Below are 57,671 nucleotides of genomic sequence, written 5' to 3' on the forward strand. Positions count from 1 at the left end.
AGCTCAGGCTCTGCAGCGTCTGCATGCGGAACGGCCGGAACATCCAATAATGGCAGGCGGGGCTCGCCAGCTGGTAATTCAGGAGCACGTTCACGATCATCTGCACCTGCACCGGCGTCAGCGTATTCGGCAGGAACGCCATACTGGTGCTGGCGGTGAACTTCGGATTGACACGCCCCTCGGTGCTGATGATCGGCTTGCCGTCGACGTCGTTCTGCTGACACAGCGTGAAAGCTTCCTGGGAGGCTGTCGGAGAGATCGCCTGGTTCGACTCGATCGCAAAGGTCGTCGGCGTGACGAACGCTTCCTTGACCGTCGGATCGAAGACGTATTGATACCAGGCGATGGCGTCGGAGAACTTCTGGTTCTGGCCGAGACTGTAGGCCACCAGCATCGGACCGTGATAATAGAGTTCCCAGAAGTACTGGCCGTAGAGCCCGTCGAAGTCGACCTGCGCACCATCGATGGCGCTTGGCCAGATGATCTGGGACGACGGCGTGAGTCTTCCGAACGGCAGCACCGGCGTGACCGGAATCGACTGGGTCTTGAGGCTGAGCAGTTGGTCGATGCCGCCGGTGAAGAAGGCGCGGTTCAACGGCGCGGCGGCCGCCGTCGTCAGCCGCATCACCTCGAACTGGATGCCGGCCAGCGTCGTGAATCCCGTCGTGTCGACGGCGTTCCAGTAGCTCACGTTCAGTGGCACCGGACTTTCCACCAGGGTCCGATAGATCGTCGACACGTCGCGCGGCAACAGCGTTCCCGCGCTCAGCATGTTCGCCAGGATGCTGGCCAGCAGCTGGCTGCTCAACAGCTCGAGATGCAGCCTCTGCGCCTGGTCGATGATCGTATATTCCTTCAGCAGGTCGTAGATCTGCTGCGAGATCGCGGGGGTGATGCGGCCGCCGACGAAGGAACTGTTGTAGACCACCGACATGTTCTTGACGACGCCGTTGAGCGCGTCGAGCTGCTTCGTGCTGAGGTTCAGGTTGGCCAGCGCAACCGATAGCGGCACCGCGGCGAGATAGACCGGGTTGACGACGCCGCGGGCGTCGATGATCTGGTAGAGCTGCAGCGTACTGAAGATCTGCGCCGCCAGCGCTGCGTCGATCGCCGGCGTGACAGTGGCCAGCACGAAGCTGTTGGCGTTGAGCAGCGGCGGCGACAGCAGCGCGCCTTCGTTGACGGGGGTGTATTGCGGCGTACCCGTGGTAGCAGCCGGACGGAGCAGGAAGCTCTCGGGCCCGGCGTCGAGCTTGAACCAGCCGGGCTGGTTCTTGACGCTGCTGATCTGCGAGTCGGTCCCGAGCACCGAGGAGAACAGCAACGGGCTTCCGAGATTCATCAGCAGCACGCCAAGAATCGCGGGGAGCTGGTTTTCACCGATCCTGGTCTTTGAATCCGTCGTGGCGAGCAGCGACGCCAGCGCGGAATTGAGGTCGAGCGACGGCATCTTGGCGGCGACGATCTCCCCGGCCGCGGTCAGCACGCCGGCAGCCACCAGCGCATTGAAGATTGCGCTCGCCGCGGTGCTCGAGATCGTCTCCGAGGCAAAGGCGGTGGAAGCCAGGTTGGTCGGCGCCGGCGAGAGGTTGATCAGCTCGATCATGTCGCCGAAATTTCCGACCGAGATCGGCGCGGCGGTGGTCATGATCTGGACGTAGCCGTTGAGGTCGTCGAAGTTGGGCCGGAACTGCGCCAGCGGCGCCGCCGGGCGGTAGGGATCGGTGAGCAGGAACTCGGTGTTGTGGCCGAGATAGCTCACGTCGAGGCTCGCATTGAGGACCCAGGTCGGCATCACGGGCAGCCCGCCCGACAGCCGCTCCAGCACGATTCGATTGTTGTCCCACACGCGGTCGGTGAGCGTCTCCAGGAAGGCCTGTGCTCCGGCGTTGGCCGGAGCCGTCTGGTTGGGGCTGAGATTCTGGTTCGGCACGTCGGAGATGTAGGGACCAAAACCGATCACGATCCGCTCGAAATCGCTGGTCGGCGCCTCGTTGTACGGCCAGTTCTCGGCGGCCAGGCGAATTGCGGTCAGCCGGCGCCATGGGACGCTGTCGAGCGACCAGTCGTTGGCGAACAGCGGGTCGGACGCGAGCGGCACCGCATCGCTGCCCTGCCCGCTGAAGTAGATCACGACATCGCCGGCGAGCGTCTGCGGCTGCACCCAGTTGCCCTGATGGTCCTGGAACGAATATCTGAGCGTCGCCTGGTAGACGACGTCATTGTTGGTCTGTCCGCCCGTTGTTCCGACCTGGATGCTCGGCGTGCTGACGGCCTTCACCTCGGCCCAGAACAGGAACAGGCGGTTGAAGGCATAGATCGGCGTCACATAGGGCGAGGCGATCGCGAGGTCGATCTTCTGCCATTCCGACCATGGCGTCGCATCGAGCTGGCGGCAGAAATAGAACGTGTAAGGCGACGTGGCGGTGCGCGCGAACAGATAGAGCGCATGGACCTTGCCGCGCCTGGGATCCTGGACGGTGCAACGATATGAGTCGACCGGCTTGAGCGCCGAGACGGCGGCAAAGCCGGTCAGATAGCTCGCATAGGCGTTCTCGACATAGCTGTCGGTGATCTCGCCCTGCTGCAGGTCAGCGGCGAGCGCCTGGAACAGGCTGGTCTGATCCGTGCGCAGCGGCGGCAGCAGATAATTCTCGGGATACACGAAGATGCGACGGTTCGCTTCCCAGACCCGGTAGTCCATCATCCAGTCCCACCACACCGGCGGAATTTCGATCACTTCGACGCCGGGCTCGAGCCGGAGCCGGCAGCGCTGCAGATAGAGCTGGACGGCGTTGAGCCCTTCCTTAAGATAGGAGAGCTGGGACTCAGGCCCCGTCTCGACATCCGTGAGCAGGAACTCGTAGACATTGTTCGGCGTCTTGATGTCCCTGTACCGGGCGTGCAGGAACGTCAGCTCGAGCCCGACCAGCGCATTGCGCAGATGGACCTGCAGATCGCCTTCGACCTGCAGCACCATCTGCGCCCAGCGTTGCTGTCCCATCCGGGCACTGATCTTCGCCTGCGCGAGGTCGGCCATCTGATTGTAGTCGGCCCAGCCGGTCGCCGCGGTCTTGGTCGACAGGGCGGCGAGCCGCGTCATGAACGTCGTGTCGGCGCCAAAGGCGGCGATCTGCGTGAAGCAGCGCTGCATCAGCGCAATCTGAGCCGACAGGTTGGTCTGGCCGTTGGCGAGTCCACCGAGCAGCTGCGCGATCTGGTCGGCGTTCCAACCGGTCGCCGCATGCAGGGCGGCGATACGCTTTTCGACCGAGGCTCCCGAGCTGGTCAGCGCGACATATTGCAGCAGATCGTTGCGGATATCGCCGAATGCCTTCTGCATCTGCGCGAAGCCGACCACGCTGACGACCATGCCCCAGTCGATGGTCTTGAAATCCGTCGGCAGACCGTAGGCGGCCGGCACTGCCGCGACGCTGCCGAGCAAAGCTGCCGACAGCGAGCCGGCGGATGCAAGCACCAGCCAGCGCGATTCCCGCTCGATCACCTCCTGGACATAGTCGGGATAGAGCGGCTCCCCGTCGCCATCCACCGCCAGAAAGGCCTTCCACCACTCGTTGACGCCGGTCGGCAGCGCGACTGCGGCCAGCGCCATGGTCTGGCAAGGCGTCGCAATCGGCGGGTCGGTGTTGAAGAAGAGAGCGAGCTGCTGGGTGACTGCCTCAGCCGCATCCGGCGCGTCCGGATCAGGAACGATGTTCTGCAGGCTGATCAGCCAGGGCACGACATTATCGGGATCGTACAACGGATCGACGTAGCTGCTCGGCACCCCCGCGATGCCGTAGCCCAGCGTGTACACGTCGAGCCCGGCCGCCGCCATCCAGTCGGCGGCAGCGATCAATTTTCCGAGATCGTCCCCTTCGAACACCGTGCGCTTGGTGAGGCCGTTGAGCGCCAGCAGCAACACATACTGATCCATCGGGAGGCCGAGACAGCGGCTTAAGAGGCCGTGGCGATAGAGCGCCGACAGGACATCGACTGTGAGTCTTTGAGCGGCGTTTCCATAGAGCGCGAACCCAAGCGTGTTGAGGGCGTCGAGCGACTGGTCGAGCCCGAGCGCGACGCGCGTGATCGACGCCACGCCGTCGGCCGCCCCGGACCCTGGCGTCCACGGCAACGGGTCGCTCGCATAGAGCGGATTGAGCGGATTGCCGCTGGGCTGATAGAGGCCTGACTGCGCGACGGTCGCTGGGCCGTTGAACAGCGCATCGAACAGCGACGGCGCCTCCGGCGCGGCCATATCGCCGCCATAGCTCTTGATCGGCCCGAACATGGTCGCCGCCTGCACCACAGGCAGGTCGAAGCGGCTGGCGAAGGCGGCAATGCGGGCAATGCCGGAGAGGGCGGTCGCATCGATGGTCGGACTCGCTCCGTTCTTCACCGCGCGCAGGCACCAGTCCATCGCCGAGGGTGTCCAGCCTTGCGCGTCAGCGAGCCGGCGCAGCCGATTGATCTGATCGAGCGCGGTGTTGTTGAGGTTGACGATCCTGGAGGTGTCATCATCGCCGGTGAGATCAAGCTTCAGAAAGCTGCTGCCGAGGCCCTGGTTGATGAACAGATTTTTGGGGACGCCCACCGCAATCTCGGCTGCGCTGACGCCCTGGACGATGAGCTCCTGCACCTGCGGAATGGTGAGCCCGGTCTTCTCCATGAAGACATGGACGTCGCCAAGCGTGCCAAGATCAGCCTCGGCGACGTTGTAGTAGCTCGCCAGCTGACCGGCGCTTGCCGTGTCGATCACGATGGCGGCGCGCTCGGGCGACAAGTTCAGGCGCTCCTGCACCGTCGCCGCGGCCGACGCCCCCCACAGCGCATAGACGTCGGCGAGAGAGAACTTCACCTGGCTGCACAACAGCCGCACGCGATCGAGCGGGTAGTTGAACGGCAGCTGCTCCGGATAGACCAGCGTCGTCGCCATGCCCTGATACAGCGCTTCGATCGACGCGAATTGCAGATTCCTGACCAGCGTCGCTTCCAGCACGCCGTTCACGATCGTGAGCTGCGGCAAAACGTCGTTGGTCGCGGCGCAGGTGAGCGGGATGGTCCAGAGATCGGGTCGGCGGGCCTTCAGCGCAAAGGCCGGTGGAATGGTGGCTGCGTTGGGCTGGGTGATATAGGCGTCGACGATCCTCATCAGGTCGGTGAAATAGGCCGCGGGCCCGAAGATCGACTTGCAGTTCTCGCAGGCGCAATAATTGAGACTGCCGAACAGATCCTGGTAGCTCGGCAGGTTCTCGAAATACTCGATCGCATCCTGTCCGGCGGTGCTCGACCTCATTGCGCGCGCATGCGGCGATGCAATCGCTCCGCGCACGGTTCCGAACAGCTGCATCGTCCGATTCGCGATTTTCACCGCGCGATCATGCAATCCGGCCGCATCGCCCGTGCCTATTCCGAGCCTGTCGGAATAGTTACGGGTGAAAAATCCCTTGGGCATGTTGGCCAGCTGAAATGCAGAGACGATGCCCGCCTCGTCGAGTTTCTTCGCGAGATCCGCATGGCCAGCGAGATTGTGCTGCCGGCGAGCCTGCTTGATCTGATCGATTGAGAGGCCCGCCTTTGCTGCCTTGTCGGCTGACAAGCGATAGATGTCGATGTCGCTCGGCGTGGTGAGCTCGTTGGACTTCAAATAGCTATCGAGATTCGTCAACGTATTCGTGGTGAGCGCAGCCATGGGCTCTTCCCTTTTGAAAATCGCTTGATGAAATCGCTTCTTGTATTGCGTTCGGTAATGACTCGGCGTAATGTACAACCATAGAGATATTTCTCGGCTACAAGCAACCCATATTGTTATCGCGTTTGATCACGTAATATCTGCAAAATTTCTACAAACTTTTTTTCACACAAGGCTTTCAGCAAAGCACCTGCACACATGATTGACACTGATACGATGGCTGCCTCAGGCAGCAGCGTCGCCATGGGCGCGCGCGCCGACGATATGACAATCGTCATGCAATGCAACGAGCTCGGGAAGATTCTTGGACTCAGAGGCCCCGTCGAGGAGAGGGTTCTCACCGCGGCGGTCCAGAACCCGTCCTACGCGGCAAACCTGATTCTCTGTCGGGAAACGCCGGTCTTTCTTCATCAGCTGCTCGCTCATCCGCCTCCGCCGCGCGACGCGATCCCAACCGGCGAGCTTCTCCGCCGCGGCGCGGACGCGCTGTGGCGCTGGGCGCGCGCAGGCTTCACGTCGGTCGAGGATGCCGTGCTGCAGCGGCGGCTCGATGCTTGCCAGGCCTGCCCCAACCTGTCGCATCCGCCGGAGGGCCAGGAGCTGCTCTACAAGCTCGCCGGCACCGCGGCTGGAAGCAAGAGCGTCTGCCGCATCTGCGGCTGCCCCGTCGCACGCAAGGCGGCGATGACGTTCGAGCGATGTCCGGACGCACATCCCGACATCGCGGGCCTCAGTCGCTGGGGCGAGCCGACAATCCAAGAAACGAGCCACACCGATCAAGCGAAAGGAGCCTAGTCATGGGATACGATCCGTCAGTCTGCATCCAGAAGCTCAACGCCGCCGGTCTCACGCCTGCCTGTGAGGCTCTGGCCAACCCCTACCACTGCGACGATCTGCAGCAGATCAGTCCGGTGATCCATCAGTTCTGCGGCCAGCAGCAGGCGTATTACGCCCCGGTCCAGGCGCTGGTGTGCATCTACTACAACAACAACGTCCCGACGCAGTGGCTGTATTGGCCGGCCGATCAGCTGATCGTCAAGTGCATGCAGCAGGTACCGCAGAAGGGGACCGGCACCACCGGCTGGAACGTCGCCAACTGCTATTGCTGCTGCAGCTGCTTTGCCTACAACACCATGATCGCGGTCCCGGACGGCATGGTTGCGATCCAGGAGATCAAGATCGGCAACGAGGTCAGGGCGGCCAAGCTCGTCAACGGCAAGCCGCAATGGGACAACAAGGCGGTCACATTCAGCTCCGGCATGGCCGGCGGCGATTCGCCGGCGATGGTCTATATCCACTATGGCGACAACCCGACCGATCTGATCTGCAATTCCGATCAGGTGTTCGTGCTCTCGACCGGCGAGATGGTCCGAGCGGGCAAGCTCACCATCGACGACAAGCTCATGGGCGAGGACGGGGCCGCGGTGCCGATCCACATGGTCGCGCTCGGTAACTACAAGGGCGGCATCCACCATATTTCGACGGGCAACGAGTGGAAAGGCTCCGCTGATGGACATCTGCTGCTGGCCGCCGGCGTCGTGGCCGGCGACTTCACGCTACAGATGCATTTCGACTCCCTCGGCGCCAATCTGAAGGTCAAGAACGCGAGCCTGCGCCACGAGATCGGCAGCGCCGACTACGCCAAGCAGCATTCCAAGCTCCGCAGCGGCAAAGCCCTGCTCGCATTCAGCAGCAACGGCCACGAGCCCGCAGCCCACCAGCTCGCGGTGCAGAACGGTCGCTTCCAGTTCTATCGCCTCGCCGGCCCCGACTACACCACCATGGGCGTCAGCATGTTCACGCCGGAACAGGCGAACGACATCCTGGAGAACGGCCAGCAGCTCGCGCTGTCCAACCCGGTGCCGAAGAGCGAGATCGCGAACATCTTCATGATCCTCAAAGGCTTCTATCCCGAGTTCAACTACTATCTGGACTGGTATGCGATGGAGCCGAACGTCCATGCGTTCGAGGAGTATGGCCAGAAATTCGTGGTGGTGACCGGCGGGCTCGCGCGGATGGTCGGCCTGAGCTACGAGGGCCTGATGATGGCCGTGGCCCATGGCGTGAGCCGATTCATCGGGCTGCCGCCGAAGACGCCGTCCGGCTATGTCGGCACCGGCGCAGCCGACTACTTCGGCTTCGGCGTGATCAGCCGGGCGATATGGTACGGCAACAGCTGGATCAATTCGGTGATGCCGGCCTTCACTCAGATCCAGGCTCTGATGGGCCTGATCAGCCCCGCGAATGCCGGCGGCGTTCCCGGCTATCCGGTCGAGTATCCGTCGATCTCGTGCCGGCTCTCGGCGATCCAGTCGGGCATGGGCGGCGGCCCGCTGCCGGAGTGCTGCGGCGGTCCGCCTGTGCCAATGATCGGCGTGCAGAGTGCAACCGCCGAGCCCGGCGGCGTGGCGATCACCTTCACCTACGCACCGATCGAGCAGGAAGCGATCAACGTTGCGAACTATGCAACGACGCCTTCGGTCTCGATCACCAAGGCGACGGTCGATCCCGAGAAGAACTTCATCGTTCATCTGGAGGCGGCATTCAAGGCGGGCACGGACTACAAGGTGACCGTCAGCAATCTGCACAACATCTTCGGTGGCGGAGTCGATCCGAAGGCGGATTCGGCGACTTTCACCGCCATCTGACCTCCGGGCAGACGAGCCGTGGCCTGGACCCCCAGCACGCCAGGATCGGCCGGTCCCTCGCGACCGGCCGGCACCGACCCGCGCCGGCCGCAAACACCGCGGCCGGCGCCGCCAACGCTTGCGGTCCCCGACCGCAAGCCGGGCCGCAGCTATGGCGAGACCTTCGGCTCGTCCTCGTTCCTGGGCGAGGTCACGCTCACATTGCCGCTTCCGGTGAACGTCGCGCGTCTGGTTCCAGACCTGTCGCTGGCCTATGCCGCCAGCAGCGCCAATGGTCCATTCGGGTTGGGCCTCTCGCTCTCGATCGGGACAATCGCCCGGCGCACGGATGCCGGCATCCCACGCTACAACGACACGGATACGTTCCTCGGACCTGATGGCCAGGAGTTGACGCCGGGCTTCATACCCGACGGCCATGGCGGATGGACACCCGACCTGCGCAGCGCGACCGAGGACGGCGTGACCTATGCGGTGCGCCGCTTTCCACCGCGCGTCGACGGTCGTTCGATCCGGATCGAGCAATGGACCGGATCGGACGGCCAGATGTTCTGGCGCGTCCGCGACGGCGACGACACGCTCACCACCTTCGGAAAGTCGGCCCTGGCGCGGATTGCAGACCCCGCCGATCCCTGGCGGATCGCGAGCTGGCTGCCGGAGGAGACGATCGACCGCTTCGGCAACCGGCTATTGTATGTCTACAAGCCGGAGGACAATGTCGGCTGGTCGGGCGTGAGCTTTCCCGCGCCGGCGCAGCGCTATCTCGCCGAGGTCCGCTACGGCAACTATCTGCCGGCGGGCGCCGCGACAGAGAGCTTCGCCTTCTCGCTCGTGTTCGATTACGGCGAATATGCCCCGCTGACCGGAAATCCCGATCCGGTCCGGCCCTGGCCTGCTCGCAGCGACCCTCAGACCTCGTTCCGCACCGGCTTTCCGCTGCAGACGCTGCGGCTATGCGCGAGCGTATTCTCGGTCAACCGCATCCCAGAAGCCGCCGTCGGCGGCCCGCTGGTCGATGAGGTTCTGAGTCTCACCTATGACGATCCAAGCAGCAACAAACTGGTGCAGGCGCAGCTGACCGGCCAGCGGCGGGCTGCCGATGGCAGCCTGCAGGCAGCATCTCTGCCGGCGCTGACCCTAGACTACACGCCGTTCGAGCCGGAGGAGGCGACCTGGCAGAGACTCAGCATCGCCGGCACCACCGATCTCCCTACGGCACCAGGCGGCACGTTGCTCAACTTTGCCGATCTGCATGGCGAAGGATTGCCGGGACTCGTCTTGAGCGTCGATGCCACGATGAGCTATGCGCCGCCGCTGGGTGGCGGCCGCTACGGCGCGGTCGAGCCGCTGCCGGTCTTTCCCAACGCTGCGGACGTTCCCGGCTTTGCCCTGCGCGACCTGGATGGCAATGGCCATCTCTCGCTCACGGCGAACACGCCGGACTATGGCGGCTTCTTCCTCAACCGGAACGATGGCGGCTGGGACGGCTTCCGCACCTTCCCGAGCTACGCCGCCGAGGCCGCAAGCCCCGCGAGCGCATGGGTCGATCTGGACGGAAACGGCCTTGCCGACCTGCTCGTGCCCTCGGGCGACCAGACGCGCGCCTATCTCTCGCGCGGCACGCTTGGCTTCGCGCCGCCTCTGACCCTGGTGCCGACCGCCGCAACGCGCGATCTCGAAACTGCCGGCGCTGCCATCCTGTCGACCTATGCGGACATGTTCGGCGACGGGCTGGAGCACCGCGTCGTGGTCCGTTCGGGACGCATCGACGTCTGGCCGAACCTCGGCTACGGCAAGTTCGGGGCACGGATCAGCTGGCCCAATGCGCCGAGCTTCGGCGAACTCATCGGTGCGGATCGCATCATCCTCGGCACCGTCCTCGGTGGCGCCGCCGATCTGCTACTGGTCTATCCGGACCATGGCCTGCTCTATCTCAACGCCGGGATTGCCGGCTTCGGCGAGCCGATCAGCATCGACTTCCCGTGCACGGCAGGACCGACCACCACGGTTGCGATCGTCGACCTGCTCGGGCACGGCCAGGGCTGCCTCGTCGTCGCGCAACAGGACGTGTTCGCGGCCGGCTGGTATCTCGACGTCTGCAATGGCGGCTTTCCCGATCTGCTGGCCCAAGCCGACAATGGCATCGGCGGCGAGACGAGCATTGCCTATCGCAGCTCGACCGACTTTTATCTGGCCGACCGCGCCCGCGGCGTGCCCTGGCTGACGCGCCTCGCATTTCCCGTCGTCGTCGTCGAGCGGCTCGACCATACCGACAGCGTCAATGCCCTCGTCAACACCGAGCAGCACCAGTACCGCGACGGCTATTACGATCCTGTCGAGCGCCGCTTCCGCGGCTTCGGCTTCGTCCAGAGCATCAACGCGCGCGCCGTCGACGACGGGCTATGGAGCTTCCCCAGCCCGCACGGTAGCGCGGCGCCGATCGGCGGCCCGGCGCAACTGACGAAGCAGTGGAGCTACACCGGCAGCTTCGTCAGCCCGGATGCTGAAGTGGCGGCCTACAGCTCCGGCTTCTTCACCGGAACGGGCCCCCTCCCTACGATCGGCGGCAGCGTCCTCGCGCCGCCGCTGCGCGACGGCAGCGCAGACACCGTGCGAGAGGCGACGGCCGCACTGGCCGGCTCGCCAATCCGTACCGAGATCTGGAGCGTCGCCGATGACGGCAGCCTCGATACGGCGCCGCTTCAGGTCGAAGAGAATTCACAGACCGTCACGGAGCTGCAGCCGCATATCGGCGATGCCTGGTCGAGCGTGATGCTGACGCCGCGCGAGAGCGCGACGCTTCATTATGACGGCGTCGCCTCCGATCCGCGCATCGAGCAGGATGCGACACTCATCTGGGATGCCTACGGTCACCCGACACGGTCGACGACGGTGTTCTACCCGCGGCCGCAACCCACGACCCCGGCCCAGGGCGAAATGCGGATCACCGTGACGCGCGATGGCTTGAGCAACCAGGATACGGCCGACGTCTTCCTGATCGGGATTCCCTACGAGACTGCGGAGTACGAGGCTGCGGGCGTGCTGCCGGATGCCGGTCGCTACTTCTCCTATGACGGTCTCGCCGCGGCGATCGCGGCTGCGCTCGCGCAGCCGGTCGATTACGGCGAGCCGTTCGGCACCGGACCGCAATCGCGGTCATTGGCCTGGGGCCGCGAATATTACTGGAATGCGGCGGGCGATGCCGTGCTGCCGCTTGGATCATGCGGCCCGCGCGCCCTGCTGCATCATTCGCTCGACGCGGTGTTTCCTCCAAGCTTCGTCGCGACGGCCTATGGCGGCCTCGTCGACGAGGCGATGCTCACGGAAGCGGGGCTTGCGTCCGAAGCGGGCATGTGGTGGTCGCCCAGCGATACGGTCAGCTACGCCGGTGTCGAAGGCTATTTTCAGCCCATCGGCTTCCAGACCGTGTTTCAGACCGCCGCCGCCCACACTACGCTGGGCTACGATCCCTATCAGCTGTTCGTCACGCGCTCGACCGACGCGCTCGGCTTCTCGGTGACCTCGGCGCCCGACTACCAGGCGCTCGAGCCGTGGACGGTCACCGACGTCAACGGCATGGTCACGCAGGGCCTCTACAGCCCGCTCAAGCGCCTGACGGTGATCTCGCAGCATGCGATCGTCGCGGGGAAGTGGCAGGGCGGGATGGATCTGGCCAACTACCAGCCGCATCCGGTGCCGGATCTCGCGACGCTGGTCGCCGATCCCATGACCTATCTGCAGGGCGCCCGCGGCTTCTATCTCCCCGGCTATCCAGCGGACGAACAGCCGGCCTTCCTTGCCACGATCGCGGCAATGGCCGATTGCGATGCGCCGACCTGGACCGGCCCCGTCACGGCGGAGCCGGGGATCAACGTCGGCTATCTCGACGGCTTCGGTCGCAGCCTCGAAGCGCTTCAGCGCGTCGAGGCGGCTGCGGTCGCCGGAACGGCGACGCAGGGCTGGACGTGGCGGAGCGTCACCCGCGTCGATTACGACCATCAGGATCGCGTGCTGCGCACCTATGTGCCGACATTCCAGCAGACCTTTGCGTTTCAGCCGGCAGACACACGCGCGTTCACGGCATTCCAATACGACGCGCTCGACCGGCAGATCCGGATCGACACCGCCAAGGGTTTCATCCTGGCGACACACTATCCGGACGCCTGGACGGTCGAGAACTGGGACGCCGACGACACGGTTCTGCAATCGCCATACTATCAGACCCACATCAACGATCCAGACCTGCCACAGCAGGAGAGGCGGGCGCTGCAACAGGCGGCGCGGTTCGCCGACACCCCGACGAGCGATCGCCTCGATCCGCAGGGACAGACGGTTCGCATCGATGCGATCAACGTCGACGCCCAAAATGTCCGATCGATCCTGCAGACCACGCTGACGATCGATGTGCGCGGGCTGACCATGGCGGCGGTCGATCCGCGCCTGTCGGCCACGCCCGGCCTGCACAACATGGTCGCGCTCTACGACATGCAGGATCGGCCGATCCGCGTCACGCGCGCGGACTCCGGAACCGAGCTTTTGTTGCGCGACGCGCTGGGCGAAACGTTGCATCACTGGACCGCGCTCGGCGCCCATGTCGAAACTGTCTACGAGACGCTGATCCGGCGCCCGGAGCGGCGGCTCGTGACGCTGAAGAATGCCGCGAGCCCGATCGAAGTCGCGCGCTTCGCCTATGGCAGCGATCCCGCGACGCAGAGCGTCAACCGCCTGGTATTGCAGCACGACCAGGCCGGCATCGAGACGACGCTCGCCTATGACATCGGCGGACGCGAGACCAGCGCCACGCGCCAGTTCACGCAATCGGCGGTGACGCCGATCGACTGGACCGCGAGCGTGCCGCTGCAGGCCAGCATCTGGCCGGCGGGATGGCGCTACGATCCGGACGGACGGCTGCTCGAGCAGACCAGCGGCGACGGCTCGACGATCGCGCGCAGCTACTATGCGAATGGCTGGCTCGACCGCGTCACCGTGACGCCCGCCGGCGCTGCTGCCCCGAATACGATCGAGGACGGCCTGCGCTACGAAGCCGGCGGCGGCCCGGTCACCGCGCGCTACGCCGATGGCATGAACCTCGCCTGGAGCTACGATCCGCTCACCGGCGACCTGATTGCCGCCACCGCAACGAGAATCTCGGACGGCGCGCGCCTGCAGGATCTCGGCTATGTCTATGATCCCCAGGGCAACGTCTCCTCGGTCGTCGACAATGCGGCGGCGGCCCTGATGGGAGGTTCGGCGCAGCCGCTGATCAAGGACTACACGTTCGACGCGATCTACCGCCTGACGAATGCGACCGGCTTCGAGGCTGCGCAGGCGAGTCCACCGTGGCAGGCCTACACGCAGACGATCAGCTATGATCCCGGCAACAATCTCGTTGCCGTCGCGGGCTCAGCTGCCGCAATCGCGCTCACCGTGTCCACCACCTCGAACCATGCGGTAGCCGATTCGATGCTCGGCCACGGCGGGACGGTCGACGGCTTCTTCGATGCCGCCGGAAATCTGCTCTCGCTGGCCGACGGCACCACCCTCGGCTACGATTTCGAGAACCGCTTGACCGCGGTTACCCCCGCGGCCGCGCCACAGCCGAACGTCCGCTATTGCTACGGGCAGGACGGCCTTCGCCTGCGGAAGGCCAGCGCGGATGCCGACATCTACCACCTCGGGGCTGCGTATATCGAGGCGAAGGACTCGAGCATACGGACGTCGCTGCTGGTGCCCGGCGCGTTCGGCGACACCCTGTTCGTGACCGTCGATGGCACCCGGCTCGCGCCGAGCTACCTCATCACCGATCGCCTCAGCTCGGTCATGCTCGAGCTCGGCTCTAATGCCGAAATGCAGCGCTATCAGGACTACTATCCTTACGGACCGCTCAGCGTGTCGCTCGCGCCCGCACCTCCGGATCTGCCTGCTCGGCTCGGCTTTGCCGGCAAGGAGCACGACGGCGAAACCAGCCTCTCCTATTTCGGCGGACGTTACTACGTCCCATCATGGGGACGCTGGCTGACGGCCGATCCGCTGGGCGAGGTCGACGGACTCAACCTCTACGAATACTGCCATAGCAATCCGGTCAGCCATTCCGATCCGAGCGGCCTCGCCGTCGGCAAGAACCGGCGCATCAAGCGCAGGCGCCCATCCAAGCGCGTTGCCTCCAAATCGGCCGCAGCGTTTGATTTCAAGATCAAATCGACGGTCAGCTATGGAACTAGCGCGAAGTTTGGCACCAAAGGCTATGGCGGCACCGTCCTGACCGTGACCGGGGGCAAGGGCAGCGGCGTCTTCTCGTTCTGGGTGCCTCGCTCGAGCAATACCGGCAAGGGCGTCTCCCGACAATATCCGATCACGTCGGTCGGATACCGGCAAAACATCAAGCACGCCGTGCTCAGACGGCGTCTGCAACGCTCGATGTTCCGTTTCAAGGACAAGACCCAGATCGGCTACGTCCGCGGCCACCAGATTCCCCACGCCGACACGGTCGTCAGCTCACCATTGTCGGGCGGCCTGATCTCGACCCGGGACAAGATCAACTATTATCCGGAGCCCGAAGGCTGGGGCGAGCAGCAGCGCAAGCATCGCGAGGGCAAGGCGCGCGGCCGCGAGACGCCGCTGGTCCAGTACAATGAATACGGAGCGAATCCGGCCAAGACCAACGACGGAACGCCGGTCCCGGACCGGATCTATTTCATCGAGCTCACCGGCTGGTCGACCAACAAGGCGTATGCGAGCTCGAAGAACTACAACATCAAGTCCTACAAGGTGGAGTATTCCACCTTCGACTACGACAGCCTGCCCAAGAAAAACGGCTCCGATCGCCGCGCGCTGAGCAGCCTGCGGGTCTTCTCGCTTCCGCCAGGCGCCGAGGCCGTGGTGCGCCAGACCACCGGCTACGCCACGCCCTTCAAGTTCTGAACGCAGATCGCCGGGAACCTCCGGCTCTCCGCTTGCGCCGCCGGTGCAATGCGCTGCGGCGGACCGGACATCCATTCCTGTCAAACCACCGTCACGAAACGCGAACAGAAGGAGACGGTCCCGGCGCAAGCGATCGCGCAAGCCTCGTCCGAGGACCTCCCTGTGAACCGCGAGTATCAAGCCTTGACCAAAGCACGCCACGCAGACTCGCGCGAGGCCGATCTGACCGCGAAGAAGCAAGGCCTCTGGTCTCCTGGCACGGGCGCGCTCGCTGGCCCAACGGCAGACCTGTGGGCCCTGAAGCTGCTGATTGCAGCTTCCGGCCTTGCGGGGCTGGGTTACGAGATTGTCTGGACGCGGCAGCTCGCCCTCGCTCTGGGCACGGAAATGATGGCCGTGCTGGGCGCCATCGCAGGCTTCTTTGGCGGCCTCGCGCTCGGGGCGTTCGTGTTGGACGGCCGGATTCGTCGCGCCGCCAATCCGCACCATATCTATGCCGTCCTCGAAGTGGTCATCGGCGGTTGGGGCCTGTGTGCGATATGGCTGCTGCCCGCGAGCGCGCGCGCCTTGGCGCCGCTGCTCGGCATCGCTCCCTCGCCCGTCCTGCTATGGAGTGCGAGCTTTCTGCTGCCGACGCTGGTGCTGTTGCCGGCGACGGTGGCGATGGGCGGGACGCTGACCGCGCTGGAACGCATGATGTCCGCAGCCCGTGGCCCGCACCCCGTCAGCGCCGGCGTCTATGGCGCGAACACGGCCGGCGCCGTCGCCGGTACGCTGCTAGCCACCTTCATACTGATCCCCGCGTTTGGATTGTCGACGACGCTGCTTTGCCTGGCCGCAGTCAACGCGGGCTGCGCACTGGCAGCGCTTCGCCTCGGCCGGTCGTTGCAGGTCGAAGCACGCGAACGAGACGAACGCAGGCATGCCGTTGCCGATTTTCGCCTGACAGGAACTCTGTTCGCCACCGGCCTGCTCGGCATCGCGTTCGAGGTGCTGGTCGTGCGGCTCGCCGCGCAGATGATGCAGGACACCGTCTATAGCTTCGCCTGTCTGCTGGCCGCCTATCTGCTGGGGACCGCGATGGGCGGAATGATCTGGCAGCGCGTCGGGCCAATCGTCGCCCTTGGCAGGACCGGGCTGATCAGCAGCACGGCCCTCGTCTGCCTGGGCACGGCGCTGACGACGCCCTTGCTCACCGGCTTCGCCGATCGTGCGGCGAGTTTCGGCGTCGCCGGCGAGCTCGGCATCGCGCTGGTGCTCTTCCTGTTGCCGTCGATGGCGATGGGCGCCTTGTTCGGCCAGCTCATGCAGGATGTCCGCGACATCAAGGGCTCGGTGGGCTGGGCGGTCGGCATCAACAGCCTCGGCGCGGCGATCGCGCCGCTGGTTGCAGCACAGCTGCTGATTCCAGCGTTCGGCAGCTGGAAGGCGCTGGTTCTCGTTGCCCTCGGATACCTCGTGCTGCTGCAGCCGCACCGCGCAGCGCTGCGTTGGGCCGCGGTGCCGGCTCTGCTCGGAACGGCGATGTTGTGGCTCCCTGCTCCCGACCTCATCAAGCTCCCGCCCGGCGGCAAGCTCCTGGCGCTGCGCGAGGGACCGATGGTGACTGCGAGCGTCGTCGACGATGCCTCCGGCACACGCTATCTCGAAGTGAACGGCCACTTCCGCATGGGCGGCACCAGCTCGGTGCGCTCCGATTTCCGCCAGGCCATGCTGCCGCTGCTGCTGCATCCGGCGCCGCGCAATGCGCTTTTCCTCGGTGTCGGCACCGGAGCGACCGTGCTCGGCGCCGCGCAGATGCCGAACCTCGACGTGCAGGCGGTCGAACTGTCCCCGGAGGTCGTGGCGCTGCTGCCGTGGTTCGATCATCCGGCGTCCAAGCAGGACAGGCCACCGATCGCCATTGCCGATGCCCGGCGCTTCATCGTTGCGGATGAAAGACGTTACGACGTGATCGTGGCCGACCTGTTCCATCCGGCGCTGGATGGCAGCGGCGCGCTGTACACGGTCGAACATTTCGAGGCGGTCAAGCGCCGGCTGGCGACCGAGGGCGTGTTCTGTCAGTGGCTGCCGCTGTATCAGCTCGATGCGCCGTCGCTGCGGGCCATTGTCAGAAGCTTCCTCGCGATCTTTCCGGAAGGTTCGGCGTGGTTGAATCACTACAGTGTGCGCACGCCGATGCTGGCGTTGATCGGATCGCGCGCCCCTAGACCCGTAGACCCCGAGTCGCTCGCTGCACGGTTCTCGGAAGGCACGCTTCGTCCGCTCATTCAACCCCTCGGCTTCGATCAGCCGATCGATCTTCTCGGCCAGTATGTCGCCGGCGCGAAAGCGCTCGCGAGCTTTGCCGGTCCGGGGCCGCGCAACACCGACGATTTTCCGTTCGTCACCTTCGACGCGCGGAGCAACGTCCACGCGCTCTCGGCGCCCCCGTGGCAGCTGCTGTCGACCGTCATTACGGAAGCAAAGACTGATGCGGCCGAATTATTGAGTCCATCGCGGCGCGGACCGTGGGATCACCGGCTCGATGCGTATTGGCGGGCACGCAACCGCTTCATCCAAGCCGGCGCAGCGCTGACGGGCGAACCGCGCGGGGCCGCGCTCATCGCTGTAGCCGCACCTGGTCTGCTCGCTTCGATCCACGCCAGCGCGGAGTTCGAGCCGGCCTATGCGCCGCTGATGAGCATGGCCAGCGCGCTGCTTGCCTCTGACCGGCAGGCGGCCGAGCGGCTGCTTCAGGCGATCGACGAGGCCGCACCGTCGCGACACGACGCGCGCGACTTGCTATCGCGAGAATTCGTCAGATGAACGCGTTCAGGACGAGAAGCTGACGCGGTAGCCCCAGCAGTCCAGATGATCGGGGATGGCATTGAAGGCGATGGTGATACGCTGGTCGCCCTGATTGCGCGGCACCTCGTGATAGAGGTAGCTCGGGAACAGCACGAGATCGCCGGGCTCCGCCTCGGGCAGCACATACTTGCCCGCGTTGAACGGGCCGACTGCGGCGCTGCGGGTATGATGGCGGAACGAGAAATCGCTGCCGCCAGGCGGCCGCAGGAACACGGTACGGCTGCCGGAATGCGACGGCGTCAGATAGAAGATACCGGAAATGAAGCTGTTGGCATGGGCGTGCAGGGTCTGGTTGCCGCCGGTCTCCAGCATGTTCGTCCACATCTCCTTGACCGTCCAGCGCAGCCTCTCGCCGAACAGCAGCTCGCCGAAATCGACCAGCTTTGGCACCGCCAGTTCGGCGATGGTCTGAAACAGATTGTTCGCACGGGGATCGGCGACCTCGGTATGAAACAGCTGCCCGGACCGCAAGTTGTTCTCGATCTTCGAGCCGCGGATGGCCGCCACCGCTGCGTCCTTCAACTCCGCGTTCAACAACGCGGGGGACCGCATCAGCGGGATCGGAAAGAGAGCTTCTATCTGGTCCATGTCCTCAACGCCTCGCACTCGCGCAACCGCGCGGACAATGTGCCGAGATGCGTGACACGGAGATGACAGCGGCGCTCAGCGCGGCGGCATCTCGTCGGCGCGCAGGATGTTCAGCCGCTCGCCCGGCTTCAGGCTGTGCGGCCGCTCCCGCACCTCCAGCGCCGCTCGCTCGGCCTTCTCGACGCAGTCGTCGAACTCGCCATTGCCGGCTTCGACCAGCGCCTGCTGGATGTCCCGCTCGGCGAAATAGCGCGACACGTCGTCGGCCGGCAGGCCTGCTGCCAGCGTCCGCGCCTCGGCCACCGCAGCCTCACAGCTCTCCCGGGTCGGCTCCTCGTCATGCGCCAGGACGCCGCGCGCGGACAAGGCGACTGCAACGAGAATCAGGCTGAGCAGGCGAGACATCGAGGTGGATCCGGGCAATGCACATCCAAAGACAAAGCGCCGGTTCGCAAACCGGCGCCGATCGCGTGTCCGGATCCGGCGGGGCGACGTCGCCCCGCCGGATCGATGCGAAAGGATCAGTCGCGGTTGAAGGCCCAGCGACCCCAGTGGCCCCAATGACCCCAGTGATCCCAATCGTGCCAGTGGTGATGCTCGTGAGCCAGCTTGCGGGCCAGTTCCTTGTTCTTCTCGACAAGCAGCTCGGGCGTGCCATGGGTGCGGACGAAGATCGGGTTGGCGTAGAACCAGACGTTCGACCAAGCCTGCACGTCGTTGGTGACCTTCTTGACGCCGTTGACCGTTCCGAGGTGCGACGGGCACGCCGCATCGGTGCAGCTGACATTGACGTTGTTGAGGTCGAGCAGCGGGTTGCCGGCGCTGTCTGAGACGTTCGGCGTCGCCGGCGGGATGTTGGTGCCGCGGGCGCGGATGTAGAACGGCTTCGCGCTGGCCACGAAGGTGGTCCGGAAGCTGAGGCGGGTCGAACCATCGCGCAGCTTGTAGCTCTGCATCTTGGTCGCCTGGATCTGCTTCGCGATCTTCGCCGACGCATTATAGACGATGTCGGCACCGGCGGTGCCGCCGGCGTTGGCGACCGCATAGCCCGGAGCTCCCGGGGCGATCGGGCCGGTGACGTCACCGGTGATCAGATCGACGTGGTCGAGAGAGGGCTTGTTGAGCGGCTGCTTGATGCCGACCGGCAGCAGCAGCGGGTTGTTGAAGCTGTACGGGCTGTTGTTCGAGGCCGGGACGGTCATCTCCATCTCGAGCACGATCTTCTCGCCGGGACGCACGACCAGCGTCTCGCCCATCGTCTTCCAGTCGTCATCCCACTCGCCTTTGGCGCGGAACACCATGTCGGAACCGACGATCTGGGCGTTCACCGAATAGGAGTTGCCCGAGCGCATGCCGTCGATGATCGACTGTTGGTCGAAGCGCCGCTCGTTCGGAACGTAGAGCCGGGTGTACTCGCCGGGGATGAAGTCCGCCGTGGTGCTGGCATCGCGCGCACCGTAGACGCCGCGGCTGTGCCAGTCGGAGCTCTGGAACACGAAGAAGTTGCGACCCTCGCCGAGCAGGCCGTCCCACAGGCCGCCGACCTTGGCGGTGTAGACACCATGCATGCCGTAGGTGCCGCCGCCGACCGCGTTCGACTTGTACGAGCCGGAGCCGCCGGTGAGGCCGCCTTCGGCCATGTGGCCCGGAGCCTCGATGCCGAACGCCACCGTCGGGCCGGCATTGTTGAAGTCGCGGAAGTGCTCGATATTGTAGCCGGCGGTGCCGGCCGCATTGAACGGTCCCTGGCGCTCGGTGTGGGTCGGGATCGCGTAGGACTGCAGCGGATACTTCGCCTGCAGCCAAGTGATGCCGGCGAGAGCCTTGCCATGACCGGCGGAGCCGGAGTTGTTGACGTTGTCCTTGCCGGTCCAGATCGGATTGTTGCTGCCGTCGACCGGACCGATCGCGTCGGTGTCGGCCCGATCGTAGCGATATTCGAACTCGGCCATCTTGTCGGCATTGCCGTAGCCACGAGGATTCTGGCCGGCGATCACCGCAACGTCCGTGTGCTCATGGCCCGGAACGATCCATTCCAGACCTTCGACCAGCACCTTGTTGTATGTCGCTGTGCGCGCGACGATGGTCGGATACTCGATCTCCTGGATCGACTGCCAGCGCCACATCGTGGCGCCCGTGCCGGTGCCGTTCGGCGTGCCCTTCAGGCTGGCGATGGTAATGCCGTCGATGGTCTTGCCGAGCGTCTGGCTCCAAAAGGTGGTCGTGTTGTCACCCGGAATGTTAGCGCTCGCGTCGCTGAAGCGGCAGTCGCGATTACCGGAGCCGCCGTGGTTGCCGAGCGTGAACCAGTCGAGGTCGAAATTGTTGCCGCCGGCCGCCGCCGTGCCCTTGCCGACCGAGCGGTCGATCGAATAGCCCGCCGCCACCGAGCCGTCGGTGCAGGTGTTATGGTTGTGCATGTCGCCGGCGACATAGGGATTGTTCTTGCTCGTCTCGCCCCAACGCTCGTCGGCGTTGGCGCTCTGCGACAGAGCCAGCGACACCGAGGCCGCTGTCAGCAGGATTTTCTTGGCAGATGGAACCATTTCGTCGCCCCTGAAAAAATCGATCGAGTTCTAAACCGTGATGACAACGCGACTGATGCGCCGTTGCCCTTCGCGCGGCGAACAAATCAAAACTCAGAGACAGTTTGTTGAAGGATTTATTTTTACCGGCGCTCTCTCCACGATCATCGCGAACGGCAGCTGTTGCGAAATTTTTGTGACACTGCTGTTTGCCCGGTGACAATGGCAAGCATGCCGTTGCATATACGCGCCGCGCAACGAGCGCGGTCCGAGTTGTAAAGAACGTATGTCAGCCCCTGCCATGTCGAATGCGGCGCAGACCTTCGAGAGCGCCTCTGCACGCTCCAATCAGCAGGACGGCAACAGCTCTTCCCCTGCGCGATTATCATCCGTAGGGACCCTGCGCGGGCTCATCAGGGAGCCGCTCCTGCACTTCCTCATTCTCGGCGGACTGATCTTCGCGGCCGATGGGATCATCCATCCGCCGGCGAAGGACGAGAAGGTCATCACCGTGACCAAGGCGCTGCGCCAGTCCTTCATCGACACCTTCGACGAGGACAAGCAGCGCACGCCGAGCGAGGCGGAGCTGCAGAAGATGGTTGAGGCCTGGGTGGCCAGCGAGATCCTCTATCGCGAAGGCAAGACGCTCGGCGTCGACCGCGGCGACGAGATGATCCGCGACCGTGTCGCGTTCAAGTTGCAATATCTGATCTTCGATCAGGTGCGCGTGCCGCAGCCGAGCGATGAGCAGCTCCAGGCCTGGTTTGCCGAGAACCATGCGCGGTTCGACGAACCCGAGCGGGTGAGTTTCTTCATGACGCCCCCCAGCGACGAAGCGACGGCGCGGCGCTATCTGGACGACATTGGCGAGCAGCGCGAATCCGAGGAACTGCGCGATCAGACGCGCGCCATTCTCGATCGTCCCGTGCCGAGCCTGTCCGCGGGATTCGGCGACGGCTTCAGCGACGGCCTGCTGAAGATGCCGCTGCAGCAATGGACGCTGCTGCAATCAAAGGACGGCTGGCACGTCGTCCGTCTCGACGCGCGTAAGCCGGGCGCTTCGGCGAAATTCGAGGACATCCGCGCCGAGGCCGCCAAGATCTGGCACACGGAAGAAACACGCAAGCGGGCCTGGGAGGCGGTGAGCCGGCTCAAGGCCAACTACACAATCAGGTACGAGCCGTGACCGGCGCGCGCGCCCTGCTCGCCATCGTGCTTGCGCTCGCTGCAACGCTTCTGGGGCGGCCGGCGGTCGCGCATCAGGCGACGATCGCCGTGCTCGAATTCCGCGAGATGCGGCCCGGCGCGTATATCGGGCGCTGGACGACCTTGCCGAAGGATGGCGACAACCGCATCGAGCTCAAGATGCCGCCGCATTGCTTCCTGCGACTGCCGGAACTCAATTGCGGCGACAAGGGCCTCGTCGGGCAGATGACGATCGCCAATCTCGGCGAGGACATGTCGGCTGCCATCATCCGCGTGACGTCCTTGTCCGGAGAGACGCGCAGCTACACGATCTCCGCGGCCAATCCCGTCGTGACCGTGCTCGGCACGGACGCGCCGACGCTCGAGACCTGGCTCGAGCTCGCCAAGACCTACGTCAATCTCGGCATCGACCACATTCTGCTCGGCGCCGATCACCTGCTGTTCGTGCTCGGACTGATCTGGATCGTGGAGGGAGGCTGGCGCCTGCTCAAGACGATCACGGCTTTCACCATCGGACATAGCGCCTCGCTGGCCGCGACGGCGTTCGGCCTGATCGGCGTCGCCGAGGGGCCGCTCAATGCCTGCATCGCACTCAGCATCGTGTTCGTCGGCGTCGAGATCGTCAAGCAGCAGCGCGGCGAGAGCGGACTCACCGCGCGCTATCCATGGGCCGTCGCCTTCAGCTTCGGTCTCGTGCACGGCATCGGCTTCGCCAGCGCGCTGGCGGGCCTCGGTCTGGAGCGGCGCATCCTGCCGGCTGCACTGCTGTTCTTCAATGTCGGCGTCGAGATCGGACAGATCCTGTTTGTATTGCTCGTGCTGGCGCTGATCTGGGCGCATCGACGCCTGGGCGCGGCGCTGCCGCGATGGAGCGCGGAGCTGCCGGCCTATGCGATCGGCTCGGTGTCGATGTTCTGGTTCTTGGGGCGTCTCGTGCGAGTTCTGGTGGCCGCATGAGGACGAATGGGACGAACATGATCGCGCGCAAGCTTCTGCACTCCGCGTCGGGTGTCGCGTTGCTCTCGGTGCTGACGGCAAGCCCGGGTCTTGCCCATGAGCAGACCGGCGTCGGCGGCGGGCTGGCCAGCGGGCTGCTGCATCCCTTGACCGGGATGGATCATCTGGTCGCAATGGTCGCAGTCGGCATCTGGGGCGCGCAGCTCGGCGGCGTGGCGATCTGGGTGCTGCCGATCGTCTTTCCGCTCGTGATGGCGTTCGGCGCCGTCCTGGGGATCCTCAAGATCGGGCTGCCCGTTCCAGAACTCATCATCGCGCTTTCCGCGCTGGTCCTCGGCCTCGCTGTCGCCATGCGCATCCGTGTCCCATTCGCGGTCGCGGCAGTCATCGTCGCGATCTTCGCCGTCTTCCACGGTCATGCCCACGGCGCCGAGCTCCCGACAGCGGTGAATCCCCTCGCCTATGGCTGCGGCTTCGTGGTGGCGACCGGTCTTCTCCATGCCAGCGGCATCACCATCGGCGCGCTGGCGCGCTGGCCCGGCGGAGAGCGCGTCATCCAAGGCGTCGGAGCAGCCATCGCCGCACTCGGCGGCTACTTCCTGGTCTCCAGCCTGGGCGTCGCGGCATGAGCCCATTCCGCCGGACGGCCCTGCTCGCTTCCGTGCTGCTGCTGACGCAGGTCGGAATCGCCGATGCCCACATCGTATCGGCCCGGCTCGGCGACTTCTACGCCGGCGCGCTGCATCCGCTGCTCACTCTGCAGGACGTCGTCGTCTGGGTTGCGCTCGGCCTCTTGGCCGGTTCGCTCGGAGCAGCGAGTGGACGATGGCTGGTCGTGGTGTTTCCGCTCGGCCTGTGTACAGGGCTCGCGCTCGCTGTCGGTTCGGCTCTCACCCTCGTCTCCCCATTGATCGATGCCGCGACGATCCTCGTGCTTGGGCTGCTGCTGGCAGCGGCCCTGCGCATTCCCGTGACACTGCTCAGCGTGATCGCGTTCGTGCTCGGCGTGATGCGCGGCGCCGCGAATGCCGGCGAGCTGATGCCGCAGACCGACCGTCTGCTTTATGCGGCCGGCCTTGCCATTGCAGGCTACGTCACGATCACCCTCGTGATGGCGCTCGCGCTCACCTTCAGGCGTCCCGAGACCGAGCCGGTGTCGAGTTGGCGCGGGATCGCCGTGCGCGCGGCGGGGGGCTGGGTGGCCGCGGTGGGCCTGATGATGGCGGGACTATCGCTGGCGTCCTGACCGCGTCTATGCTGCGGCCATCCAAGGCCAGATATTTCCGGGCAGCGTGACCAACGCCATCAACATCCTCTGCATCCTCGTGCTGCTTCTGACCTGCGCCGGCCTGATCTGGACAGATCTGCGCAGCGGACTGCTGCCGGACTGGATGAATGCGCTGGTCGCCGCAAGCGGCTTCATCGACACGGCCCTGCTCGTCGATCTGCCCGAGGCGCTGTGGAATTGCGCAGCAGCCGTTGCCGTCGGCGCGGCGCTGCTGCTGCTGCGCCGACTTTACGTGATGGCCCGCGGCCGCCAGGGGCTCGGGCTCGGTGACGTCAAGTTTCTGATGGCGGCAACGCTCTGGGCTGGACTTTCCGGTCTGCCGATCCTGCTGCTCGTGGCGACGACGGCGGCACTCGCTGCGGTTCTGGTGCTCTTCATGATAGGGCGACGGCCCACCGGTCAAACGGCGCTGCCGTTTGGGCCCTTCCTCGTCATTGGTCTTCTTGCCATGCTGACATTGCAGGCCATCGGGAGCGAGCTGATCGTGCCCTTCTGAATTCTGGGAGCAACGATCTCAGCGCGCACGCCGCGCCATCCGCTCCCGGCCGCCCGGCGGAGCGGGCGCCGCAGCTCCCGTCCTGGCCTCGCCATCACCCGCCTGCCCCAGTTGCGGCATCGGCAACGCCACCGTCTCCACATCCTTTTGCAGCATGACTTGCCGCGGCTGCACGGATTGCAGCACCCACCCCTCATGCGCAGCCCCGAGGCGCAGGCGTAGCGGTGTCTGCGACGAGGGATCAACGAAGATGCCGAAGCTTTCCTCGTCACCGATGACCGTGCCCACGAGCTGCAGGTTCGGCCGTTCCGGCTCCTTCGGCGGAGGCGGCGGCGCTCGCATCACCGTGACGGGCGCCGCGATGGACGGCGGCGGCCGGCGCGACGCCGAGAAGATCGGACGGTCGCGTGTTGCCGAGAGCGTATCGATCGGAACGTCCCAAAGGGGGTTGGCGCTCTTGCCCGCCGAGATTTGCACCTTGGGTACAGGCGCGATCGGCGGCGGGTCACCGGGCGCAGCTTGCGCGGGCGCTGCGGGCTCGAGGCCATCCGCTGTCTCACCCCACGCGCGGCCGAGCGAGCCGGTGATCACGCACACGACAGCGGCCGCGACGACGCGTGAGCCGACGAATGATCGCATCACATTTTTCCTTGCCATTGGCCCGACACGGTGACCAGCACCGTCAGCCGCCCTGCTCCGCCCGCAGCAGCCGCCAGCGGTTGCTGCACATGCAATTGGTCGACGAAGAGAAACGGCAATCCGGCTTCGAGATCGTAGAGCAGCTGCTGCAGCGCCGGCTGTTCGAGCTCGCAGTTGGCGACGACGCTGATCAGGTTCTCGTTGCCGCGTGCGGCCGGCAGGTCGACCTGGGTCGACAGCACGCTGCCACCGGCCTTGCCGATCGCCTCCGTGAGACGCTGCACCAGCGCCGCGCCCGCGATAGTGACCGTCCGCCCCTCGACGAACACCGATCCGCCCGGAGCAGTCGAGCTGCTCGCCGCCGGCGTGCCGCCCGGCCGTTTGCGTCCCGAGAACTGCGCCAGTTGCGCGTTGGTGTCGTTGAGCTGGTCGTGCTTCGCGATGAGGTCGATGACGGCTGCAGCGGCAACCCAGAGCAGCGCAACAATCGTTACGGCGTAGAGCATCGCAGAAGCGGCTGGCGAACTCACGAAGTTCCGGCGCAGCGATGTCGCCCAATTCATGCCCGGTCTCCGAAAAACGCGTTGATGCGGGCCTCGATATGGAAACGCTCGCCCGTTTCGCCGGCGGTCCGCGTCGTCGGCGCGTAGAAAGTCGCGCGGCTGAATTGCGGCGACTGCTCGATCAGCCGGATCAGCGCGGGCGCATCCTGGGTCAGGCCGGAGATCTGCAGGCGGTCGTTCTCGACGTGCAGCTCGATGACGTAAGTCCCATCGGGGAGGATCTTCGACAGCGTGTCGAGAACGATCACGCTGGCCGGGCTCGTCTGCTTGCGCTTCGCGAGCAGCCCGTCGGCGGCGGTGGCTCCGATCGCGGGCCGCAACGCGGCACGCAGCCGTGTCACCTGCGCCTGCGCGTCATCGAGCTCACCATCGAGATATCCGCCGATCAACGTCGTCGCGATCAGCAGCACGGCCGTGGTCGCGGCGACCGACAGCCAGCCGAGCTTGAGCACGCGCCCGAGATCGCGGCCGCCGGCGAGCGACGAGCGCAGCGAGGACTTGAAGATCTGGATGGGAACGCCATCGGCTGCGCCGACCTCGGCTGTGATGACGAGCTTGGCGGCGCCGACCTCATCGGCGAACGCGAGCAACGGCTGAACCAGCGCGCGCGGTGTTGCCGCAAGTGTCAGCGCGATCCGGTCATTGGCTACGGGGTGCGTGGCGCTGAAACCGTAGAGCGCCTGATCGATGTGCCACGGCGTCAACCTGCCGATCTGCGTCCGGATCATACCATCCAGAAACGGCTCAGCCTGCTTGGGGAAGTCGAGTGGACGCACCAGGACGTTTTCGGCGGTCAGATGAATCTCCAGTGAGGCACCGCGCAGCGTCCGCAGCCACTCCGGCGAGAGAGTGACGTGCGGTGCTCCCTCAGTCAGATTCACCTTTGCCGGCGCCAGCACAGGTTTCGCCTTTGACGGCACCTGCACCGTCAGCGCGATACGTCCTGGCTGATCAAGGCGAACAACGACCCTCGAACGCTTGAGCTGCCGATCGGCCACGGCCTCGACCGCGGCGGCGACGGTCGCCGTCCACACGGTCAGTCCTCGCTCGATCGCCTCTGTGAGCTTCATGGCATCCCCCGCACGTGAAGCGCCCCCCTCGGTTGCGGCCCGTCGTCCTGCCGTGCGAGCAGCCGATAGGGCTCCTCGCCTTCGCCGGGAACGATCACCGCAGACGCCGCATGACGAAGCCCGCCCGCCGGACCGACGACGATACGCAGCCGATAGGCCTTGCTCTTGCCCTTGGCGGCGTCCTTCGCAGCAGGCCCCAGCGTCTTGGCCAGCGTATCGGCATCCTGTGACAGCGACGCCCGCGCGTTCAGGAAATCCTTCAAGATCAGCGGCGTCATGCCCGGCAGCGCCGCGACGGCCTCCGGTGCAGCTATCGCCGGATCAATCCCCGGAGAGCCGTTGAAGACGGTGACCAATGGAAGCACCTGATCGACCAGCGACGCGGGAATGCCGAGGACGAGCGACAGCTCGCCGACATGCGCGAATGGCGCCAGGCGGGGCACCCGCTTGAGACCAGCCGCCGCATAGCGCGCCTCCTCCGCCTGGGCCTTCGCCGCGTCGGAGGGTTTGGAGCGCCACGCAACCACCCGCTCGGCATAGTCCTTGGCGGCGTCCCGTTCGGCGCCCACCGTGACGAAAAGATTTTCGAGGATGTCCTTCGATGCGGTGTTGAGATCGATCCGTGCCGCTTCGTTGACGAACGATACCGCGATGTCGTTGCCTGCAAGCGCCAGACGGAAACCGCCCTGCTTCGGCCGCTCCTCGTCCTTCGACAGCAGCAGGCGGTAGGCTGACAATTCGATCGCCGCCGAGACCAGCGCATCGGCCTCGACCGCTTCGTCTTCGAGCCGCAGCAACCGCGCCGAGCTTCCCAGCTGCTGCGAGACGACCACCACCAGGGCAGCCAGCGCTGCAAGCATCCACAGCGCCGCGATCAGGATGAATCCACCCTGCCCGCCGCGCTTGCCGGCAGAGCCGTTGTTGTAGGAGAGCACGGACATCAGTCGATCGGCTCGCTCTTGTTCGGCTGCGGCGGCTCGGCCGCAGCCGGCGACCGGGCCGCGGTGCTGCCTGCTCCCGCATCCGCGACGCCGCCGCCCGGTGTATCGACCTGGATACGGACCGCGCTGACGAGAACGGCGGCGCCGCCACGGCTGTCGTCGTAAATCGTCATGCGCACGGCGGACGGCAGCTTGCTCGCATCGCGCCACTCCGTCGTCCACGCCATGGTCTTGTCAGCATAGGCGAACGACATCCGGAACGGCGCTGACAGCAGCACCACGGGATCACCGAACCGGAAATGCTCGGCCACGGGTTGCCCCACCGACACGGGCTCGAACGCGGCGCGCGATCGCAATAGAGCGCGTTCGCTTCTCGCGCCATCCCCACCGATGCGCACGATGTCGAGACCATGCCCGGCATTGGGGCCAAGCTCGGCGCGCACGAACATCACCGAGACCTCGTCACCCACGAACAGCGGCCCCTTCTGCTCGCGATTGGCGGATACGAACTGCGCGGCAGCGAAATCATCACCGACCCGCCGCAGCGCAGCGGCCACCATCTCGGCCCGCTGCACGCGATCCAATCCGCGCTTCCATGCCGGCAGCCATTGCGACGTCACCGCAGCCAGCGCCGACAACACGATCCCGGCAATCGCGAGCGCGCCGAGCGCCTCGATCAAGGCAAAGCCCTGCTCTTGCGGTCGATCGGAACGGGCGATCATCAGCGGGCTCCTCGTGCCAGTCGGACCGTCTGCACATCGGCGATCGCGCCCGAGCCGGTCTTGACGCGCAAGGTCACCGCCTCCGGAATCCAGCCGGTCTGTCCCGCCGGTTCATTCCAATCGCCGCCGAGCGGTCTGACCTGCAGCACCACCGACCCGGAGCCGGAGCGCTGATCGGAGATGCCCGGCTGCAGCCGGCTGCGATCCGCCAGCGCCGTTGCCAGCGCGAGCCGCATGTCGGTAACGAGCGTGACATGCTGCTCGAGCTTGCGAACACTGGCGGCGTTGCGCGACACCACGGCCCCAATCGCTATGATCGAGACGCTGACGACGGCAAGCGCGACGAGCACCTCGATCAGCGTGAAGCCTGCCTGGCCCTGATCAGCCGTCTCAACCATTGGCGAGCGCGCGCGAGACAATGTCGATCCTCCCCGTCAGCCAGTTGACCCGGATTTCCAGGCTCAGATCGGCGCGGGACAATGTGATCGCGCCGCCACAGGACAGGCCGTCAGGAAAGAAACTGATGCTCGCCAGCACCGGCCGATGCTGGCAGCTGCGCGGCAGCGTCGCCAGGAAGGCGACATCGTCGGGCAGCTTCAGGGCGGCCGCACCGCTGCCGGAGCGGATCAACCGCCGCGAGGTGTCGATCTGCGTGTCGATGCGAGTCCCGTTTCGCATCGAGGAGGCACGATCCGACTTCAGCAGAGTCGCGGCCTGCAGCGCATAGGCCTGCAGCCGCGGCCGCGACGTCTGCCGCGGCAAATAGGGCAGCACGACGGACGCCAGCATCGCGACGATCGCGAGCACGCAGACCATCTCGAGCAGCGTGAAGCCGCGCTGGCCGTTGTCACTCACTGCGCGCGCTCGTCTGCGTTCCCAGGACGATGTCGGCCGCCGTTCCGCTGCCGCCCTCCTGGCCATCGGCGCCGTAGGACAGGATGTCGTAGGGGCCATGGTCACCCGGTGCGCGGTAGACATAGGCCGTATTCCATGGATCTTTCGGCACCGCTCCGCCTTTGAGATAGGGCCCGTTCCAGGCGCTCAGTCCGGCCGGCCGTTGCGCCAGCGCTGCGAGGCCTTCCGAGGTCGAGGGGTAGCGGCCGGCATCGAGATAGAACAGATCGAGTGCGCTCGAGAAGCTCTGCAGCTGGATCCGCGCCGCCTTGGTCTTGGATTCGCTGAGATAGTTCAGAACGCGCGGACCGATCAGTCCCATGATCAGTCCGATGATCGTGATCACGACCAGCATCTCGACCAGCGTGAAGCCGCGCTCGTTGTCGCGCCCGGCCCTCGTGGCCGGCTTGATCTGCGTGTCCGATCTCATGTCATTCTCCTTGATAGCAATCAGCCGACCAGTTGTGTCACCGACAGCAGCGCCGTCATGATCGAGACGATCAGTCCACCGACCACCACGCTGATGAGCAGAATGGCGGCGGGACCGATGATGCCGACGACGCGGTCGAGGCTGCGTTGCAGCTTGGCTTCGTAGAACTCCGCGATCCGGGTCGAGAGCGTTGGCAATTGGCCCGTCTCCTCGCCGAGCCGCAGCATGCGCAGCGCCATCGGCGGCAGCATGTTGTCGGCCGACAGCGCCTGTGACAGCTTGCCGCCGTGACGAACGCGATCCGCGGCCGCCGACCACGGCGCGCGCGACGATGTCACCGCCATCACGTCGACCAGGATGCGCAAGCCCGCACTCAGATTGACGCCGCAGCCGAGCAGCAGGCCGAGATTCCGGCAGAACAGGCTGGTCCGATAGAACAGGAGGATGCTGCCGATGCCGGGTGTCAGCGCCAGCGCATTGGTCATGCCGGCGCGAACCGCGGGCTGACGCAACAGCCACCAGCCTGCCGCGAGCAGCGCCGCACAGCCGAGTGTGATCGCAGCTGCATTGGCGCGCAGGACATCCGACATCGTCATGAAGAAGCCGAGCGCGGTATCGGCACGGCCGCCGAAATCGCGCAGCACGGCAGAAAAGTTCGGCAGCACCGCGACCAGAAAGAACAGCATCACACCGATGGCCGCGAGGAAGACAAAGGCCGGATATTGCATCGCGTCGGTCAATTTGCGCCGCGTCGCCTCCGAACGTTCCCGTTCACCGGCGAGCGCGGTCAGAACGTGATCGAGCGTTCCCGAGGCTTCGCCGACGCGCATGAGCGCGACATACATCGGCGAAAACAGTTGCGGCTGGGCAGCCGCGGCGTCGGCAAAGCTTTCTCCGGCCATGATGGCCGCGCGCAGCCGCGCCACCACGGGACGGAGGCGGCCAATATCGGAATCGCTCGACAGCAGATCGAGCGCGTCGTCCAGGCGCGCTCCGGCCTTGAGAAGCAGAGCGAGGTCGCGGGTGAACGTGGTCACCTCGGCCGCGGATGGACCGCCAAAAGACAGCCCTTGCGCCACAGCCACGCCAGGCTTCTTCTCCTCCACGGTTTCGATCGGCAGCAGCTGCAGATATGAGATGCGCCGCTCGACCTCGCCCCGTGATGGCGCGACCAGAGATCCGACGACGATTTCACCGGACTGCGTCAAAGCGCGATAGCGGTAGTTCGGCACGATCCACCTCAGCGCGCGACCAGGACACGAAGCAGTTCGGATGCCGAAGTGACACCCGCGCGGCACTTGACGACACCGTCGTCGAGCATGGTCGTCATGCCCTCCTGGATCGCCAGGCGATCGATCGCGAGGCCGTCGGCACTGTCAGCGATCAGCTCGCGTAGATTGCTCGTCAGCTCGAGCAGCTCGAACACACCGACCCGGCCGCGATGGCCGCTCTGGCCGCATCGCTCGCAGCCTGTCGGGTGCCACGTGACGTCGCCGGGGACGAGGCCGAGATGACCGAAGCGCGGATCATCGCGACACGTCTCCTCGTCAAGCGGCTTCGGCGTCTTGCAATGCTCGCAGAGCTGGCGCACCAGCCGTTGGGCAATGACCGCGCGGAGCGTCGACCGCAGCAAATAGCCTTCGACGCCGAGGTCCAGAAGCCGCGGCACAGCGGCCGCCGCGGTTTCAGTGTGCAGCGTCGTCAGCACGAGATGGCCGGTCAGCGCGGCATGGACGGCGACATGCGCCGTCTCGCTGTCTCGGATCTCGCCAACCATGATGACGTCGGGGTCCTGACGCACGAAGGAACGCAGCGCGCTTGCGAATGTCAGTCCGATCGCTGGCTTGATCTGTGACTGGTTGATGCCGGGGATCTCATATTCCACGGGATCCTCAACGGTGAGGATCTTGCGCTCCGGCGTGTTCAGCATCGACAGGATCGTCGCCAGGGTCGTGGTCTTGCCGCTGCCGGTCGGCCCCGTGATCACGATCATGCCGTGCGGCAAGGTGATCAGGCGGCGCAGTGCCGCGTCGTCGCGCCCGGAAAGGCCGAGACGACTCGCGACGAGCTGCGAGCGATCCTTCGGCAGGATACGCAGCACCGCAGACTCACCATGCTGGGTCGGCATGATCGCGACGCGGACATCGATCTCGGCGCGGCCGACGCGAATGCGGGCCGCACCGTCCTGCGGCAGGCGCCGCTCGGCAATGTTCAGGCCGGCGACGATCTTGATGCGCGAGATGACCGCCTGCGGCAGCACGCCGGCAGGCGCCGCAATCGGACGCAACAGGCCGTCGACGCGCAACCTGACCACCAGCCCGGTCGAGAACGGCTCGATGTGGATGTCGCTGGCGCGCATCTCCACCGCCTTCTCGATCAAGTCGTTCACCGCGCGGACGACCGGCGCGCCACTCGCCAGATCGCGGAGACTTTCGATGTCGTCGTCGCGCAGCTCCTGGGCCGGCGACATCTCGGCTTCTTCGCCGCCGCCAAGCCTCTGCTCGAGCACAACGGCGATATCTTCATGAGAGGCGACCTGAAACAGCGTGTTCGGGCCGAGCACCAGCTCGGCGGCCCGCCGCACCGCCTGGTCGGTCGGATCGGCCATCGCAAACACGGCCGCGCCTGTGGAATTCTTATGCGGGTAGCCGAGCACTTCGCGCAGGAAGCGATCCGAAAACTCACTTACTGCGGGTGACGCCGCCATCAGCTCACGCAGCGATACGCGTTCCAGTCCGGTAAAGCCGGCGACCTCCGCCGCAAAGACTTCGGCAGTCAGGCCAAACCGGTCCCAGAGCGCAATCTGCGTTTCGCCCGCAGCTCCGCCCTCGCCCGTCGCCTGAGGATGGCGCTCGCGAAGATAGGCGTGGAATTGCGTCGACAGTGTACCGCTCATGGCGTGATCCGGGTGGCGCCCGTGCCGTCCCAACGTCTCGGCACCCCGCTACTGGTGACCGACGTTATCGATCGCGAACATGACGGCTGTACGAATGCTGAAGGCGCCGACATTTCCAACACACATGCGGCGCAAAGGTCGGCGGCAGCCCGGCAATTATACATAAGTGTCATATTGGACCGCTATGCAGGCTGCGCGGTCAAACGAGGCGTCTTCTCGTTTCGGCCGGTCAACACGAGTAGATCGGCAAGTTCATGTTTCGTATCGGCAATCGAAGCCAGTCCGCTGCGGTTGTCCGTCATGCCTCGTTGCTTGCGACAGCAGTTCTGCTCGCGTCCTGCAACATGGCGACTTTCAACTCCCAGGCCAGCGCGCCAGCCGATGTCGATGTCATCGACAAGGTCCGCTCGCTCGACATCCTGCCGCGCGACAATGCACCGGTCGCATCGATCCAGGGACGCCCCGAAGTCGAGCGCGCGAGCGCGCGGACCTATCAGGGGACCATGGTCCAGGAGGTCGGCGAGGTCAGACCGCAGCCGGCAGCCGACGGCAAGGGTTATGATCTCAACTTCGAGAACACGCCGATTTCTTCGGTCGCAAAAGTGGTGATCGGCGACATCCTCGGCGCGGGCTACTCGATCGATCCCCGCGTCCAGGGCAGCGTCAGCCTGGTCTCGGCGCGGCCGGTGCCGAAGTCCGATATCCTGTTCGTGCTGGAGAGCGCGCTGCGCCTGTCGGGCGTCGTGCTGGTCCGCGAAGGCGGCGGCTACAAGCTGACCCCGCTCGGCGACGCAGTTGGCGCCGGACGTGTCGACGGCGAGGCCGGCCGCGCCGAGCCCGGCTACGGGGTCTCCGTCGTGCCACTGCAATATGTCGGCGCGCAGACGATCCTCAAGCTGATGGACAGCTTTGCGACGCGCGCCGGAAGCGTGCGCGCCGATCCCACCCGGAACCTGCTGCTGATCCAGGGCACGGGAGCCGAGCGACGCTCCGCGATCGAAACAGTGATGAGCTTCGACGTCGACTGGATGCGCGGCCAGTCGGTCGGCATCTTTCCCGTCAGCAATTCGGCGCCCGAGCCGTTGATGGCGGAGCTCGAGAAGATCATGGATTCCGGCGAGAACGGGCTGAGCCAGAATCTCGTCAAGCTGCAGGTCGTGAACCGCCTCAACGCGATCATGGTCGTGTCGCGCAAGCCGGCGCTGCTGCAGAGCGCGGCGACCTGGATCCGCCGGCTCGATCAGGCGGACTCCGGGCGCACCAGCGTCCACGTCTATCGCATCCGCTACGGCGACGCCCGCCAGCTCGCCAAGGTGCTGACCGACATGTTCGGAGGCGCCGGCTCGTCCTCGACCGACAGCGCCGACGGTCAGACTGCGCCCGGGTCGGACGGTACCACGACATCCGTCGCCGACCGGCTGTCCTTCAACACCAATGCGACGGGGGCGTCGGGCTCCGGCGCAAATCCTTCGAACCGGACTCAAGGCGCGGGCGGTCTATCCGGAATGCAATCTGCGAGCACGTCCTCATCCAGCAGCACGCCGACCTCGACCGGGCTGGAAACCCGCGCCGGTGCCAATGGTGGCCAGTCTCTGATGCCGAACGTCCGCATCACACCGGATACGGTGAACAACTCACTGCTGATCTACGCCGACCGCGAGAACTACCGCGTCATCTCCAGCACCTTGCAGCAGCTCGATCAGCCGGTGCTGCAGGTCGGCATCGAGGCGACCATCGCCGAGGTGACGCTGACCAACGAATTGTCCTACGGCGTTCAGTCGTATCTTTCGAGCAAAGTCCTCGGACTTGGTGCCGACAAGGGCTCGATCACCAACACGCAGGCGACGTCAGTCGCGACGGCCACGGCCTCAGCGGCTACGACGGCACTGATCAATCGGGCCTTGCCGGGCTTCAATTTCCTGATCGGGAATGAAGCGTCGCCCAACATGATCCTCGATGCGCTTCACACCGTGACCAGCGTGAAGGTTCTCTCCAATCCTTCGCTGGTCGTCATCAACAACCAGAGCGCCACTCTGCAGGTCGGCGACGTCGTGCCGGTCTCGACCGGCAGCGCCACCGTGCTGTCGTCGAGCAACACCGTGGTCAACACCATCGACTATCGCAACACCGGCATCATTTTGCGCGTCGTGCCGCGGATCGCCGCCAATGGCAACGTCCGGCTCGAGATCGAGCAGGAGATCAGCAACGTCGCTGCGCAGAGCGCGGCGAGTCTCACGCCGACGGTGTCGCAGCGCAAGGTCAAGAGCGCGATCTCCGTCGCCAACGGCCAGACCGTGCTGCTGGCCGGCCTGATCAGCGAGCAACAGAACGGCAATCGCAACGGCATTCCCGGCTTCGACGAGATCCCGGTGCTTGGCGATGCGTTCTCGCATCAGGACAAGAAGGGCACGCGGACCGAGCTGATCATCTTCATCCGGCCGCAGATCATTCGCGACGGCAGCGATGCGCATCAGGTCGCAGAAGAACTCCGTTCCAAGCTCCGCGGATCGGTCGGAGCGAGCATCACGGATGATTTGCGTGTACGCACCACCCGCTGACCCCGGCCAAGTAACCCATCCGAAGATGCGGCGCCTCGCCGTCGTCTGCGCTGCAGCAGGCCTGCTGTTCGGAGCGTTGGCATCGCCTGCCCAGGCCGATTCGATCAGCACTGCGCGCAGCGCCTATGCGCAGGGCGACTTCGTCCGCGCCGTCCGCGTGCTGACACCGCCAGCGCTGCGCGGCGATCCGCGCGCGCAGGCGATGCTCGGCTTCATGTACGAGAACGGCTTTGGGACACCGCAGGCCTATGAGGTCGCCAGCGATCTCTATTGCCAGGCCGCCGCGGCCGGCAATCCGTTCGGCCAGGCGATGCTCGGGCTGATGTACGACAAGGGACACGGCGTTCCACAGGACGTCGTGCTTGCCTACAAATGGCTCAACCTTGCCGCCGGGCACGCCAAGTCGACCCAACGCAGCTACTTCCTGCGGCTTCGTAACGCCGTCGCGTCGAAGATGTCGAGCGACCAGATCGCCCAAGGTCAAGCCCTCGCGTTGGGCTGGGTCCCGGGTCAGCTCTGACCGGCATCGCTGATCCCTAGCAATCCTCCTAGCTGCGAGAACAGCTTCCTGCCGTGATGAAGCGAAGATCGGCCGGCACGCGATGCCGGGCCGGTGACGACGTGCGTGTGCCTCCTGCATTCATGCAAACGCGCTGCTCGGCGCATTTCACAAAACCGAAGCAAGACCGACACCTCGTTGCAATTTGTTGCCGCGATAAATCGCCGCAGGCAAGCGGGCATCAGCAAGCGCGCCACCATCCCACTCCGTCCGGAGATGTCATGACCAGAACAGTCACGCGGTCCAAGGCGCTCGCCCTTGCGACCACCGCCCTCATTACCGCGACCAGCGTCGCGCCGGCATTTGCCGGAGCTGCGACGAGCACGCCGATCGAGCACGTCATCATCATCGTCGGCGAAAACCACACGTTCGACAATCTGTTCGGCACCTACAAGCCGAAGGCAGGTCAGCACGTCGACAATCTGCTCAGCAAGGGCATCGTCAACGAAGACGGCACGCCGGGTCCGCATTTCAAGAAAGCGGAACAGCGGATCGGCCGCGACGAAGTTCGCTACGGCGCCGAGACGGCGTCCACGGGCGCCTACACGGCACTGCCTCAGCCCTACACCACCTACGGGATCGGCCTGCCGCAGAACGTCCTCGACACCCGCTTTCCGGCCAATCTCCCGAATGGCCCCTACCAGATCTCGAAATACGTCTCCTACGCCGCCTACACCGGAGATCCGGTGCACCGCTTCTTCCAGATGTGGCAGGACATCGACGGCGGCAAGCACGACAAGTTCGTGTGGGTCGAGCAGACGATCGGCACCGGCTCCAACGGGCAGCCTTATCCGGCCGGCGGGTTCAACCCGATGGAAGGCGCCATCTCGATGGGTTTCTACAACATGAACCCGTTCACCGATGCCGCCGGCAAGGCACAGCCGGGTGACGCAGCGTTCTTCAAGCAGCTCGCCGACGAGTATGCGATCAGCGACAACTATCATCAGGCGATCATGGGCGGCACCGGCGCCAACTTCCAGGCTCTCGTGACCGGCCACGCCGCGTTCTTCACCAATCCCGAGACGCTGAACGGCGCCCCGGCCGTGCCCTATGCCAACCAGATCGAAAATCCGGATCCGGTTCCCGGCACCAACAACTACTACGAGCAGGATGGCTACAGCGGCGGCTCCTACGTCAACTGCTCCGACCCCAGCGCGCCCGGTGTCGCCGCCGTCAACGAGCAGCTGTTCAAGAACGGCGTCACCAGCAACAACTGCGCGCCGAACCACTACTATCTCGTCAATAATTACAGCATGTTCTGGAACCAGACCAGCGCCAAGCCGAACGCGCTCGGCTCTGACAAGTTCGTGCTGCCGCCGCAGAGCGCGCCGACCATCGCCGACGTGATGACGGCGAGGGGCGTGTCCTGGAAATACTACAGCGCCGACCGTGGCGACGACGCCGCCACCTTCGCCAGCAGTGTCGACGGCGTGCCGCTGCTGTTCCACTCCTATTGCGGCATCTGCGATCCGCTCACCGGCTTCAACAAGATCATGAAGAATCCGGCCGAGGAAGCCAAGCTGCAGAACTACGGCGCCTTCGTGAAGGACGTGCAGAACAACACGCTGCCGGCAGTCTCGTTCGTGCGTCCGTTCGAGGCGCTCGCCGGTCATCCCGCCGATTCGACTACCGACCTGTACGAGAAGTTCCTCGAGGCGCTGATCAATCGCGTCAAGGCCAACCCGCAGATCTGGGCCAAGACCGCGATTTTCATCACCACCGACGAGGGTGGCGGCTACTACGACTCGGGCTACATCCAGCCGGTCGACTTCCTTGGCGACGGCACCCGCATTCCCTTCATCCTGGTGTCCCCGCTGGCCAAGAAGGGTCATGTCGACCACACCTATTACGACCACGTCTCGCTGCTGAAGTTCATCGAGCGCAACTGGCGGCTTCCCACGATCTCTGCAGTCAGCCGCGACCATCTGCCTAACCCGATCCACGACCGGGACGACAACCGTTACGTGCCGAAGAACCGTCCGGCGATCGGTGACCTGATGAACCTGTTCGCCTTCGGCGACGACGATCACGATCACGATCACGATCACGACGGTGGCTGGCACCACCACGACGGCGAAGGTTACGGATACGGCAACGACCGCTGATCACGGCAAGGTCCGCGATCCACGGCAAGCCGGAGAGCAGGAGCCCGCCGCACACGATGCGGCGGGCCTCTATGCGTTTCCGACAGCGAGGACCATCGACGATTTACCGATCCGCAACACCGCCAATCCGTCAGCCGATTGTCAGCCGATCGTCACGCCCCCGTTATCGACGCTCCGCATCGTCCCGCGGCCGCTTGAGTGAAGCGGCGCGATACAACCGAGGTCTTGGGGGATCTTGCAGAATGTCACTTCGATCATCATTCAAATCTGCCTTTTATGAATTGCTGACGCTGTCCGTCACGGTGTCGTTGCTCTCGTTCGCCGCTGCCGCGCCAAGCCTTGCGCACGACCATGACGATGACGACGACAGCTATACGATTGGCCTGTGGGGCGACCTGCCCTACTCCACGCTGCAGGCGACCGTCGGCGTCCCGAACCTGATCGCGGACATGAACGCTCACCGGCTGAAATTCACGGCACATGACGGCGACCTGAAGCAGGGCTCCAATTCCGCCTGCGACGCCGGCCTCTATGCCCAGGCGCTCGCCTTCTTCAACAGCCTCGAGGCACCGGCGATGTTCACGCCGGGCGACAACGACTGGGTCGATTGCGATCGCCCCTCGAATGGCGGCTTCAACTCGCGCGACCGGCTCGACTACGAGCGCAAGGTGTTCTTCTCGACGCCGTTCTCGCTCGGCCAGCGCAAGCTACGCCAAGAGGTGCAGACCGATCCGTTGTGTCTCAGCGCCAACGGCACCAAGATCGGCTGCGTCGAGAATCGCCGCTGGACTGTTGGCCGTGTCACCTATGCAACGCTGAACGTCCAGGGATCCTGCAACAATCTCTGCGACACCAATCCCGATCCGGACGAGTACAACGCGCGCAACGCGGCCGTCATTCTCTGGATGCAGCAGACCTTTGCAGAAGCCAAGAAGCGCAATTCGGCCGCGGTGATGTTCATCACCCAGGGCAATCCCGGCTGGGACCAGGCAGACCCGACGCGCGCGCCGCTGCGCGATCCCAAGACGCTCGCCGAAACCGACGGGCAGCCCGATGGCTTCGTCAGCTTGCTGACTGCGCTGCGCGCCGAAGTTGAGGCATTCCGCAAGCCGGTCGCCTACGTCCACGGCGATTCCCACTACTTCCGGATCGACCAGCCGTTCCTCAACAGTACCGGCCAGCGGCTGGAGAACTTCGTCCGCGTCGAAACGTTCGGCGACAACCAGGGCAATGGCAACAACGACGTCCGCTGGCTCAAGGTGACCGTCGATCCGCGCAGCCGCGACGTGTTCTACTTCCAGCCCGTCACGGTCCCCGCGAACCGCACCGCCGTGCCGGCGCCAACCCGCAACTGACGTTCATCGCATCTGCCCGGTCGTCCAGCCTCGCTGGACGACCTCCCACTGGTCGAGCCAGCCGGTTGATCGCCGATGCCGTCCCCTCTCGCCGAGGAGGCCATCGACGCACGATCGAACTGCGCGGCCGTAGTCCCGTTAGGAGCGCTCATTTGAGACTGTAGACGCAATCGCTCCCTGAAGGCTGCTCAACGGCGCCCGACGCCTGAAGGGAAGATTGCCGTAGGTCGATAGGGCACGACCGACCGTCCGAAATTTGCACCATATTGCTGCCGGACCGCGGGGATGTTCACGGTGCCGACCTTGAGATCGGACGAGCTCGCGTCGATCGGCGGCTGGTTGCTGAGCGGATTGACGGCGTCAACCTTGCGCTTGAGGCTCTCGTTGATGCAGCCGAATGAGCCCTGCTGTCCGGAGGCACTGCCCGTACAGCGCTCGGGCTTGTCGCCGGGCGTCGGCGTGCGTCCGCCCAGCACCGGAGCCGCGGCGGCGTCCCCTTGTCCCGGCAACAGCGGACTGGCGGGCGGGCGATCCGGCAGATCCACCGTCACCGGAGGAAGCAGTTGCGGCTCGGCAGCCATGGACGGCACGCCGACGAGCGACAGCATGGCAACGGCAACGGCAACAATCGCTGATGTCGACATTGGCTGCCAGCGCGCGCGGAGCATCGGCATCATCTCCCCGCGCGCGCCTGCACGACCAGCGTGCTCAGCCTGGCATTCAGGGATGCCAGATCGAGGCGGCCGATCATCGGCGGCGCGATCAGGCAGCGGCGGCCGCAGGCGCCGCCCGCCCGCACAGCGCTGCTCGAAGCGATACTGCCTGGGGCTCCAAAGGTCGGCGTCGGAACCTCACCCGTCACCGCAAAACCGCGCGCGGCGAGCTTGGCCCACACCGCCAGGCAGTAGTTCACCGAGAGATAGGAGAACCGCGTCTCGCCATGGCCGGCACGGTATTTCATCATCGCCGTGCAGAGATCCCCGCCGGCCAGACGCCAAGCCTGGGCCAAATACAGCACGCCATAATGAATGTTGGTCTCGGGCGCTGCGAGCTCGGCATTGCTACCGACAAATCCCAGCATCCGCGCCGTCGACGGCATGATCTGCATCAGGCCGATCTCGCCGGAGCCGCCGATGGCGTCGGGGTTGTAGCCGCTTTCAACGCCCATGACCGCCTCTGCGATCTCCGGCGCAAGTCCCGATCGTCCAGCTTCCTTGGCGATCAACGCTCGGTAGGTGCCGAGCGCCTCAGATTGACCTCCGGTCGATACGGGGCCGACGGAAGCAGCCGAGGATGATCCTGGCTTTGCGAGCACGGCAACGGCTGATGGTGAGGCGACGACGATTGGCGTCGGCTCGGCGCTGGCAGCCCGGTCGTGCGCGCCGAACCCCTCGGCGGCCGGCTCGGCTTTTAGCGACGTGACGACCCCGGCCGCCGACAGCGCGACCGCGAGTGCAACCATGCGGAGGCTGCGCTGACTGCACCGCTTGGCCGCGCTCGGCCTGCCCGAACCAATGCTCGCCCTGTCCGCCATGCGCGCTATCGGGCCGGATGAGCCGCGCCCGCATCGACAATGTGGCCGTTTGCGGCGGCCGGCATCGTTGCAGTTTCCGCAACGTCAGCCTGCCTCGGCCTGGCAAGGGCCGCGAACTCTTCGCGAAGGAACGTCACGAGCTGCTGCACGAGCTGATCCCAAATCTCGATCTGCCCACGCAGATGGTTCGGCGAAACACCGCCCGCCAGGGAGACATCGAACGACAGCGCCAGGAAAGGCGGGCTGAACTGCAGCCGCGCGAAGCGGCGTGTCGCGTTCCAGCGATTGACGAGATCCAGCGGCATCTCACCCTGCACATGCAGGACCGCAATCAGCGCGAGATCGACAAAGACCTGCTCGTCACCGGGCTGCATGTTGCCTGGACGAATATCGAATGCGATCCCGTTGGTCGCAGAGCGCAGATAGGCGAGGCTCGCCGCGGGATCCATCAGCGTTTCCACCCGATAGCCGGCGAGCTGGAACAGCTCGCGCAGCCGGTCGAGGCACAGCCTGTCGATGATGGTCTCGGACATCAGGAGCTCCGTAGCAGAAAAGAAGGACATGCCGGGATGACGGGCGGAAATCGCGGAGCTATCTCGCGGCCGAAACCTGCTCGCTGAGCAGGTTCGACAACGCGAGCTCGTTGATGACCGGCGGATGCTGTTTCACGAGTTCAGCGAGATAGGCACGCCGCAGCGCGCTCGCGCGCTCGTTGCGCATCTGCTGCACCAGCGCGTCACGGACTTCCGGCAGAGTCCGCGTGTAGGCGGCCTTGGTGTCCACCAGCTTGATGATGTGCCAGCCATCGTCGAGCTTGATCGGCTCCGACACCGCGCTCTTGGCGAGCTCCATCACCGCGGTGCGGATCTCCGGCCGGATCTGGCTTTCGACGATCCAGCCCAGATCGCCGCCGTTCTTGACGTCGCTGCTGTCGTTGGCGAAGGCAGCGAAATCAGCGCCCGGCGCCTTCAGCTTGCGTTGGATGTCCTCGACCGTCTTCTTGCTCTTGTCCTCGGCCGCCTTGTTGGCGTCCTTCGCCAGCGCCACGAAGATCTGCGCCAGCTGGAACTGGCGCGGCATCAGCAAGGCCGCGCGATTGGCGTCATAGACCTTCTGCAGTTCATCATCGCTGGGGAAGCCAGCCGGCGGGGTCGACACCGACTGCAGATACAATTCCACGACGGCGTTCTCACGCACGCGGTCGAGCTGCTCGGCAATGCCCGGCTGCTGATCCCACTTCCTGGCGACGACCTCCTGCAGCACGATCCGATTGGCCAGCATCATGCGCACGGCCTGACTGAGCAGGCTGGGATCCTGTCCGAACGCGGCGCGTTCGCGCGGACCAAGCGCTGCGACATAGCCGCGGATCTCGTCAGCAGACACGTTGGTGCCGCCGACGCGGGCAATGACGTCGTCGCCAGCGCTCTTGACCGGCGCAGCGCTCTGCCCTGCGCCTGAAGCTGGAGCTTGCGCCGCCGTCGCCGCACCCGGCGCGGCGGGCTTCGGCTTGACGGCCGTCGGCGCAGCGCTGCGCGGCGGAGCGGTCTGGGCCGAAACGGTCAAGGGGACCAAGCCCAGCGCCGCGGCGAACATGGAAGCCTGGAATGAGCGCATCCGGACTGCGCTGCCGAACGATGAAGAGCTCATGGTGCTGCCTTCTGATCGAGTATCTTGTCTTGCAGGTCCTGAATGGCGTTCTGGATCTCGACGCGCCGCAAGCCGAGAATGGGCTCACGCGCCACGATTGTGTCGCCGATGGTGACACTTTGATAACGCTGCAGCAGGTCCTGACCGTGTTTGACCAGCTGCGTGTTCTTGGCGACACAACTATCGGTCGATGCCTTGTAGAGCTTGGCCTCGGCCTCGAACTTCGCGCGCGCCGCGTCGCGATCGCGGGCGACGTTGGCTGCCTCCTCATAGGCGGCCTTCCATTTCTCGAGCGTTTCGTCGCGTTCCGCCAGGCGACGGTTGAACTCCTCCGTCGTCTCCCGTTCCCGCTTCTCGACCCGGCGGGTCTCGGCCTTCGCGCCCTCGATCTGCGCCTTGGCGGCCGCCTTCTCTTTTTCCGCATCGGCAAGCTTCGCCTGCAGGGCGGCCCGCTGATCCTCCAATTGCCGGGTCTGCAACGTCGCGGCGCGCAAGGCCTCGCGCAGCTTGTCGGCGTCGCCGTCGGCGCAGGCAGATCCGATGAATCCGAGGAAGGCTGCTATGCTCAAGATGATGGTACGCTTGGCCATGGCTCAGAACCTCGCGTTGAGATCGACCTGGACAACGTCGACGGCGTAGGGAACGCCCGCAATGCTGTTCGCGCTCATCCAGCGCAATGAGGCCCATACATTGTCGCTGATGCCGACATTGCCGCCGATGAAGTAGCCTTTGAGATTGGTGCCGCCGAGACCGAAGTCGGAGTCCACAAAGGCGTCGATCGTTGCATCCGATTGAAGATATTTGTAACCGGCATGCACGTTCCAGTCGCCCAACTTCTTGATCTCGTTGTAGCCGACTGTCAGACGCGCAAGCCAGCCTGTAGAGCCACCAACATAAGGCGCGGGCGCTCCGGCGGCTGGCGAACTGCCGAAGTTGTTGACGGCCACAGCGGCGACAGCGCTGCGGTTGAAGGCCGAGTTCCAGATATATTCGCCGTCCAGCACAACGTGCACAGGATGGAAGGTTGCGAGATCGACTTGGCCAGTGGCCACCACCGGCCTGAACTGGCTGGCGAGGCCATAATATTGATAGTCTGCCCAACCGGTTGAAATGACCTGAAAGCTGCGTAGCCCCATATAGGTATTGCCCTTCTGGGCAAACGACGGGCGCAGCATATCGGTGTCGCAACTATCCGCCGTTCCGACGACTTGGCACACGCTCGAGAGCCGGCCCTGAACGTTTTCGAAGTCGTAATAGGCGACGGCCACGCGCAGGTTTGCGTCATCGGCGACTTTCGCCCCGAAGCCGAGCTGGCCACCGAAAAGCCACTTGTTCGCGCTTCGCAGTTTGATCGGCGCCGAAATCGACGGGTCGAACGTATTCAAGCCGGCGTTCAGATCCGTGTTGTAGATCGGGAACGCCCCAGCCACCGCGAACGGCTTGAAGCCGTCAGCTACTCGATATTTTGCCTGAACGGCGAAACCATCGAAGCCGAGATCCTTGTACCAGACGAGATCGGTCGGGGACCAGAACGGATTGTCAAAGCGCCCTCCCGACAGGACGAGGCCATCATCCCAAGCCTGGTACTTCAGATAAGCTCGGTCGAGCCACAGGGAATATTTCGAGAAATTTCCGCCATTGGAACTTGCCCCGAGCGACTGATTGGTCGACACCGGCGACCCGCTTTCCCCGGTCGCGATGCGCAAGCCGGCAGTGAACCCCTCATAAATGTCGGCATCCATGCCGAGCCGCGCCCGGAAACGAAAGCGGTCTCGGTTTTGGCTGGTGTTATATGTCGGTGGGAAGTAGGGATTCGGGACAGTGCCATTGCCCTCGAGAAACGGCGAGCCCGTGTTGATCGCATTGTAGCTCTGCAATGGGCCGTTACCCGATGGAAAGTAATCTCCTTCGTGGCGAAGCCGAATGTCCCCATAAAATCTAATGCGCTGTGCCCATTCCGGATATTTTCCGGGCGACGCCCAGTTCTCCTGCTCGGCCTTCGCCATCACCTCGCGCTTGATGTCCTCGCGCAGCTGCCGTTTGACGACTTCGGGCACATAGGTGACGTGGCGCGTGCCATTGGGCTCGGTCGCGGCCGCCGCGGCATTGGCCGCCTTGGCGGCTTCTTCCGCTCTGGTCGAAGCGTTCTTCGCTGCTTGGCGCGCGATGTAGGCCTCGTCGTCGGCCTGCTTGATCAGGCCAGCCGCCTGCTCTTCGGTGAGGACGCCCTGCTTGACGAGGAGATGAACGAGATTGATCGTCGCATTGGGAGACGTCGGCTTTGCATCCGACAGTCTCGGCTTGCTCGCTCCGCCTCTGCTTTCCGATGCAGCTGCTTGACCGGTGGCCTGGCCAAATGCCGGGGCGGCACAGCCCAACGCCGCGACCGAGGCGGCGATCAGGAGCGCACATCGGCGTGCATTTGGAAGAGTCTCGAACATCGTCCCCAGTCCTTTTAGTTCGTCATGTTTGACGGAAATCAGCTCGGCCGGCTCGCGGTGACACGCGTCACGATCGGCATCGGCATGTCCTTCGGCGGCGGCTGGCGTAGCGTCAGGTTGCCGAGCACGTCTTCGCGCAGCGCCTGATCCAGCGCCGCATCACCCGTGGACGAGAGCAACTGCACCCGGCTGACTCGTCCGGAGCTGTCGGCCCACAAGCTGACCTGCACGCGGATGACTGCCTTCTTGGTCTTGTCGTTGGCGCGCAGCGCCGACTCGATCTGCTGCTGAATGATCGCCGCGTACCAGCCCCACCGGCTGCCACCGCCGCCTCCACCACTGCCATAGGGACTGCCGCCGGGCTTGCCGCCGAGGCCGAACAGGTCGCCGGGGCCGGTCGCCTTCGCATCGAGCGACAGCGGGCCCGGTGGCTGATCGTCCTCGGCGTCCTTGATCGGCTTGTCCTGCCGCGTGTCGACCGGCTTCTCCTCTTTGAACTCGGGCTCCGCCATTTTCGGCTGCTCGATCATCTTCTGCTCAACCGGCGGCGCCACCTTCGGGGGCGGAGGCGGTGGAGGCGGCGGTGTAATCTTGAGCAGCGTGATCTCGTGAACCTGACGCGGCGGAGGCGGCTGGTCGCGTTGGGCGAGGACCCAATAGGCGACGCCGCCCAACGGCAATGCGATCGCGGTGATCGTCGCGGCAAAACGCAGCGACGAGCCCAGCCGATTCGGCTGCGCGTCAGGTCGCGCCAAGTTGACCGCTGCCTGTGTGCTGCTCTCGAGCTTGTTCACGACAAGCCCCCGTCCGACCGGGGCTCGCCATGGCGCTCGGCCATGTATTGCAGCACGAACTTCACCAACATGGCGAAATCCGGCGTCTCGAACGTGATCTTCGAATCCGGCGCGGCGGCGATCTTCAGAAGGAATGCCTCGGGCTGTTGGCGGACCTCGACATAAGCATCGCGATCGATCGACAATCGCGGCCGCAGACCATGCACCATGGTCATCAGGAACGGATCGCTTTCGTCCTCACCACGGACGTAGAGGTCGCGCAATGTCGGCACCAGGCTGGCGAGCAACGCCTCGCTGCGGACCGGAAACGGCAGCACCGCCGCAGGCTCGTCGCAGTCGGCCAGCGACATCGTTTTCCCTCCGGATCGCGCCGGCATCATTTGCATCCGTCGACGCCCGACGAGTTCACGCATCTGCACGAGCACGCCATCCTGAGGACGACGCGAGCCGGGCGGTGGAGAGGGAGGCAATTTGCGCATGTGATCCAGCCCGCCTCGATCACTTCACCAGCGGCTTGGTCGCAAGCCCGACCTGGGTCAGGCCGATGCGGCCCAGCAGGTCGAGCACGTCCATCACGCTCTGATACTGCGCCTGCGCATCGCCGCGCAGCACCACCGGAAATTCCGGCGTCAACGCCTTCTGCTGGATCAGGCGCTGCTCGAGCTCCGGCAAGGTCACCGGAATCGTATCGAGGAAGATCTTGCCGTCATTGGCGACGGTGATCGCCTTGGTCGTCTGCGTCGCGAGGCTCGGCGCCGCCGACGCCTTCGGCAGGTTGACCTTCTGGCCCTGCACAGTTGCCGTGGTCATGATGATGAAGATCACCAGCAGCACGTAGGCGAGATCCAACATCGGCGTGATGTTGATATCGTCGTAGGGCTTGGAGTCGGCGTTGATCTGCATGACCGCTACTCCGCCGCCATGCGGCGATCAGGCTGATCGGCGGAATAGAGCTCAGCGAGCAGCGTCACCAATTCGTCGACGAAGACCTGGATGTCACTCGTGAGATCCTTGATCCTGGAGATGAGGTAGTTGTAGCCGAACAGGGCCGGGATCGCGACGCCGAGCCCCGCGACAGTCGCGACCAGCGCCGCGGCGATGCCGGGCGCGATGGCGTTGACGTTGACGTCGCCGCTCGCCGCGATCGCAGCAAAGGTGATCATGACACCGACGACGGTTCCGAGCAGGCCGAGGAATGGTCCTCCCGAAATCGCGATCGTGAGGATCACCATCAGCCGGTTCAGGCGCTGGATCTCCCTGACCACGCCGCCGTCGAGTGCGGCGCGGATCGCAGCGATCGACGTTGCCGAGAGATACGGCAAGGAGCCTCGAACCGAGCGGCGGCGGATCTCGTCATCTGCGATCCGATAGATCCGATACAGCGACGACGACCGCAGCACGATCGTATCGCGCTTGCCGAGGCCGCCCGCGAGCGATGCGACGGCCTCGGCATCGCCGCTGCCGAACACCGCGAGGTCGAACTTCGGATCACGATAGACCTTCAAGAAGCGCGCATTGGCCCTGGCCTGACGGCGCAGATAGGAGGCGCGGTCGAACATCACCATCCAGCTGACAGCGGCCATGACCATCAGGAAGCCGATCACTACCCATCCATCCAGCGTGACGGATTTCAGGATCACGGCGAAATAGCCGGACAGCCAGCTCGCGGTCTCCTCGTCCACGCTGAACGAGACGAGCTTGCCCTGATCCAGGCCCTGGCCGACCGCGGCGAGCCGAATGAATCCGGCCGGACGAGCGACCTTGCTGATCTCGAGCTCGTCGACGTCGCCGACGAACCCTGCAAGCGCCTGACTGGTTGCAGCCTGACCATCGCCGGCGCGAGCCGGCGCACCATTCGCATCCGCTGCGCCGGCATCGCCTGTGGGCGCGGGTTGAGCGGGAGCCGGATTGGCCGCGGCGATATCGCCCCCGATCTGCGCGGTGGTGTCCAGCGCCGGCAGAGCGGCGTCGAGAGCCGCGTAGGAATTGCCGTCGAGATAGAGCGTGATCCTGCCGTCGCCCGCGACGGCGGCCAGATGATGCCAGCTCGCGGCAGCCATCGGGACGCCGGCTGAGGTCCGCTGCGCGGAGCCGGCATTGGTCACTTCGACGAACGGCGCACCGTTGTCGACACCGATCACGATGCCGCTGTCGCCATTGCGGCGGCTGAACAGCGTCGCATTTGGTTGCAGCGCCGCCGGCTTGATCCAAAGCGAAAACGTCCAGCTGACGCCGGCGGCCATCGTCAGGGATGACGATGACGGCAAAATCAGCGGCGTGCGGCCGTCGAGCCGCAGGCCCGTGCCGATCAGCGAGCCCTCGGCCGGCTGTCCAACGCTCTGCGCGTTGTTGCCCCAGACCGTCGAGTCCAAGGCGGGCGTGCCACGCTCCGTGAAATGATACACGAGGACGGAATCGGGATCGTAGCTGCCCTTGGCATCAGCGACCGGCACCGCTTTCTTGTTGCCGTAATAGAGCCAGATCTCCGTCTTCGCGCCGGACGGCAGGCTCGGCACGGCGACCCAGACCAGCGCCTCGCCCAGCAGCGCATCATACTTCTCGACATGATGCTTCAACGGCGTCTTGTCGTCGCCGGCGACGAAGCGGAGATCGCTGCCGTCGTCCTTGGTGGCGCTGAAGCGGAAGTTGCCGGCATGCAGCCTGATCAAAACCGGCGTCGTACCGATCGGATCGGTGATGTCGGCACCTGCAGCGCTCGCGTCGATGCTGATCTTCTTGCGCAGCTGCCATTCGTCGTTCCACCACGCGCGTGCCGGAGACGATAGAACTGCCAGTGCGGCGACCACGCCAAGCAGCCTTGCGGCGATGCGCTTCGCTGCTTTCACACGGCCGCTCGCGCTTCCGTCCTTGCATCCCGTGATCATCAGAATTCGCCCCAGAGCCGGATATTGAGGCGCGGATTGCCCGCGCGGGTATAGGTTTGGTTCGTCATCGGCACCGACAGCGCAAACAGTCCGTTGAAGCCGCTGAACACCTTGAAGCGGCTGCCGACGCCATAGCTCCAAAGGCCCGTTTGCGACGTCTGATCCGGGAGCGGGTGCTGGACATGGACAAGACCGGCATCGGCAAACAGGAACAGCCGCGTCTCGTTGAAGGTCGTGAAGCGCGGCGCGCCTTGCCCGGTCTCGTCCTTGAGCTGCTTCTGCAGCATCGCGCCGATGTCCGGACTGCGCAGCTCGATGTTGCCGATGACGCCGTCGTCGCCCAGGGCTTCCGATTCGAGATAGCCGCGCACCGTGTCGAGACCGCCGGCACTGATCTGCTCGCTCGAGACCAGAGGCCCATCAGCCTTCTGACCCTGCAGCCGCCCCCAGAGCTGATAGCCTTCAGGCAGCTCCTGGGTGTGCGAGACATCGACGTTCACATGCGTGAAGCTCGCGGACGCCGCATAGCGCTTGTTATCGAACGCCTGATGGTCGCTCGACAGCGGGCGCAGATTGGAGGTGAGCGATGCATTGAATTGCGTCGTGAATTTTTCGCCCTGAAACGTTCCGGTATAGCTCGCAACCGCGGGAAAATAGGTGACTGGCGACGCGAAGCCGCCGCCATTCAGGGACACCAGCTGGAAGAAGTGCTTGTAGTCGACGCCGGCGGACAGCGTCTGCGTGAAGCCGTCGCGGCCCGGCAGCGTCATCACCGCGCGCGTGCCCACGATCTGGCCCGGACCGACGATGTTGGTGCCACCGACGGTCGCCACGTCGCTGTTCGACTTCACTGCGTAAGCCAGCAGCGCAAGCCAGTCGACCGGCAGACGCGCCAGATAGGATGCCGAGAAGACTTCCGTATCCTTCGGCCGCTGCGGCGCGACCTGATAGCTGACCGTCAGCGAGTGTCCGAGCTGCCAGAGATTGTCATAGTGAGCGGTGGCGATGGCCCTGGTCGCGGTGGTGTCGCCGGACCGTCGGTTATTGACTTCGAGGCTGCCGTGAATTGGCGCCTTGTCCTCGACATTGAGGTCGACGTCGACCGTTCCCGGAGTGACGCCGGCACGCAATGCCGGCGTCACGCGGCGATCCGGCCATTGGTTGAGCGCGTAGATGTCCTTGGTCAGGTCGTTGAAATTCGGGACAGTGCCCTCTTTCAACGATGGCGCCCCGTCTTTGATCTTGTCCGTATCGAAGTAGCGGGAATTCTTGACGCGAAGGCGGCCGACCTTGAGCTCTCTCACCTTGAGAATGACGACCTTGTTCGACGGGTTCTGAGGCGGGACCTCGACCGAGACCGTCTGAAGCCCCTTATCGTGATAGGCCTTCTCGAGCGCCGCGCGCGCCTTCTCGACATCCTCTGCCGTCCTGTTCGGACCAAGGAAGGGATAGATGGCCTCTTCGAGGTCGACCTGCGCCAGCTTGTCAGCGCCTTGAACCGCGAAGTCGTCGATATCGAAGCGCTGCAGCGGGCCGGCCGCCGGCTTCGCCGGAGCTGGGCCCGCCGGCGGCTGCTGCCCCGCCACAGTCTCGGCCTGCGCCGGAGCGACACCGCCGGTGACGATGGCGCTCGCGGACAGAAGCATGGCGGTCGCACCGATCAGTATCGGCCGCGCCGACCAACGCCCGCCCCGCTCGTAACCAATTCTGACCCGCACGGACGTCCGCTCACCTTCGGGCACGCACAGGACGCCACGGCAGGAAGCCGCAAGCATGGTGCCTCAGCAGGAAAGACGACCGGCCCCCCAGGAGACTGAATCGGAATTTTAACGAATGCTTCTTTGGACCAACCGATTCGCGGATCGTCGGCGTAGCCGACAGCAGCATCAGATGAGCGAAGCGCATCAGCTCAGGAGAACGAGGCCACCGGGCAAAGAGCGTGCCCTGGCTCCGAACAGGCTCTCGGCCTGACCGATGAAGTCATCGAGGCGATCGAGATGAAACGTCCCCGAGATCATGCGTCGCCCGAGCTGATCGTCCATGACCACGATCTTGCCCGGCCGATAGCGGTTGATCTCGGTCACCAGGCGACTGACGGGCCAGTCACGCACGATCAGAAGGCCGTTCTGCCATGCCTTGGCCGAGTCCGTATCCAGGCGCGAGGTCGACCCAAGTCCTTTCTCGACCGAGTAGGACACCTGCTGGGCCTTGAAGATCTTGACGACGCGGCCCTTGCACGTGACATCGACGCTGCCGTCGAGACAGGAGACGGTCACGAAACCACCAAGGCACTTCAGGTTGAAGTCGGCCTGCAATGCGGTGATCTGGCCGCCCGCGGCATCGATGACGACCGGATCCTGCGCGGTCGGCCCGCACTGCACCGCGGCCTCGCCCGAGATCAGTTCGAAGCGCCGTGGTCCGTCGGCTGGCCGCAGCGCGATGCTGGTCTGGGTATTGAGCACGACGGAGGCGTCACCCGCCAGCGTGACGCTGCGCCGCTCACCTTTGGCGGTCCGCATGTCGGCGGAAAGCTCCTGCAACGAAGGCCAGAGCTCCAGCGGCGGACGCAGCGCCAGATAGCCTCCGGCCAGTGACGCAGCAGCAGCCATGGCACCGCCGATCAGCGCGCGACGGCCGATTGCGGCGCGAGGCTTAGTCTGCGGACGGAGGGCTACTTTGCTGAACGCAGCATCGCCGGCGAGCTTGCGCGTGGCATCGCCGAAACCACGCCATAAAGTCACCGCCTGCCGAAACGCCGCTTCATGTTCAGGGCTTCGCTCTCGCCATGACGTCAACGCAGCAGCATCGTCCGAGGTGGCCTCCCCGGAATTGAGCCGGATCACCCATGCCAGGGCCTGACGAAGCGTCTGGTCCATGTCCGAGTGGCTGTCGTCGCCTGCGATCAAGATGAGGTCGCTCGCTCGTTTCGGCGGCAGAGGGACGGTTCCCTCATGGCAACGCCCCGCGGTCATCTGATAGACGATTCGTACAGCGCAGGACCGAAATGGAAAATCGATGACTTCGCACGCTTCAATCTCGACCTCGGCAGCGCCGTAATTCCATTCCGGCGCACGTTCAGCGCTGAATAGCGTACAAAGCCGGAATGCGGCAAGCTTCCTCGTGCTGGATTGCCGAGCTAATTGCGATCGCCGGATCGGGACAGCGCACGGGGGCCAAATCTGCGGACGACCTTGCGCCCGAGCCGACGGCTGAGATGCTCCATGGCGTGCTGCAGATCGAATTCGACGGTACGCACGTTGATGCCGAACCGCGTGGCAATCTCGCGATGCGGCACGAGCTCCAGATGGGCGCTGATGAAGACGTCGCGCTTGCGCGGCGGCAACTCCGCAAGCGCCCTTTCGAATTGCTCCAGCTCGAAGCGGGACTCGACCTCAGCAGCAGGTCCCGGCCGCTCGTCGGGCAACCCCATGATCGCCTCGATTTCCGAGGCGTTCAGGAGCCGGCGCTCGCTCTTGCGATGATCCTTTGCCAAATTGAGCGCCATCCGGAACAGATAGTCGACGGGACTGCGGACCGGCACGGCCTCCGAGACGCGATCCGCCCGGACAAAGGCCTCGTGAAGCGCCTCGCGCGCGACGTCCGGCGAGCCGAGACAGCGCGTCAGGCGGCGGGCCAGACTTTCATAGTCCGCCGCGAGCACATCGCGCAGCGATTTGCTGTTCGAGTAGGACACCAACGCAGCCCCGTGACGCCGCCTGCATTTTCAGGCAGTTCTCAACCCCACTCGTGTACCTATCGGCGGAGAATGACAGAGACGTGACGACCAGAAATGGCGGCACCGTTGGCCGACTACTGTGGCAGATCGAACGCGATCGTGTAGTCCAGGCTGAGTTGTCCGGGCAACTCAGCCGGAATGCTCGGCAGCGGCTGCGCGCGCCTCACCGTGTCGACGGCGGCAGCGTCGAGAGATGCGACGCCCGAACTCGCCGCGATCCGAACGTTCGTGACGGTGCCGTCACGCCGCAGTGTCAGCACGAGACCGACCTGTCCATGGATGCGCTCGCGCTGGGCACGCTCGGGATAATACTGAAAGCGGGCGATATGCGACTTGACGGTGCGGACGAACGTCATCGTCTTTTGATCAGGCTTCGTCTGCATGACGACGAGCGGCGAGCCGGGAACGGCTGCGTCCCAGGCCGGCGCCGCGGGCAGGTGCGCCAACGTCGACCCAAAAGCCGTTGAATCCCGAGATTCCACATTCTCGGACCCGGCCTCGGCCGCCGTAGGAGCAACCGCCGGCGCCTGCCGCGGGGCGCTCGTGACTGCTGCGGTCGGCGCAGTCGTTGCAACGAGCGGCCGCGAGGCATCGGCCGACGGAGGTGCGACGAGACGCACCTGCATCACGTTATCGCTCAAGGGCATTCCTGTTCCGGCAGGCAGATGACGCAGCCAATAGACACCTACGGCCAGAAGAGCCGGAACGGTCATTGCAACGGCCGCCAGCGAGCGCAGCCCGATCGCAGGGGCGGCAGCACGCCAGTCATAGTGCTGCAACTCCTCATCGAGGTGACCGGATCGCAACGAGCTCTGCCGCATGGGATTCAGTCCATTCAAGCATGCGTGCGGAGACCAAGAACCGGGCCCCCGGGGGAACATCCGGCGCTGCCTGATTTTTCATACGGCGATCTTCGCAAGCCTCGCCAAGCTGGTATCGCGTTCTTGATCCGATGTCGAGGCGCAGCGCGATCGTTTCAACCGCACGGAGCGAAACTCGCTGACGTGTGATCCGACGTCACGCCATCGAGCTCGGCAGCTCCAAACGAAACCGGACGCCATGACGGCGTCCGGTCAACATCGTCGTAGGTCATTGCGCGGATCTACGACCCGCGCGGTCGTGTTTACTGCGCGCCCGCACCAGCAGCAACGGCGCTGCAGCCGTCGGCCTGGGTCGAACTGTCGGCGATGGCAACGCCGCTGCCCGCGGTCAGGTAAGACGAGCTGATCGTCGTCACGAAGGCACTATTCAAAGCATTGAAGCCGTTGTTCTGCAGCACACTTGCCCCATCCTGGCTCGAATAGAACCACGACAGGAAGTTGGTGATGTCGGTCACACGGGTCGGAGCAGACGTCGTGTTGTAGCAGCTGTAGAGGTAGGCGAAGGTTGTACCCGTGATCGGATAGGCGCCGGAGAGGATCGGCAGGCCCAGTTGAGACTTGCCGACAACGTTGATGTTTCCCACGATGCCATCGGCAGGAATAACGGTGCCGTCAGCCAGCGTTGCACCCGCAACATACGCCTGGGCGTAGAGATTCCAAGCCGTGTAGGTGGTGCCCGAAGGGACCGCGACGCTCTTGAACGCGTTGTCGGCCGATGCCGGGGTCGGCGCAACGAAGCTCTCCCCAAGGTCGCCCGGGTGATAGACACCACGAGCGCGCTGATCATCGTTCTGGACGCTGGCCGACAGCGGCGCGCTGGCGGCGGGGTTGTAGGGCTTCGCGAAGTCGTTGCTGACATAGCCGATGCGGCCGCCCAGATAATTGCCATTGGCATCCTGCGCGTTGCTGTTGACGGTGTCGGCGACTTCACCGGTGCCGTTGCCCGCGAGCCAGCCGCCGGCGCCGGTCGAGACGTCCACACCCTTCACGGCCTTGATGTTGGCGATCAGATTGGCGAAGGTGGTGGACGGCAGATTGGCGGCAGACGCGTTGGTCTTGGCGGCGATCGTGGTGGTCGTGGTCGTACCGGTCACCTGGTCGTTGAGCGTCACGACCGTGCTGGAGAAGGTGACGCCCACGCCGGTGAAGATCTTCGCGTAGTTGTGCGAACCATCGACGTCCAGCTGCGGGCAGCTGTTGGCGAGGAAGTTGGTGAGGATGAAGCTGGTGCCGGAGCCGTCGGAACGGAACGCGACCTGGATCGGCAGCGAGTTCGACACATAGGCCTGAGCGGCGCCGCCGTTGCCGGTGTTGTCGTCCATGAAGGTCTGCACGCGGGCCTGGCCGGCGTTGTCGAGCGCCGCGATCGCGGCGGTCGAGCTCCAGTCGCGCACCTCGCCAGAGAAGATGGCGCAGAGCTGAGCGGTCGAGAGCTGGATCGCCGAACCAGGAGTGCCGGCGGTGCCGGCCGAGTTGATGGTCCAGGTCGCGGTCGGGCTGTTGTTGGTGTTGACGACGACCGCCACCGGGGCCTCGATCAGGGGCAGCTGAATCGCGGCGCCGAAGGCGGCAGCGTTATAGGTCGTCGCCGACGACGCATTGCTGGCAGCGATCGACGTCAAGTTCTGCCAGTTGCTGGTCGAGGAGAAATTGGTCAGCGCGGTCGCCGTCAGCGTGTTCGGAAGCGGCGAATCGCCGGCGCCGAAGTCGACGCGTGCATAGGGATAGGTCGCAAGCGCCGGAACGCTGCTCTCGAGGAACACGGGCGGAACGGCCGGCAGCGACAGCGACGGAGCGCTGCCGCGCAGCAGCTGCTTCGAATCGTTGGTGATGAAGGCGCGCTGGCCGGCGCCGGAGCCGACAGCTGCGTAAAGACCGACCGTTCCCAGCGCACTGAGCTGGCTGCAGTTGGCGCCGTCCGGCGTTCCCGGCAGAAGCCCTGGCGTCGGGCCGGCCGCATTGAAGGCGCTCGAGAAGCTGTAACCGTCATTCGTCACGGTCTGCGCATTGTAGCAGTCCATCGCCTGGCGCATGGCGAGCGACACCAGCGTGCTGCCGCCGCCGTACACTGCGGTCTGGGCAACAGCAGGCTGCACCGCGGCAGCAAACGTCGCGGCGGCCGACAGCGCCAGCACCGAAGCGGTGCAGCGCAGGCGGCTGATCGAGGAACGAGTCGTCATCGGAAGTCTCCGTGGGGTTGCAGTCGGATTGCGAGCCCTCGATGCGGATCATCATCAGTTGGGAGGATGAGAACCCATCATGCTTCAACTATCAGTCGGACAATTGATCCATTCTGCGGCACGACCCGCGCGGGCATTGCGGACGATCGACGGCCCACAAAGCTCGCCGCATCATCGCGATCGGTGGCTTGCATTGGAGAGACAATCGGCACGACGTCTCGGCGAATCTCTTTCGTGGAAAAATCTCGCGGATGTTCGGTGATCGAGCGGAGCTTAGTGTGAGCCGTCGCAAAGCCGCATTTCAGACACGCGCTGCAATACATGTCATGGGTCAGTCATCGTCAGCCGGTACGTTATTAGTGACGAGACCTTCGCGGCCGCGTGTTCCGAAAGGTCAGCCTGGGGCGGGCGTTTCAGAATGCGGGATTCGGGCCGAGCGGCGTTGCTGAGCGCGCTGATCGATGGCTATGACGAACTTAAACGGCGACTCGCGCGCCGATTGGGTTCGACCGAGCTGGCGGCCGAAGCGCTTCAAGACACGTTCCTGCGCCTGGAGTGCGGCAACGACGTTGGCGCCGTCCAAAGTCCGCGCGCCTATCTGTTCCGGACTGCGCTCAATCTCGCAACCAATCGGCGCGTCGCCGAGAACCGCAGGCTTACGACATCGGAGATCGATGCACTGCTGGAAATCCCCGACGACTCGCCCGATCCCGCCCGCATCGCCGAGTCACGCTCCGAGATCGCCGCACTGGGCCGCGTCATGCTGCAACTCTCCGCGCGTCAGCGCGACATCATCTTCGCCACCTTCGTCGACGAGCTGCCGGTGCAAGAGATCGCCCGACGTCATCGCGTTTCCGTGCGGAGGATCCAGGTCGAGTTGCGCGAGGCGCTGCTCCATTGCGCCGGCCAGCTCGAGCGCTCGCTGGAGCGGCGGCTGCCGTCTCGGACAGACGCTCGCTTGTCGCGCTGCCCTCCGGGGCGATCCTGGACTCCGGCGCTGAAGGACACCGGTTAGTCAGGGAGCTCCGCGCTCATTGGCGCGGAGCCCGACGTCCGCTGCTCACGGCCGCGACCGACAGTCCGCAGCACCTTCCTTGCAGGCCTCAGATCCGGAGGCGCTTTGAGGTGCCGTCGCGCCGTTACCATTCCCACCGCTCTGGCTCGTTCCATTGCGAGCAGGCGTGTCGCCGCCGCCTCCCTGGCCGCCGCCATAGCCGAGCACTTCGACGATGATCACCGACGCTCGCCCGTCCGCGGACGGCTGCTGCGACGGGGCGAGCTTCTGCGGCGCGGCAGCCGTGTTGTTGCCGAGCGTCAGCGCCGCCACCGGCGGTGGCGCGACGGTCGGAAGGCCCGTCGCCGAGCCCTGCACGTTGATGTTGAAGGCGTTGAGGATATGCGCCGCTCCAAGGCTGAGATTGCCGGCGACGCGAATGCCGGCCGAGCCCGCGTCGATCGTGCCGGTCGGCGCGTACAGGTTGACATCGCTCTTGCTCGGGTCCTGTCCCTTCAACGTGATGAGCGCCGCGATGCCAGCGCCGGTCACCAGCCCCGTCGGATTGAGGTAGCAATAGCCGTTGGCGTCGCAGATGGTCTGCTGCGGCGGACTGGCCGCATAGGTCTTCGAGCCCTGCCCGGCGTTGATGTCGCCATTGGCGGAGAACAGGTCGATG

The 57,671-nt window shown here is 65.0% G+C and carries 44 protein-coding genes (2 of these 44 running past the window's edge); 14 read left to right on the plus strand and 30 right to left on the minus strand.

What is annotated here, in order from left to right; genetic code table 11:
• Nucleotides 1-5,692, minus strand: partial view of a Tc toxin subunit A-related protein gene (locus tag S58_RS31790; protein ID WP_015669546.1) — the 5' portion only. The gene continues 2,588 nt to the left of window position 1, outside the view; the window shows 5,692 of its 8,280 coding nt (coding positions 1-5,692); the start codon lies at nucleotides 5,690-5,692; its stop codon lies off the left edge, out of view.
• 198 nt (nucleotides 5,693-5,890) lie between these two features.
• On the opposite strand from S58_RS31790, the gene S58_RS31795 reads away from it, so the two are divergent.
• The 4 genes from S58_RS31795 (at nucleotide 5,891) to S58_RS31810 (ending at nucleotide 18,066) form a co-directional block, all read left to right on the plus strand.
• Entirely contained in the window at nucleotides 5,891-6,487 is a 597-nt protein-coding gene (locus S58_RS31795; protein WP_015669547.1) for a hypothetical protein, read from the plus strand.
• 2 nt (nucleotides 6,488-6,489) lie between these two features.
• Entirely contained in the window at nucleotides 6,490-8,340 is a 1,851-nt protein-coding gene (locus tag S58_RS31800; RefSeq protein ID WP_015669548.1) for a hypothetical protein, read from the plus strand.
• Between the two features lie 18 nt (nucleotides 8,341-8,358).
• Complete coding sequence (locus S58_RS31805) at nucleotides 8,359-15,258, plus strand: SpvB/TcaC N-terminal domain-containing protein (protein ID WP_015669549.1); 6,900 nt, start codon at nucleotides 8,359-8,361, stop codon at nucleotides 15,256-15,258.
• Between the two features lie 183 nt (nucleotides 15,259-15,441).
• Entirely contained in the window at nucleotides 15,442-18,066 is a 2,625-nt protein-coding gene (locus tag S58_RS31810) for a spermine/spermidine synthase domain-containing protein (RefSeq protein WP_042341045.1), read from the plus strand.
• 6 nt (nucleotides 18,067-18,072) lie between these two features.
• Here the strand turns inward: S58_RS31810 and S58_RS31815 are convergent, their stop codons facing one another.
• The 3 genes from S58_RS31815 to S58_RS31825 all read right to left on the minus strand — a co-directional run bounded on the left by S58_RS31815 (nucleotide 18,073) and on the right by S58_RS31825 (nucleotide 21,242).
• Nucleotides 18,073-18,696, minus strand: a complete 624-nt coding sequence (locus tag S58_RS31815) for a 2OG-Fe(II) oxygenase family protein (RefSeq protein WP_015669551.1) — start codon at nucleotides 18,694-18,696, stop codon at nucleotides 18,073-18,075.
• A 75-nt stretch (nucleotides 18,697-18,771) separates the two neighbouring features.
• Complete coding sequence (locus S58_RS31820; RefSeq protein WP_042340355.1) at nucleotides 18,772-19,101, minus strand: hypothetical protein; 330 nt, start codon at nucleotides 19,099-19,101, stop codon at nucleotides 18,772-18,774.
• Between the two features lie 116 nt (nucleotides 19,102-19,217).
• On the minus strand, nucleotides 19,218-21,242 hold the full coding sequence (locus S58_RS31825; protein ID WP_015669553.1) for a hypothetical protein: 2,025 nt from the start codon (nucleotides 21,240-21,242) through the stop codon (nucleotides 19,218-19,220).
• Nucleotides 21,243-21,507: 265 nt separating this feature from the next.
• On the opposite strand from S58_RS31825, the gene S58_RS31830 reads away from it, so the two are divergent.
• The 5 genes from S58_RS31830 to S58_RS31850 are packed head-to-tail and all read left to right on the plus strand — an operon-like array spanning nucleotide 21,508 to nucleotide 25,168.
• Entirely contained in the window at nucleotides 21,508-22,407 is a 900-nt protein-coding gene (locus S58_RS31830; protein WP_144058432.1) for a peptidyl-prolyl cis-trans isomerase, read from the plus strand.
• Nucleotides 22,404-23,384 (plus strand): HupE/UreJ family protein, encoded by a 981-nt coding sequence (locus S58_RS31835; protein ID WP_015669555.1) that lies wholly within the window; start codon nucleotides 22,404-22,406, stop codon nucleotides 23,382-23,384. The genes S58_RS31830 and S58_RS31835 overlap by 4 nt, the downstream gene beginning before the upstream one ends.
• Before the next feature lie 17 nt (nucleotides 23,385-23,401).
• On the plus strand, nucleotides 23,402-24,013 hold the full coding sequence (locus S58_RS31840; RefSeq protein ID WP_015669556.1) for a HupE/UreJ family protein: 612 nt from the start codon (nucleotides 23,402-23,404) through the stop codon (nucleotides 24,011-24,013).
• Nucleotides 24,010-24,630, plus strand: coding sequence for a HupE/UreJ family protein (locus S58_RS31845; protein ID WP_015669557.1), 621 nt, complete (start codon nucleotides 24,010-24,012; stop codon nucleotides 24,628-24,630). The genes S58_RS31840 and S58_RS31845 overlap by 4 nt, the downstream gene beginning before the upstream one ends.
• A gap of 46 nt (nucleotides 24,631-24,676) precedes the next feature.
• Entirely contained in the window at nucleotides 24,677-25,168 is a 492-nt protein-coding gene (locus S58_RS31850; RefSeq protein ID WP_015669558.1) for a prepilin peptidase, read from the plus strand.
• Between the two features lie 18 nt (nucleotides 25,169-25,186).
• On the opposite strand, the gene S58_RS31855 is transcribed toward S58_RS31850, so the two are convergent.
• From S58_RS31855 to S58_RS31900, 10 genes are read right to left on the minus strand one after another with little or no spacing between them, the layout of a single operon-like run.
• A complete protein-coding gene (locus S58_RS31855; RefSeq protein ID WP_015669559.1) occupies nucleotides 25,187-25,807 on the minus strand; it encodes a hypothetical protein in 621 nt (206 codons plus the stop codon).
• A complete protein-coding gene (gene gspM, locus S58_RS31860) occupies nucleotides 25,807-26,370 on the minus strand; it encodes a type II secretion system protein GspM (RefSeq protein ID WP_015669560.1) in 564 nt (187 codons plus the stop codon). Before gspM ends, S58_RS31855 begins: the two co-directional genes overlap by 1 nt.
• Nucleotides 26,367-27,440 (minus strand): PilN domain-containing protein, encoded by a 1,074-nt coding sequence (locus S58_RS31865; protein ID WP_015669561.1) that lies wholly within the window; start codon nucleotides 27,438-27,440, stop codon nucleotides 26,367-26,369. Before S58_RS31865 ends, gspM begins: the two co-directional genes overlap by 4 nt.
• The gene (locus S58_RS31870) at nucleotides 27,437-28,381 is read right to left on the minus strand and encodes a type II secretion system protein GspK (protein WP_015669562.1); all 945 of its coding nucleotides are present in this window, start codon (nucleotides 28,379-28,381) and stop codon (nucleotides 27,437-27,439) included. The genes S58_RS31865 and S58_RS31870 overlap by 4 nt, the downstream gene beginning before the upstream one ends.
• A complete protein-coding gene (locus tag S58_RS31875; protein ID WP_015669563.1) occupies nucleotides 28,381-29,103 on the minus strand; it encodes a PulJ/GspJ family protein in 723 nt (240 codons plus the stop codon). Before S58_RS31875 ends, S58_RS31870 begins: the two co-directional genes overlap by 1 nt.
• Nucleotides 29,103-29,501 (minus strand): prepilin-type N-terminal cleavage/methylation domain-containing protein, encoded by a 399-nt coding sequence (locus S58_RS31880; RefSeq protein WP_015669564.1) that lies wholly within the window; start codon nucleotides 29,499-29,501, stop codon nucleotides 29,103-29,105. Before S58_RS31880 ends, S58_RS31875 begins: the two co-directional genes overlap by 1 nt.
• A complete protein-coding gene (locus S58_RS31885) occupies nucleotides 29,494-29,958 on the minus strand; it encodes a prepilin-type N-terminal cleavage/methylation domain-containing protein (RefSeq protein ID WP_015669565.1) in 465 nt (154 codons plus the stop codon). The genes S58_RS31880 and S58_RS31885 overlap by 8 nt, the downstream gene beginning before the upstream one ends.
• Nucleotides 29,951-30,427, minus strand: coding sequence for a type II secretion system major pseudopilin GspG (gene gspG / locus S58_RS31890; RefSeq protein WP_015669566.1), 477 nt, complete (start codon nucleotides 30,425-30,427; stop codon nucleotides 29,951-29,953). The genes S58_RS31885 and gspG overlap by 8 nt, the downstream gene beginning before the upstream one ends.
• A 20-nt stretch (nucleotides 30,428-30,447) precedes the next feature.
• Nucleotides 30,448-31,659, minus strand: coding sequence for a type II secretion system F family protein (locus S58_RS31895; protein WP_015669567.1), 1,212 nt, complete (start codon nucleotides 31,657-31,659; stop codon nucleotides 30,448-30,450).
• An 8-nt stretch (nucleotides 31,660-31,667) separates the two neighbouring features.
• Nucleotides 31,668-33,323 carry a GspE/PulE family protein gene (locus S58_RS31900; RefSeq protein ID WP_015669568.1) on the minus strand — a complete coding sequence of 552 codons (1,656 nt, stop codon included), beginning with the start codon at nucleotides 33,321-33,323 and terminating at the stop codon, nucleotides 31,668-31,670.
• 254 nt (nucleotides 33,324-33,577) lie between these two features.
• On the opposite strand from S58_RS31900, the gene gspD reads away from it, so the two are divergent.
• The 4 genes from gspD to S58_RS31925 all read left to right on the plus strand — a co-directional run bounded on the left by gspD (nucleotide 33,578) and on the right by S58_RS31925 (nucleotide 39,900).
• Nucleotides 33,578-35,881, plus strand: a complete 2,304-nt coding sequence (gene gspD / locus S58_RS31905; RefSeq protein ID WP_015669569.1) for a type II secretion system secretin GspD — start codon at nucleotides 33,578-33,580, stop codon at nucleotides 35,879-35,881.
• Nucleotides 35,853-36,401 (plus strand): tetratricopeptide repeat protein, encoded by a 549-nt coding sequence (locus tag S58_RS31910; RefSeq protein WP_083938711.1) that lies wholly within the window; start codon nucleotides 35,853-35,855, stop codon nucleotides 36,399-36,401. Before gspD ends, S58_RS31910 begins: the two co-directional genes overlap by 29 nt.
• A 260-nt stretch (nucleotides 36,402-36,661) precedes the next feature.
• Nucleotides 36,662-38,545, plus strand: a complete 1,884-nt coding sequence (locus S58_RS31915) for an alkaline phosphatase family protein (RefSeq protein ID WP_015669571.1) — start codon at nucleotides 36,662-36,664, stop codon at nucleotides 38,543-38,545.
• Between the two features lie 242 nt (nucleotides 38,546-38,787).
• Entirely contained in the window at nucleotides 38,788-39,900 is a 1,113-nt protein-coding gene (locus S58_RS31925; RefSeq protein WP_015669572.1) for a hypothetical protein, read from the plus strand.
• A 188-nt stretch (nucleotides 39,901-40,088) separates the two neighbouring features.
• Here S58_RS31925 and S58_RS39235 read toward each other — a convergent pair whose 3' ends face one another.
• The 15 genes from S58_RS39235 to S58_RS32000 all read right to left on the minus strand — a co-directional run bounded on the left by S58_RS39235 (nucleotide 40,089) and on the right by S58_RS32000 (nucleotide 55,998).
• Nucleotides 40,089-40,568, minus strand: a complete 480-nt coding sequence (locus S58_RS39235; protein ID WP_015669573.1) for a hypothetical protein — start codon at nucleotides 40,566-40,568, stop codon at nucleotides 40,089-40,091.
• A gap of 5 nt (nucleotides 40,569-40,573) precedes the next feature.
• On the minus strand, nucleotides 40,574-41,362 hold the full coding sequence (locus S58_RS31935; RefSeq protein ID WP_015669574.1) for a lytic transglycosylase domain-containing protein: 789 nt from the start codon (nucleotides 41,360-41,362) through the stop codon (nucleotides 40,574-40,576).
• A gap of 77 nt (nucleotides 41,363-41,439) precedes the next feature.
• Nucleotides 41,440-41,967, minus strand: a complete 528-nt coding sequence (locus tag S58_RS31940) for a YbjN domain-containing protein (protein ID WP_015669575.1) — start codon at nucleotides 41,965-41,967, stop codon at nucleotides 41,440-41,442.
• A 58-nt stretch (nucleotides 41,968-42,025) separates the two neighbouring features.
• The gene (locus S58_RS31945; protein ID WP_015669576.1) at nucleotides 42,026-43,081 is read right to left on the minus strand and encodes a peptidylprolyl isomerase; all 1,056 of its coding nucleotides are present in this window, start codon (nucleotides 43,079-43,081) and stop codon (nucleotides 42,026-42,028) included.
• On the minus strand, nucleotides 43,078-43,671 hold the full coding sequence (locus S58_RS31950) for a hypothetical protein (RefSeq protein ID WP_015669577.1): 594 nt from the start codon (nucleotides 43,669-43,671) through the stop codon (nucleotides 43,078-43,080). The genes S58_RS31945 and S58_RS31950 overlap by 4 nt, the downstream gene beginning before the upstream one ends.
• A gap of 3 nt (nucleotides 43,672-43,674) precedes the next feature.
• Complete coding sequence (locus S58_RS31955) at nucleotides 43,675-45,522, minus strand: putative porin (protein WP_015669578.1); 1,848 nt, start codon at nucleotides 45,520-45,522, stop codon at nucleotides 43,675-43,677.
• A 38-nt stretch (nucleotides 45,523-45,560) separates the two neighbouring features.
• Nucleotides 45,561-46,277: an energy transducer TonB family protein gene (locus S58_RS31960; RefSeq protein ID WP_042341047.1), complete on the minus strand. Its 717-nt coding sequence runs from the start codon at nucleotides 46,275-46,277 to the stop codon at nucleotides 45,561-45,563.
• Nucleotides 46,278-46,312: 35 nt separating this feature from the next.
• On the minus strand, nucleotides 46,313-46,666 hold the full coding sequence (locus S58_RS31965; protein WP_015669580.1) for a hypothetical protein: 354 nt from the start codon (nucleotides 46,664-46,666) through the stop codon (nucleotides 46,313-46,315).
• Nucleotides 46,667-46,814: 148 nt separating this feature from the next.
• Nucleotides 46,815-47,219 carry an ExbD/TolR family protein gene (locus S58_RS31970; protein WP_015669581.1) on the minus strand — a complete coding sequence of 135 codons (405 nt, stop codon included), beginning with the start codon at nucleotides 47,217-47,219 and terminating at the stop codon, nucleotides 46,815-46,817.
• A gap of 5 nt (nucleotides 47,220-47,224) precedes the next feature.
• A complete protein-coding gene (locus tag S58_RS31975) occupies nucleotides 47,225-49,201 on the minus strand; it encodes a DUF2341 domain-containing protein (protein WP_015669582.1) in 1,977 nt (658 codons plus the stop codon).
• On the minus strand, nucleotides 49,201-50,847 hold the full coding sequence (locus S58_RS31980) for a ShlB/FhaC/HecB family hemolysin secretion/activation protein (RefSeq protein ID WP_015669583.1): 1,647 nt from the start codon (nucleotides 50,845-50,847) through the stop codon (nucleotides 49,201-49,203). The genes S58_RS31975 and S58_RS31980 overlap by 1 nt, the downstream gene beginning before the upstream one ends.
• A gap of 258 nt (nucleotides 50,848-51,105) precedes the next feature.
• On the minus strand, nucleotides 51,106-52,077 hold the full coding sequence (locus S58_RS31985; RefSeq protein ID WP_042341050.1) for a FecR family protein: 972 nt from the start codon (nucleotides 52,075-52,077) through the stop codon (nucleotides 51,106-51,108).
• Nucleotides 52,078-52,337: 260 nt separating this feature from the next.
• Nucleotides 52,338-52,895, minus strand: coding sequence for an RNA polymerase sigma factor (locus tag S58_RS31990; protein ID WP_042341051.1), 558 nt, complete (start codon nucleotides 52,893-52,895; stop codon nucleotides 52,338-52,340).
• Between the two features lie 116 nt (nucleotides 52,896-53,011).
• Nucleotides 53,012-53,818, minus strand: coding sequence for an energy transducer TonB (locus tag S58_RS31995; protein WP_083938713.1), 807 nt, complete (start codon nucleotides 53,816-53,818; stop codon nucleotides 53,012-53,014).
• A gap of 242 nt (nucleotides 53,819-54,060) precedes the next feature.
• Entirely contained in the window at nucleotides 54,061-55,998 is a 1,938-nt protein-coding gene (locus tag S58_RS32000) for a substrate-binding domain-containing protein (protein WP_015669587.1), read from the minus strand.
• Nucleotides 55,999-56,416: 418 nt separating this feature from the next.
• Here S58_RS32000 and S58_RS32005 point away from each other — a divergent pair, with 418 nt between their 5' ends.
• Nucleotides 56,417-57,013: an RNA polymerase sigma factor gene (locus tag S58_RS32005; RefSeq protein ID WP_015669588.1), complete on the plus strand. Its 597-nt coding sequence runs from the start codon at nucleotides 56,417-56,419 to the stop codon at nucleotides 57,011-57,013.
• Between the two features lie 45 nt (nucleotides 57,014-57,058).
• Here the strand turns inward: S58_RS32005 and S58_RS32010 are convergent, their stop codons facing one another.
• On the minus strand, nucleotides 57,059-57,671 hold the end of the coding sequence (locus tag S58_RS32010; RefSeq protein WP_015669589.1) for a filamentous haemagglutinin family protein. It continues 13,430 nt past the right edge of the window; the window shows 613 of its 14,043 coding nt (coding positions 13,431-14,043); the start codon falls outside the window, past its right edge; it ends in the stop codon at nucleotides 57,059-57,061.

The organism is Bradyrhizobium oligotrophicum S58 (assembly GCF_000344805.1).
Lineage (GTDB): Bacteria > Pseudomonadota > Alphaproteobacteria > Rhizobiales > Xanthobacteraceae > Bradyrhizobium > Bradyrhizobium oligotrophicum.

Excerpts from the sequence above, each read along its gene's own strand:
- S58_RS31915 (WP_015669571.1), top strand. The coding sequence starts at position 36,662 with ATGACCAGAACAGTCACGCGGTCCAAGGCGCTCGCCCTTGCGACCACC.
- S58_RS31820 (WP_042340355.1), bottom strand. The coding sequence starts at position 19,101 with ATGTCTCGCCTGCTCAGCCTGATTCTCGTTGCAGTCGCCTTGTCCGCG.
- S58_RS31875 (WP_015669563.1), bottom strand. The coding sequence starts at position 29,103 with ATGATCGCCCGTTCCGATCGACCGCAAGAGCAGGGCTTTGCCTTGATC.
- S58_RS31845 (WP_015669557.1), top strand. The coding sequence starts at position 24,010 with ATGAGCCCATTCCGCCGGACGGCCCTGCTCGCTTCCGTGCTGCTGCTG.
- S58_RS31900 (WP_015669568.1), bottom strand. The coding sequence starts at position 33,323 with ATGAGCGGTACACTGTCGACGCAATTCCACGCCTATCTTCGCGAGCGC.
- S58_RS31840 (WP_015669556.1), top strand. The coding sequence starts at position 23,402 with ATGATCGCGCGCAAGCTTCTGCACTCCGCGTCGGGTGTCGCGTTGCTC.
- S58_RS31815 (WP_015669551.1), bottom strand. The coding sequence starts at position 18,696 with ATGGACCAGATAGAAGCTCTCTTTCCGATCCCGCTGATGCGGTCCCCC.
- S58_RS31870 (WP_015669562.1), bottom strand. The coding sequence starts at position 28,381 with ATGTCCGTGCTCTCCTACAACAACGGCTCTGCCGGCAAGCGCGGCGGG.
- S58_RS39235 (WP_015669573.1), bottom strand. The coding sequence starts at position 40,568 with ATGCTCCGCGCGCGCTGGCAGCCAATGTCGACATCAGCGATTGTTGCC.
- S58_RS31970 (WP_015669581.1), bottom strand. The coding sequence starts at position 47,219 with ATGCAGATCAACGCCGACTCCAAGCCCTACGACGATATCAACATCACG.
- S58_RS31825 (WP_015669553.1), bottom strand. The coding sequence starts at position 21,242 with ATGGTTCCATCTGCCAAGAAAATCCTGCTGACAGCGGCCTCGGTGTCG.
- S58_RS31855 (WP_015669559.1), bottom strand. The coding sequence starts at position 25,807 with ATGCGATCATTCGTCGGCTCACGCGTCGTCGCGGCCGCTGTCGTGTGC.
- S58_RS31950 (WP_015669577.1), bottom strand. The coding sequence starts at position 43,671 with ATGGCCAAGCGTACCATCATCTTGAGCATAGCAGCCTTCCTCGGATTC.
- gspG (WP_015669566.1), bottom strand. The coding sequence starts at position 30,427 with ATGAGATCGGACACGCAGATCAAGCCGGCCACGAGGGCCGGGCGCGAC.
- S58_RS31830 (WP_144058432.1), top strand. The coding sequence starts at position 21,508 with ATGTCAGCCCCTGCCATGTCGAATGCGGCGCAGACCTTCGAGAGCGCC.
- S58_RS31975 (WP_015669582.1), bottom strand. The coding sequence starts at position 49,201 with ATGATCACGGGATGCAAGGACGGAAGCGCGAGCGGCCGTGTGAAAGCA.
- S58_RS32005 (WP_015669588.1), top strand. The coding sequence starts at position 56,417 with ATGCGGGATTCGGGCCGAGCGGCGTTGCTGAGCGCGCTGATCGATGGC.
- S58_RS31865 (WP_015669561.1), bottom strand. The coding sequence starts at position 27,440 with ATGAAGCTCACAGAGGCGATCGAGCGAGGACTGACCGTGTGGACGGCG.
- S58_RS31795 (WP_015669547.1), top strand. The coding sequence starts at position 5,891 with ATGATTGACACTGATACGATGGCTGCCTCAGGCAGCAGCGTCGCCATG.
- S58_RS31945 (WP_015669576.1), bottom strand. The coding sequence starts at position 43,081 with ATGAGCTCTTCATCGTTCGGCAGCGCAGTCCGGATGCGCTCATTCCAG.
- gspD (WP_015669569.1), top strand. The coding sequence starts at position 33,578 with ATGTTTCGTATCGGCAATCGAAGCCAGTCCGCTGCGGTTGTCCGTCAT.
- S58_RS31935 (WP_015669574.1), bottom strand. The coding sequence starts at position 41,362 with ATGGTTGCACTCGCGGTCGCGCTGTCGGCGGCCGGGGTCGTCACGTCG.
- S58_RS31800 (WP_015669548.1), top strand. The coding sequence starts at position 6,490 with ATGGGATACGATCCGTCAGTCTGCATCCAGAAGCTCAACGCCGCCGGT.
- S58_RS31965 (WP_015669580.1), bottom strand. The coding sequence starts at position 46,666 with ATGTCGCTGGCCGACTGCGACGAGCCTGCGGCGGTGCTGCCGTTTCCG.
- S58_RS31925 (WP_015669572.1), top strand. The coding sequence starts at position 38,788 with ATGTCACTTCGATCATCATTCAAATCTGCCTTTTATGAATTGCTGACG.
- S58_RS31880 (WP_015669564.1), bottom strand. The coding sequence starts at position 29,501 with ATGGTTGAGACGGCTGATCAGGGCCAGGCAGGCTTCACGCTGATCGAG.
- S58_RS31995 (WP_083938713.1), bottom strand. The coding sequence starts at position 53,818 with ATGTTCCCCCGGGGGCCCGGTTCTTGGTCTCCGCACGCATGCTTGAAT.
- S58_RS31910 (WP_083938711.1), top strand. The coding sequence starts at position 35,853 with ATGATTTGCGTGTACGCACCACCCGCTGACCCCGGCCAAGTAACCCAT.
- S58_RS31940 (WP_015669575.1), bottom strand. The coding sequence starts at position 41,967 with ATGTCCGAGACCATCATCGACAGGCTGTGCCTCGACCGGCTGCGCGAG.
- S58_RS32000 (WP_015669587.1), bottom strand. The coding sequence starts at position 55,998 with ATGACGACTCGTTCCTCGATCAGCCGCCTGCGCTGCACCGCTTCGGTG.
- gspM (WP_015669560.1), bottom strand. The coding sequence starts at position 26,370 with ATGAATTGGGCGACATCGCTGCGCCGGAACTTCGTGAGTTCGCCAGCC.
- S58_RS31955 (WP_015669578.1), bottom strand. The coding sequence starts at position 45,522 with ATGTTCGAGACTCTTCCAAATGCACGCCGATGTGCGCTCCTGATCGCC.
- S58_RS31985 (WP_042341050.1), bottom strand. The coding sequence starts at position 52,077 with ATGGACCAGACGCTTCGTCAGGCCCTGGCATGGGTGATCCGGCTCAAT.
- S58_RS31980 (WP_015669583.1), bottom strand. The coding sequence starts at position 50,847 with ATGCTTCTGTCCGCGAGCGCCATCGTCACCGGCGGTGTCGCTCCGGCG.